The 57,671-nt window shown below is 72.1% G+C and carries 48 protein-coding genes and 4 pseudogenes (2 of these 52 cut by a window edge); 30 read left to right on the plus strand and 22 right to left on the minus strand.

Annotation, left to right across the window (positions count from 1 at the left end):
* Window positions 1–54, plus strand: partial view of a hypothetical protein gene (locus AB0J90_RS18810; RefSeq protein ID WP_363597424.1) — the end only. The gene continues 618 nt to the left of window position 1, outside the view; 54 of the gene's 672 nt are visible here — the last part of the coding sequence; its start codon lies beyond the left edge, outside the window; its stop codon occupies window positions 52–54.
* A 9-nt stretch (window positions 55–63) separates the two neighbouring features.
* Here AB0J90_RS18810 and AB0J90_RS18815 read toward each other — a convergent pair whose 3' ends face one another.
* Window positions 64–561, minus strand: coding sequence for a hypothetical protein (locus AB0J90_RS18815; protein WP_363597426.1), 498 nt, complete (start codon window positions 559–561; stop codon window positions 64–66).
* A gap of 277 nt (window positions 562–838) precedes the next feature.
* On the opposite strand from AB0J90_RS18815, the gene AB0J90_RS18820 reads away from it, so the two are divergent.
* From AB0J90_RS18820 to AB0J90_RS18840, 5 genes are all read left to right on the plus strand, one after another.
* Window positions 839–1,771, plus strand: coding sequence for a hypothetical protein (locus tag AB0J90_RS18820; RefSeq protein ID WP_363597428.1), 933 nt, complete (start codon window positions 839–841; stop codon window positions 1,769–1,771).
* A 273-nt stretch (window positions 1,772–2,044) separates the two neighbouring features.
* Window positions 2,045–3,232 carry an elongation factor Tu gene (gene tuf / locus AB0J90_RS18825; RefSeq protein ID WP_363597430.1) on the plus strand — a complete coding sequence of 396 codons (1,188 nt, stop codon included), beginning with the start codon at window positions 2,045–2,047 and terminating at the stop codon, window positions 3,230–3,232.
* Window positions 3,233–3,728: 496 nt separating this feature from the next.
* Window positions 3,729–4,223, plus strand: coding sequence for a hypothetical protein (locus AB0J90_RS18830; protein ID WP_363597432.1), 495 nt, complete (start codon window positions 3,729–3,731; stop codon window positions 4,221–4,223).
* A gap of 165 nt (window positions 4,224–4,388) precedes the next feature.
* On the plus strand, window positions 4,389–5,795 hold the full coding sequence (locus tag AB0J90_RS18835; RefSeq protein ID WP_363597434.1) for a class II 3-deoxy-7-phosphoheptulonate synthase: 1,407 nt from the start codon (window positions 4,389–4,391) through the stop codon (window positions 5,793–5,795).
* Window positions 5,788–6,822 carry a GntG family PLP-dependent aldolase gene (locus tag AB0J90_RS18840; RefSeq protein WP_363597436.1) on the plus strand — a complete coding sequence of 345 codons (1,035 nt, stop codon included), beginning with the start codon at window positions 5,788–5,790 and terminating at the stop codon, window positions 6,820–6,822. Before AB0J90_RS18835 ends, AB0J90_RS18840 begins: the two co-directional genes overlap by 8 nt.
* A gap of 388 nt (window positions 6,823–7,210) precedes the next feature.
* Here the strand turns inward: AB0J90_RS18840 and AB0J90_RS18845 are convergent, their stop codons facing one another.
* Together AB0J90_RS18845 and pknB are read right to left on the minus strand one after the other, a co-directional pair.
* Window positions 7,211–8,074, minus strand: coding sequence for a deoxyribonuclease IV (locus AB0J90_RS18845; RefSeq protein WP_363597438.1), 864 nt, complete (start codon window positions 8,072–8,074; stop codon window positions 7,211–7,213).
* 55 nt (window positions 8,075–8,129) lie between these two features.
* The gene (pknB, locus tag AB0J90_RS18850) at window positions 8,130–10,106 is read right to left on the minus strand and encodes a Stk1 family PASTA domain-containing Ser/Thr kinase (protein WP_363597440.1); all 1,977 of its coding nucleotides are present in this window, start codon (window positions 10,104–10,106) and stop codon (window positions 8,130–8,132) included.
* 203 nt (window positions 10,107–10,309) lie between these two features.
* Here pknB and AB0J90_RS18855 point away from each other — a divergent pair, with 203 nt between their 5' ends.
* Genes AB0J90_RS18855 through AB0J90_RS18865 form a run of 3 tightly spaced genes read left to right on the plus strand, consistent with a single transcriptional unit; the run spans window position 10,310 to window position 11,441 of the window.
* Window positions 10,310–10,669 (plus strand): Rv2175c family DNA-binding protein, encoded by a 360-nt coding sequence (locus tag AB0J90_RS18855; protein WP_363597442.1) that lies wholly within the window; start codon window positions 10,310–10,312, stop codon window positions 10,667–10,669.
* Between the two features lie 15 nt (window positions 10,670–10,684).
* A complete protein-coding gene (locus AB0J90_RS18860; RefSeq protein WP_326556729.1) occupies window positions 10,685–11,014 on the plus strand; it encodes a lycopene cyclase domain-containing protein in 330 nt (109 codons plus the stop codon).
* 34 nt (window positions 11,015–11,048) lie between these two features.
* Window positions 11,049–11,441, plus strand: a complete 393-nt coding sequence (locus AB0J90_RS18865; RefSeq protein ID WP_363597444.1) for a lycopene cyclase domain-containing protein — start codon at window positions 11,049–11,051, stop codon at window positions 11,439–11,441.
* Between the two features lie 142 nt (window positions 11,442–11,583).
* Here the strand turns inward: AB0J90_RS18865 and mptB are convergent.
* Window positions 11,584–13,227 (minus strand): annotated as a pseudogene (mptB, locus tag AB0J90_RS18870) (polyprenol phosphomannose-dependent alpha 1,6 mannosyltransferase MptB); the annotation flags it as partial.
* Window positions 13,228–13,340: 113 nt separating this feature from the next.
* Complete coding sequence (locus tag AB0J90_RS18875) at window positions 13,341–14,423, minus strand: polyprenyl synthetase family protein (RefSeq protein WP_363597446.1); 1,083 nt, start codon at window positions 14,421–14,423, stop codon at window positions 13,341–13,343.
* Window positions 14,424–14,704: 281 nt separating this feature from the next.
* Between AB0J90_RS18875 and metF the strand changes: the two genes are divergently transcribed.
* The 3 genes from metF (at window position 14,705) to AB0J90_RS18890 (ending at window position 17,281) form a co-directional block, all read left to right on the plus strand.
* A complete protein-coding gene (metF, locus tag AB0J90_RS18880) occupies window positions 14,705–15,622 on the plus strand; it encodes a methylenetetrahydrofolate reductase [NAD(P)H] (protein WP_363597448.1) in 918 nt (305 codons plus the stop codon).
* A 44-nt stretch (window positions 15,623–15,666) separates the two neighbouring features.
* Window positions 15,667–16,347: a CDP-alcohol phosphatidyltransferase family protein gene (locus tag AB0J90_RS18885; protein ID WP_363597450.1), complete on the plus strand. Its 681-nt coding sequence runs from the start codon at window positions 15,667–15,669 to the stop codon at window positions 16,345–16,347.
* Between the two features lie 352 nt (window positions 16,348–16,699).
* Complete coding sequence (locus AB0J90_RS18890) at window positions 16,700–17,281, plus strand: dihydrofolate reductase family protein (protein ID WP_363597452.1); 582 nt, start codon at window positions 16,700–16,702, stop codon at window positions 17,279–17,281.
* Window positions 17,282–17,300: 19 nt separating this feature from the next.
* Here AB0J90_RS18890 and AB0J90_RS18895 read toward each other — a convergent pair whose 3' ends face one another.
* The 7 genes and pseudogenes from AB0J90_RS18895 to AB0J90_RS18925 form a co-directional block, all read right to left on the minus strand.
* Entirely contained in the window at window positions 17,301–17,882 is a 582-nt protein-coding gene (locus AB0J90_RS18895; protein ID WP_363597453.1) for a GNAT family N-acetyltransferase, read from the minus strand.
* A gap of 112 nt (window positions 17,883–17,994) precedes the next feature.
* On the minus strand, window positions 17,995–19,491 hold the full coding sequence (crtI, locus tag AB0J90_RS18900; protein WP_363597455.1) for a phytoene desaturase family protein: 1,497 nt from the start codon (window positions 19,489–19,491) through the stop codon (window positions 17,995–17,997).
* Window positions 19,492–19,558: 67 nt separating this feature from the next.
* A complete protein-coding gene (locus tag AB0J90_RS18905; protein WP_363597457.1) occupies window positions 19,559–20,698 on the minus strand; it encodes a glycosyltransferase in 1,140 nt (379 codons plus the stop codon).
* Entirely contained in the window at window positions 20,695–21,468 is a 774-nt protein-coding gene (locus tag AB0J90_RS18910; RefSeq protein ID WP_363597459.1) for a carotenoid biosynthesis protein, read from the minus strand. The genes AB0J90_RS18905 and AB0J90_RS18910 overlap by 4 nt, the downstream gene beginning before the upstream one ends.
* Before the next feature lie 16 nt (window positions 21,469–21,484).
* Complete coding sequence (locus AB0J90_RS18915; protein ID WP_363597461.1) at window positions 21,485–22,066, minus strand: GNAT family N-acetyltransferase; 582 nt, start codon at window positions 22,064–22,066, stop codon at window positions 21,485–21,487.
* 120 nt (window positions 22,067–22,186) lie between these two features.
* Window positions 22,187–22,987, minus strand: a pseudogene (locus AB0J90_RS18920) (hypothetical protein); the annotation flags it as partial.
* The gene (locus tag AB0J90_RS18925) at window positions 22,984–23,472 is read right to left on the minus strand and encodes a YbaK/EbsC family protein (protein ID WP_363597463.1); all 489 of its coding nucleotides are present in this window, start codon (window positions 23,470–23,472) and stop codon (window positions 22,984–22,986) included. The gene AB0J90_RS18925 and the pseudogene AB0J90_RS18920, both read right to left, overlap by 4 nt.
* A 255-nt stretch (window positions 23,473–23,727) precedes the next feature.
* Here AB0J90_RS18925 and AB0J90_RS18930 point away from each other — a divergent pair, with 255 nt between their 5' ends.
* Entirely contained in the window at window positions 23,728–24,567 is an 840-nt protein-coding gene (locus AB0J90_RS18930; RefSeq protein WP_363597465.1) for a M55 family metallopeptidase, read from the plus strand.
* Window positions 24,568–24,620: 53 nt separating this feature from the next.
* Here AB0J90_RS18930 and AB0J90_RS18935 read toward each other — a convergent pair whose 3' ends face one another.
* On the minus strand, window positions 24,621–25,610 hold the full coding sequence (locus tag AB0J90_RS18935) for an EamA family transporter (RefSeq protein WP_363597467.1): 990 nt from the start codon (window positions 25,608–25,610) through the stop codon (window positions 24,621–24,623).
* A gap of 174 nt (window positions 25,611–25,784) precedes the next feature.
* Here AB0J90_RS18935 and AB0J90_RS18940 point away from each other — a divergent pair, with 174 nt between their 5' ends.
* Entirely contained in the window at window positions 25,785–26,369 is a 585-nt protein-coding gene (locus AB0J90_RS18940; protein WP_363597469.1) for a hypothetical protein, read from the plus strand.
* Between the two features lie 21 nt (window positions 26,370–26,390).
* On the opposite strand, the gene AB0J90_RS18945 is transcribed toward AB0J90_RS18940, so the two are convergent.
* The gene (locus AB0J90_RS18945) at window positions 26,391–26,672 is read right to left on the minus strand and encodes a hypothetical protein (RefSeq protein ID WP_363597471.1); all 282 of its coding nucleotides are present in this window, start codon (window positions 26,670–26,672) and stop codon (window positions 26,391–26,393) included.
* A 100-nt stretch (window positions 26,673–26,772) separates the two neighbouring features.
* Window positions 26,773–27,459 carry an aspartate/glutamate racemase family protein gene (locus tag AB0J90_RS18950; protein ID WP_363597761.1) on the minus strand — a complete coding sequence of 229 codons (687 nt, stop codon included), beginning with the start codon at window positions 27,457–27,459 and terminating at the stop codon, window positions 26,773–26,775.
* A gap of 897 nt (window positions 27,460–28,356) precedes the next feature.
* On the opposite strand from AB0J90_RS18950, the gene AB0J90_RS18955 reads away from it, so the two are divergent.
* The 10 genes and pseudogenes from AB0J90_RS18955 to AB0J90_RS19000 all read left to right on the plus strand — a co-directional run bounded on the left by AB0J90_RS18955 (window position 28,357) and on the right by AB0J90_RS19000 (window position 40,768).
* Window positions 28,357–28,806, plus strand: a complete 450-nt coding sequence (locus AB0J90_RS18955) for an SAV_6107 family HEPN domain-containing protein (protein WP_363597472.1) — start codon at window positions 28,357–28,359, stop codon at window positions 28,804–28,806.
* Between the two features lie 77 nt (window positions 28,807–28,883).
* On the plus strand, window positions 28,884–29,636 hold the full coding sequence (locus AB0J90_RS18960) for a hypothetical protein (RefSeq protein WP_363597763.1): 753 nt from the start codon (window positions 28,884–28,886) through the stop codon (window positions 29,634–29,636).
* Between the two features lie 108 nt (window positions 29,637–29,744).
* Window positions 29,745–31,343, plus strand: a complete 1,599-nt coding sequence (locus tag AB0J90_RS18965; RefSeq protein ID WP_363597474.1) for a DNA polymerase Y family protein — start codon at window positions 29,745–29,747, stop codon at window positions 31,341–31,343.
* 30 nt (window positions 31,344–31,373) lie between these two features.
* A pseudogene (locus AB0J90_RS18970) lies at window positions 31,374–31,919 on the plus strand (PHP domain-containing protein); the annotation flags it as partial.
* 186 nt (window positions 31,920–32,105) lie between these two features.
* Window positions 32,106–34,910: pseudogene (locus tag AB0J90_RS18975) on the plus strand (error-prone DNA polymerase); the annotation flags it as partial.
* Window positions 34,911–34,959: 49 nt separating this feature from the next.
* Window positions 34,960–35,724, plus strand: coding sequence for a methyltransferase domain-containing protein (locus AB0J90_RS18980; RefSeq protein WP_363597765.1), 765 nt, complete (start codon window positions 34,960–34,962; stop codon window positions 35,722–35,724).
* Window positions 35,721–36,962: a nucleotide pyrophosphatase/phosphodiesterase family protein gene (locus AB0J90_RS18985; RefSeq protein ID WP_363597476.1), complete on the plus strand. Its 1,242-nt coding sequence runs from the start codon at window positions 35,721–35,723 to the stop codon at window positions 36,960–36,962. Before AB0J90_RS18980 ends, AB0J90_RS18985 begins: the two co-directional genes overlap by 4 nt.
* Window positions 36,963–37,119: 157 nt before the next feature.
* Entirely contained in the window at window positions 37,120–37,614 is a 495-nt protein-coding gene (locus AB0J90_RS18990; protein ID WP_363597478.1) for a 2Fe-2S iron-sulfur cluster-binding protein, read from the plus strand.
* Entirely contained in the window at window positions 37,611–38,612 is a 1,002-nt protein-coding gene (locus AB0J90_RS18995) for a xanthine dehydrogenase family protein subunit M (protein WP_363597480.1), read from the plus strand. Before AB0J90_RS18990 ends, AB0J90_RS18995 begins: the two co-directional genes overlap by 4 nt.
* A 56-nt stretch (window positions 38,613–38,668) precedes the next feature.
* Window positions 38,669–40,768 carry a xanthine dehydrogenase family protein molybdopterin-binding subunit gene (locus tag AB0J90_RS19000; protein WP_363597483.1) on the plus strand — a complete coding sequence of 700 codons (2,100 nt, stop codon included), beginning with the start codon at window positions 38,669–38,671 and terminating at the stop codon, window positions 40,766–40,768.
* A 235-nt stretch (window positions 40,769–41,003) separates the two neighbouring features.
* On the opposite strand, the gene AB0J90_RS19005 is transcribed toward AB0J90_RS19000, so the two are convergent.
* Window positions 41,004–41,999, minus strand: a complete 996-nt coding sequence (locus tag AB0J90_RS19005; protein ID WP_363597485.1) for an aldo/keto reductase — start codon at window positions 41,997–41,999, stop codon at window positions 41,004–41,006.
* A gap of 120 nt (window positions 42,000–42,119) precedes the next feature.
* On the opposite strand from AB0J90_RS19005, the gene AB0J90_RS19010 reads away from it, so the two are divergent.
* Entirely contained in the window at window positions 42,120–43,379 is a 1,260-nt protein-coding gene (locus tag AB0J90_RS19010) for a DNA polymerase IV (RefSeq protein WP_363597487.1), read from the plus strand.
* A gap of 115 nt (window positions 43,380–43,494) precedes the next feature.
* Window positions 43,495–43,878: a DUF3040 domain-containing protein gene (locus tag AB0J90_RS19015; protein WP_326556762.1), complete on the plus strand. Its 384-nt coding sequence runs from the start codon at window positions 43,495–43,497 to the stop codon at window positions 43,876–43,878.
* A 271-nt stretch (window positions 43,879–44,149) separates the two neighbouring features.
* Here AB0J90_RS19015 and AB0J90_RS19020 read toward each other — a convergent pair whose 3' ends face one another.
* The 3 genes from AB0J90_RS19020 to AB0J90_RS19030 are packed head-to-tail and all read right to left on the minus strand — an operon-like array spanning window position 44,150 to window position 48,977.
* A complete protein-coding gene (locus AB0J90_RS19020) occupies window positions 44,150–46,615 on the minus strand; it encodes a DUF3488 and transglutaminase-like domain-containing protein (RefSeq protein WP_363597489.1) in 2,466 nt (821 codons plus the stop codon).
* Complete coding sequence (locus AB0J90_RS19025) at window positions 46,612–47,910, minus strand: DUF58 domain-containing protein (protein WP_363597767.1); 1,299 nt, start codon at window positions 47,908–47,910, stop codon at window positions 46,612–46,614. Before AB0J90_RS19025 ends, AB0J90_RS19020 begins: the two co-directional genes overlap by 4 nt.
* A gap of 2 nt (window positions 47,911–47,912) precedes the next feature.
* Entirely contained in the window at window positions 47,913–48,977 is a 1,065-nt protein-coding gene (locus AB0J90_RS19030) for a MoxR family ATPase (RefSeq protein ID WP_363597491.1), read from the minus strand.
* 409 nt (window positions 48,978–49,386) lie between these two features.
* Between AB0J90_RS19030 and leuS the strand changes: the two genes are divergently transcribed.
* Window positions 49,387–52,227 (plus strand): leucine--tRNA ligase, encoded by a 2,841-nt coding sequence (gene leuS / locus AB0J90_RS19035; RefSeq protein WP_363597769.1) that lies wholly within the window; start codon window positions 49,387–49,389, stop codon window positions 52,225–52,227.
* 137 nt (window positions 52,228–52,364) lie between these two features.
* Here leuS and AB0J90_RS19040 read toward each other — a convergent pair whose 3' ends face one another.
* The 3 genes from AB0J90_RS19040 to AB0J90_RS19050 all read right to left on the minus strand — a co-directional run bounded on the left by AB0J90_RS19040 (window position 52,365) and on the right by AB0J90_RS19050 (window position 55,079).
* Window positions 52,365–53,063 (minus strand): VTT domain-containing protein, encoded by a 699-nt coding sequence (locus tag AB0J90_RS19040; RefSeq protein ID WP_363597493.1) that lies wholly within the window; start codon window positions 53,061–53,063, stop codon window positions 52,365–52,367.
* Window positions 53,060–53,764 carry a glutamine amidotransferase gene (locus AB0J90_RS19045; protein ID WP_363597771.1) on the minus strand — a complete coding sequence of 235 codons (705 nt, stop codon included), beginning with the start codon at window positions 53,762–53,764 and terminating at the stop codon, window positions 53,060–53,062. Before AB0J90_RS19045 ends, AB0J90_RS19040 begins: the two co-directional genes overlap by 4 nt.
* Before the next feature lie 67 nt (window positions 53,765–53,831).
* Entirely contained in the window at window positions 53,832–55,079 is a 1,248-nt protein-coding gene (locus AB0J90_RS19050; protein ID WP_363597773.1) for a MurT ligase domain-containing protein, read from the minus strand.
* Window positions 55,080–55,581: 502 nt separating this feature from the next.
* On the opposite strand from AB0J90_RS19050, the gene mraZ reads away from it, so the two are divergent.
* From mraZ to AB0J90_RS19065, 3 genes are all read left to right on the plus strand, one after another.
* Window positions 55,582–56,013 carry a division/cell wall cluster transcriptional repressor MraZ gene (gene mraZ, locus AB0J90_RS19055; protein ID WP_121155776.1) on the plus strand — a complete coding sequence of 144 codons (432 nt, stop codon included), beginning with the start codon at window positions 55,582–55,584 and terminating at the stop codon, window positions 56,011–56,013.
* 207 nt (window positions 56,014–56,220) lie between these two features.
* Window positions 56,221–57,354 (plus strand): 16S rRNA (cytosine(1402)-N(4))-methyltransferase RsmH, encoded by a 1,134-nt coding sequence (rsmH, locus tag AB0J90_RS19060; RefSeq protein WP_363597775.1) that lies wholly within the window; start codon window positions 56,221–56,223, stop codon window positions 57,352–57,354.
* Window positions 57,351–57,671: the 5' portion of a hypothetical protein gene (locus tag AB0J90_RS19065; protein WP_363597495.1), read on the plus strand. 408 nt of this gene lie beyond the right edge of the window; only the first 321 of its 729 coding nucleotides appear in the window; the start codon lies at window positions 57,351–57,353; its stop codon lies beyond the right edge, outside the window. The genes rsmH and AB0J90_RS19065 overlap by 4 nt, the downstream gene beginning before the upstream one ends.

Raw genomic sequence — 57,671 nt, forward strand, 5'->3', positions numbered from 1 at the left:
CGACCCGACGCCGGGGCGGGTAGACACCTGGCCCGCGCGAGCGTCGCGGACTGATTCGCCGTGTCACGCCACCGAGTGCGTGATGGTGCCGGTGTAGGTCCCGGCCAGGGCCTCGATCGGGATGTGGATGATCAGGGTCGGGCTCCACACCACCGAATTGTCGCGGTCGCCGCTGGACTTCCCGAATGCCTCGCGAGCCTCGTCGAGCGGCACCGCGTCGGCCGACGTGAGCTGGCCAGGTACGAAATTGCCCGTACCGGTGGTCTCGGTCGCCGGCCCCGACCAGTATTCGACGGTTTCCGCCGGGATCGTCTCCGACGGGTCCGCGTCGCCCGTGGTGAAATCGCTGGCGGTCACCGTCGCCACCCAGACCGCCGAGAGTTGGGACCGCTCGTCGGTGACGGTCACCGCTCCGAGTAACGCGACGAGGTCCGTGCCCGGTACCGCGAGGCCGAGGTTCACCGAGGTCGGTACGGCGATGGACAGCTCACCTGCCAGGACGGTGACGGTGGCGTCGACGTCCCGGGCGGCTTGCGCCCTCACCGGGAATACGAGGGCCACGAGGCAGACGATGGTTGCCGAGAGTGGAGTCCGCCTCACATTTCCACCCGCCTTCCTCGTTCGCAGGAATGTCGCGAATAGACGCTATCTTATCGCCCCGCTGGACTGTGGACAGTGCTTTCGGTCGGGTCGGAAGCAACGGCTCGGGTGGAAAGAGTTTGATTGATCGGGCGTTTTCCCTACGAAGATGCGGTTAGATGAATGGCGGTGACCACGCGACCAAGGATTCGAACGAGAAAATATGTGGATCAATCTCATTCGAGCGACGCTCCCGGTCGTGCTCGTGATGACGTCGACCGCGCCCGCGGTTGCCCGGCAGCCCGAGCAGCCGGACTTCTCGCTCAAGGTGACTCCGAGTCGGGTGCTCGTGCCGGCCGACCAGACGGCACGACCCAGGCAGTTCACCGTGACCAACCAGGGCCGCCTTCCGGTTGATGTCGTGACCAGGATGGAGAGCTTCACCGCGGGGCAGGACGGAAACCTGCTCTTCCAGCGGGACGCGCCCCATTCGGCAGTCGGATGGGTCAGTGTCCAGCCGGAACGCTTCAGTCTGGACAGTGGGACCACGGGACAGGTGAGCCTGCACATCGCCGTACCGACCACCGCCGAGCCCGGTGAGCACCAGGTCGCGGTGATCTTCTCGGTGTCCGCCCCGGACGGTCACGCCGGCCTCGGTGTGAGCCGCAGCGTGGGTGTGCCGGTGTACGTCACGGTTCCGGGCGAGGCCGTCGACTCGGTCGAGGTATCCGGGCTGCGCGCCCCGGGATTCACCACGGGCGGTCCCCTCGATCTCACCGCCACGGTACGTAACGTCGGCACCGTGCACCGCGACTTCGTCGCCGACGAGCGGGTCCGGGCGCAGGTCGCGGGGGACACCGTGGCGTTTTCCGATTTCACCCTGCTGCGCGGGGCCGACCGACAGATCACCGCCCGATGGGCAGACCCGCCCCTGTTCTGTGTCTGCCGGGCCACGGTCGCCCTGCCGAATCCGGACGGCGAGTCCCGGGCGACCACGGCCACCATCGTCATCCTGCCGTTGCGGCTGATCGGACTGGTGCTGCTGGCGGGCCTGACCCTGCTGCTGGGCGGGCTACTGCTCCGGCGTCGGCTGGTCCGGCGTCGGCTCGGCCGCCTGGGGCGGTCCGGTCCCGGGCTCCCGGCGCCGGTGGGGAATATCGATGGTGACGGGCGGCGTTCCGGCCTAACGTGATCGCCATGTTCGCCACCGCAGCCGTCGTGCGGCCCGCAGGTCTACACCTGCCGGCTGCCGCCGACGCCTGCCCGCGGCTGGCTGATACGCGAAGCTGACCCTCCTCCCGCACCAGCGGAACCCACGGAGGAGGGTGGCCCGGTCTCCCCGGCGTCGCCCCCGAGCGACGCCGCGACGCGCGGTTCTGGCGCGGTTTTCCTTTTCGCGGATTGGCATCCGCCCGCGCACTTTCGTCCGCCATTCCAGCTCCACCCCTTTGCGGAGAAAGCCATCATGGCCAAGACCCAGTTCGTCCGTACCAAGCCGCATCTCAACATCGGCACGATGGGGCACGTCGACCACGGCAAGACGACGTTGACCGCCGCCATCACGAAGGTGCTCGCCGACCGGGACCCGGCGGTCAACCGGTTCGTCTCGTTCGACGGCATCGACCGGGCACCGGAGGAGGTCGCCCGGGGCATCACCATCACCATCGCCCACGTCGAGTACGAGACCGCCACCCGGCACTACGCCCACGTCGACATGCCCGGCCACGCCGACTACGTGAAGAACATGATCACGGGCGCGGCGCAGGTGGACGCGGCGATCCTGGTGGTCTCGGCGCTGGACGGTGCGATGCCGCAGACCCGCGAGCACGTACTGCTGGCCCGGCGGGTCGGGGTGCCGTACCTGGTGGTGGCCATGAACAAGGCCGACGCGGTGACCGACCCCGAACTGCTCGACCTGGTCGAGCTGGAGGTGCGGGAACTGCTGACCGAGTACGGCTTCCCCGGCGACGAGGTGCCCGTGGTACGGGTCTCGGCGCTGCGTGCCCTGGCCGGTGACCCGCGTTGGGTCGCGACGATCGGGGAGCTGCTCGACGAGGTCGACCGTTACGTCCCCGTGCCGCCACGGGAGTTGGGAGAGCCGTTCCTGATGCCGATCGAGAACGTACTCACCATCTCCGGCCGGGGCACCGTGGTCACCGGCGCGGTCGAGCGCGGCACGTTGCGCGCCGGGGACCAGGTGGAGGTGGTCGGGCTCGGGCCGACCCTGGCCACCGTGGCGACCGGGCTGGAGACCTTCGGCCGTACGTTGGTCACCGCCGAGGCCGGGGACAACGCGGCCGTACTGCTGCGCGGGGTCAAGCGGGACCAGGTGCAGCGCGGTCAGGTGCTGGCCGCGCCGGGCAGCGTCACGCCGCACCGTGCCTTCACGGCGCAGCTGCACGCGCTGACCACCGCCGAGGGTGGCCGGCACACGCCGTTCCACGCCAACTACCGGCCGCAGTTCTACTTCCGTACCACCGACGTGGTCGGTGCGGTGGACCTGGGCGACCTGGCGCAGGTCGCGCCGGGCGACACGGTGGAGCTGACGGTACGGCTCGGCCAGCCGATCGCGATGGACGTCGGGCTCGGGTTCGCGGTCCGGGAGGGCGGCCGTACGGTCGCCGCCGGCACGGTGACCGCCCTGCTCGACTGAGGCGGGCGGTAGTCACGGCGGACGGGTCCGGTGCTGTCGAACGTACGACGGCACCGGACCCCGACGCCGCGCTCATCGGCGGACGGTGACCTCGTGGTCGGCCGGGGTGCCGGGCAGCCGACGGTCGCGCACCAGGCTGCCGAGGGTGCGGCTGACAGGCCTCCGCCCCGAGCACAAGCGTGGTGGCCCCGATCGGCTCCGCGCTGGACGCGGAACTCGCCCACCAGGCGGGATTCATCCCACAGGCCGTCACCGGCTACCACATCTACACACCCGTCACCGCTCCATGATTTTCCGCGCCTGGTCGTCGGATGACCGATGTGTCAGACTCGCCGCTTGGCACGGTCGCTTGGCACGGTCGCTTGGCACGGTCGCTTGGCACGGTCTCTCGGCCCGGTCGGTCGCTCGGCCCGGTCGGTCGCTCGGCCCGGTCGGTCACTCGGCCCGGTCGACGAGGAACGCCGTCGGTGAAGAAGTCGAACATGGGGGGAACGCGATGGAGGTCCCACGGCGGCGCGCGGCGGTTCTCGCCGTGGTACTGGCGATGCTGCCGCTCGGCCTGACCGCCTGCGGTCTCGGCGGCGGTGACGACGGTGGGCCGAACAAGATCCCCGACGACGGGCCGGAGAAGTCCCGCGCGGTGGTGCAGGGCTATCTCGACGCGATGATGAGCAAGGACGTCGCCGCCGGGCGGGTCCAGCTCTGCGTGCCGATGCAGGCCGCCTTCGACCAGGCCGCGACCGGCCCGAACGGCGACTTCGCCGACCACTTCAAGGTCACCGAGGCGACCATCACCGACGTACGCCCCAACGCCGGCCAGTTGGAGGTCAGCACCTCCATCTCGGTGCTCGCCGGCAACGGGAAGGCCACTGCGGCCCAGTTGCTGTTCACGGTGACGAAGGCAGAGGCCGGCTGGTGCATCGCGAACGAGACGGTCGGCGGGGCGGACACCCCTGGCCCGTCGCCCAGCGGCGGTGGCGTGACCCCCTGAGCCGGCACCTTCCGACCCCTGGGCCGGCACGGTCGGCTACCCGGCTGACCGGCCCGGCATAGTACCCGGACACCGGGCGCGGAGGCGGGCAATACACCTCCCACGGGTCGGACAGAGCCACCCTCAATGGCAGGCCACCCCGACGGTCGCCGTACGCTTTTCCTCATGCGCCATGAGTGGCATCAGCTGAGCTACCCCACGGTGGGTAACCTAGGCCCGCAGACCAGCCGTCCGACCGACGATTCCGCCGAGGACGTGGCCCTCGGGCTGGACCGGTGGCGGGACCTGCCGCGGGCCCAGACCCCGCCGTGGCCCGACCAGAAGGCCGTTGACGAGGTCACCGAGGTCCTCTCCACCGTGCCGTCCGTGGTCGCGCCGTATGAGGTTGATCACCTGCGGGTGCAGCTGGCCCAGGTCGCCGAGGGCAAGGCATTCCTGCTCCAGGGCGGCGACTGCGCCGAGACGTTCACCGACAACACCGAGAGCCACCTGCTCGCCAACGCGCGCACCCTGCTGCAGATGGCGGTCGTGCTGACGTACGGGGCGTCGCTGCCGGTGGTCAAGGTGGCCCGGGTCGCCGGGCAGTACACCAAGCCCCGGTCGCTGCCGACCGACGCGCGGGGGCTGCCGGCGTACCGCGGTGACATGATCAACTCGCTGGAGCCGGTGCCGGAGGCACGGATCGCCGACCCGCAGCGCATGATCCGGGCGTACGCCAACTCCTCCTCGGCGATGAACATGCTCCGGGCGTACCTCGCCGGTGGCCTCGCCGACCTGCACGCGGTGCACGACTGGAACAAGGGCTTCGTACGCAACTCGCCCGCCGGTGAGCGCTACGACGCCATCGCCCGCGAGATCGACCGGGCCCTGGCGTTCATGCGTGCCTGTGGCATGGACGACAACGAGGCGCTGCGCACGGTCACCCTCTACTGCTCCCACGAGGCACTCGCCCTGGAGTACGACCGGGCGCTGACCCGGGTCTCCGACGGCAAGGCGTACGGCCTGTCCGGCCACTTCCTCTGGATCGGCGAGCGGACCCGGCAGATCGACGGCGCGCACATCGACTACATCTCCCGGATCGCCAACCCGATCGGCGTCAAGATCGGCCCCGGCACCACCCCGGACCAGGCGATCGAGCTTTGCGAGAAGCTCAACCCGGAGAACGTCCCGGGCCGGCTCACCCTGGTCAGCCGGATGGGCAACCACAAGGTCCGCGAGGCCCTGCCGCCGATCGTGGAGAAGGTCACCGCCGCCGGTGCCAAGGTGGTCTGGCAGTGCGACCCGATGCACGGCAACACCCACGAGTCGTCGAACGGCTACAAGACCCGCCACTTCGACCGGATCGTCGACGAGGTGCTCGGCTACTTCGAGGTGCACCGGGGCCTGGAGACCCACCCCGGCGGCATGCACGTCGAGCTGACCGGCGAGGACGTCACCGAATGCCTCGGCGGCGCCCAGGCGATCGAGGACGTGAACCTGCCCGACCGGTACGAAACCGCCTGCGACCCGCGACTGAACACCCAGCAGTCGTTGGAGCTGGCCTTCCTGGTGGCGGAGATGCTCCGTGGCTGACCCCCGACCAGTCGACCTGCGCTCCGACACGGTCACCCGCCCGACCGCCGCGATGCGGTCGGCTATGGCCGAGGCCGAGGTCGGCGACGACGTGTACGGCGAGGACCCCAACGTCAACGCGCTCGAAGCCGAGGTGGCCGCCCTGTTCGGGCACGAGGCCGCGCTCTTCGCCCCGAGCGGCACGATGGCCAACCAGATCGCCCTGCAGGTGCTGGTGCCGCCGGCCGGTGAACTGCTCTGCGACGCCGACGCACACATCGTCACGTACGAGATCGGCGCGGCTGCCGCGTACGGTGGCATCTCCTCGCGGACCTGGCCCGCGGTCGGCGCCGACGTCGACCCCGACCAGGTCGCCGCGATGATCCGCCCGGACGGCTACTGGGCCGTGGCGACCCGGGCGATCGCGGTCGAGCAGACCCACAACCGGGGCGGCGGCGGAGTCATCCCGCTGGCCACCCTGCGCCAGCTCCGCGGCATCGCCGACGACGCCGGCATCGGGCTGCACTGCGACGGGGCCAGGATCTGGCACGCGCACGTCGCCGACGGGGTGCCGCTGGCCAGCTACGGCGAGCTGTTCGACACCATGTCGGTCTGCCTCTCCAAGGGGCTCGGCGCACCGGCCGGCTCGGTCGTCGTGGGCAGCGCGGAGAAGATCGAACGGGCCCGGCTGATCCGCAAGCGGATGGGCGGCGGCATGCGGCAGGCGGGCATCCTCGCCGCAGCCGGCAGGCACGCGCTCGCCGGGCACATCGACCGGCTGGCCGAGGACCACGTACGGGCAGCCCGGCTCGCCGAAGCGCTCGCCCCGTACGGTGTGCTGGCCGGCCCGGTCCGGACCAACATCGTGCCGCTGGACCTGACCAAGTTCGCGCTCGACGCACCGGGGTTCGGGGCGGCGGCGCGGGCCGAGGGGGTGCTGGTCTCGGTGCTCGGGCCTCGGATCGCTCGGCTGGTCACCCACCTTGACCTCGACGATGCCGGGGTGGATCGGGCTGTCGACGTGCTCACTGGGATTTTCCGGCGCTGATCTCTTGGTGCGCGGTCCGGGGTTGGGGCGCGGTCCGGGGTTGGGGCGCGGTCCGGGGTTGGGGCGCGGTCCGGGGTTGGGGCGCGGTCCGGGGTTGGGGCGCGGTCCGGGATTGGGTCGCGGTCCGGGATTGGGGGCGGCGTGCCCCACTCTGGGCGGTCAGGCTTGATCCCGACGTGGGTCACGCCGCCCCCAATCCCTGGGCTCGCGCCGGCTGGGGTGCGTGCGCGGGGGCCGGCTTCGGGGCTCGCCCTGGGCAGGGTGCGTGGGCGGGGGCGGCTTCGGGGCTCGCCCTAAGCGGGGTGCGTTGGTGGGGCCTGCGGCGTCGTGGGTCGGGTTGATCTTTTGGGTGGCCCGGTGCTGTTTTGTGCCTGCTGATGGGTGTGGGTCAGGGGCGGAGGCGTTTGAGGGTGGCTATGTCGTGGGCGTGGCCCACGTGGCCCTCGGTGGGGGTTTCGGCGACCACGGGGATGCCGGCGGTTGCGGGGTGCGTCATCAGTTCGGCGAAGGCGGCCTCGCCGATGCTGCCCTTGCCGATGGTCTCGTGGCGGTCCCGGATCGAGCCGCAGGCGTCCCGCGAGTCGTTGGCGTGGACCAGCCAGAGCCGGTCGCCGATCGCGGCGACGAGTTCGTCCAGGGTTTCGGTCATGCCGCCCGGTCGGGCCAGGTCGTGCCCGGCCGCCCAGGCGTGGCAGGTGTCGAAGCAGATGCCGAGCCACGGGTGCCGGTCGACGGTGTCTAGGTAGGGGCCCACCTGGTCCATCCGGGAGGCCAGCGACCGGCCGCCGCCCGCGGTCGGCTCCATCAGCAGCTTCGGGCCGCCGCTGGCGGCGGCCGCGTCCAGCAGGGGTAGCAGCGACTCGCGTACCTGGGTCATGGCGGTGTCGTAGTAGTCGGCGTCGACCGCGCTGCCGGAGTGGAAGACCACCCCGGTGGCGCCGATGGCGGCACCCCGCTGTAGGGCGTGGGCCAGCGTGGCGATCGACTTCTCCACCGTGGCCGGGGTCGGTGAGCCGAGGTTCAGCAGCAGGGACGCGTGGATGTAGACCGGTACGCCGCGCTGCTCGCAGCCCTCCCGGAAGGCGGCGTCCTGGGCCGGATCGCCCGGCGGTAGCGCCCAACCCCGCGAGTTGGCGACGTAGACCTGCGCCACTTCGGACCCTGCCGCGTCGAGATAGGGCAGGGCGGCCTTGGCCAGCCCACCCGCGGTCGGGGTGTGCGAGCCGATCGGTCGACTGGTCGTGGTTGTCATCGGGCGTCACCTACTGCTTTCGGTTCCGGCTACCTGGGTGCTTGGTCCGGCTTCGTCAGAAGCAGGTGATCTGGACCTGGCTGCCGGGTGGTACCTGCGTGTTCTCGGGCGGGTTCTGGAGTCCGACCGTCCCGTTCGGATTGAGTTGTACCACCGGGGTGAGCTGGGACGACTGTAGGCGCGCCTGCGCCTCGGGACACGGCAGGCCGACGACCCGGGGTACGAGCACGGCCGCCGGGCCCTTGCTCACCTTGAGCTTGATCTCGGCACCCTTCTCGACCCCGGTGCCGTTCGGCGGGGTCTGGCCGATCACCTGGTCCTTGGGCTTGTCCGAGTCCTCGTACTGCTCCACCGGGACCAGTTCGAGGCGCTGCAGCTCGTTCCGCGCGTCGTTGATGTTCTTGCCGACCAGGTTCGGTACGGACAGCGGCGCCCGGCCCTTGCTGACCGTCACGGTGACCTTGTCGCCGGGCTTCACCTCGGTGTTGACGGGAGGATCGATCGCGGTCACCACGCCGGCCGGCAGGTTCTCGTCGTAGCGGTCCGGTCCCTTGGCCACCTGGAGCTTCGCCCGCTCCAGGTCGGCCTGGGCCAGGTCGAAGGTCTTGCCCACCACGTCCGGTACCTGGTAGCGCTCGGGCCCGAGGGACAGGGTGAGGGTGATCGTGCTGCCCTTGACCATCCGGGCGGCGGACGCGGGGTCCTGTGCCAGGACCTGGTCCTTGGCGGCGGCTTCGTCGTAGCGGGGTGCGGCGTAGGCGAGGGTGAAACCGTCCCGTGTGGCCAGCGCCTCCGCCTCGGCCTTGCTGATGCTGACCAGTTGTGGTGCCTCGGTGTAGCGACCGGCGCCGAACCACCAGCCGCCGATCGCGGCGACCAGGCCGAGCACGACGACGGTGGCGGCGACCGCCACCCGGCCGCGCTTGTCTGCCATCACCTGTTCACGCAGCGTCTGGAGCCGGGCCAGCGGACCGGTCGGCTCGGGGGCGGCGCGACGGCGGTGCGGTCGGGCGGACCGCGGCGGCTCCGGCTGGTCGGGCAGCCGGGCCCAGGACGGCCGGTCGGCCGGGCGGACCGAGGCGACCACCATGGTCGGCTGGGACACCTGGCGCAGCAGCGCGGTGTTCGCGTTGGCGTTGCCGAGGTCGTCGCGGACCACCTGCACCTCGGCCTGCAGGGCACCGGCGTCGGTCGGCCGGGCACCGGGATCGCGGCGGGTGGCCCGGATGACCAGGTCGTCGAGGACCGCCGGCAGGCCGGGGACCAGGGTCGAGGGCGCCGGTACGTCGCGGTCGACGTGCTGCCAGGCCACGTCGACCGGCCGGTCGCCGTCGTACGGGACCCGGCCGGTGAGCATCTCGAACAGCACGATGCCGGCGGAGTAGACATCCGTACGCGGGTCGGCCCGGCCCTCGGTGACCAGTTCCGGGGCGACGTACGCCACGGTTGCCATCAACTGGCTGCCGGCGTCGTCGTCGGCGCTCGCCTCGACCGCGCGGGCGAGCCCGAAGTCGGCGACCTTCACCACGCTGTCGACCAGGTTGCCGGAGCCACCGCTGGGTGCCTCGGCGACCAGCACGTTCTCCGGTTTGACGTCGCGGTGCACCAGGCCGGCCCGGTGGGCGGCGGCGATCGCCGCGAGCATCTGTTCGAGGATCGCCAGGGCTTCGCCCGGGTTGAGCCGGCGGCGTTCAGCCAGGATCTCGCGCAGGGTACGACCCCGGACGTACTCCATCACCAGGTACGGCAGGCCGGCGTGGGTGCCCTGGTCGTAGACGGCCACCACGTTGGGGTGGGTCAACCGGGCGATGGTCTTCGCCTCTTCGGTGAACCGGGCCAGGAAACCCGCCAGCCGGCCCTGTGCCTGCTGGGCCTGGCTGGGGTGAATGATCTTGAGGGCCACGGTGCGCTCGAGGCGTTCGTCCGTGGCGGTGTACACGGTCGCCATGCCTCCACGGGCCACGCGACCGCGGATGCGGTAGCGCCCGTCGATCAGCGAGCCCAGCAACGTGTCGGCGACCTGAATGTCCATCGGCAGGCAGTCTATGTCTCCAGAGGGTGACGGCAGAACAGGATGCCACAGGCGGTGCCGAACGGAAATCTTGACCGAGGGGCGGGATTGCCCCCGGTGTCCGGTCGGTCACGTAGCGCGTGGAAAGTACCCTGGTCGGTTCGGAAACTACCTCGGTGGGGGTGGCGCTGGAACACCGGGACCGGTCGTGGCACTGTGATCGGGTGACCGATTCCCCACTTGCCGGCCCGGCGGACGCCGCGGGCTGGCTGAACCTGCCGGACGTCGCCGTCCGGCTGGACGTGACGATCAGCAAGGTGCACCAGATGATCCGCGACCGCGAACTGCTCGCGGTACGCCGGGACGGGGTCCGGCAGGTGCCCGCCGAACTGGTGGCGAACGACACCGTACGCAAGCACCTGCCGGGCGTGCTGAACCTGCTGCGCGACGCGGGCTACGACGACGAGGCGGCCGTACGCTGGCTCTACGAGCCCGACGACACCCTGCCCGGTACGCCGGCCGCCGCGCTCGGCGGTGACCTGGCCCGTGAGGTCAAGCGCCGGGCCCAGGCGCTGGGCTTCTAGCCGATAACGCCGACCATGGGGCATTTCGCCTATCTCGCGGTGCTTGCCGGGTGTCTCGTCGGAGCGCTCTGGCTGGAACCGATCCTTCGGGTGAACGTGCTCCGACGCTGGCGTCGCCTGCTGCTCACCATCGTCCCGGTGGCGGCGATCTTCGTACTCTGGGACCTCGCCGCGATCGCCGCCGGACACTGGACCTTCGACCCGGCGCAGATCACCGGGGTGCTGTTCCCCGGCGGGCTGCCCCTGGACGAGGTGCTCTTCTTCCTGGTCGTGCCGGTCTGTGCCGTACTCGGGTTCGAGGCGGTCCGGGCGGTGCGGGGCTGGCCGGCCGGAGACGAGGAATGACGGCCGGAGCGCGACGCGTGGATTGGGTCGACCGGTGAGCTACACCGTCGCGGCGCTGCTCGGGGTGGCCGGTGCCGTGCTGGTCGACCTGTACGTGCTGCGTACCCGGCTGGTCCGGCGCCGGGTGTTCTGGGCGACGTACCCGATCATCATCTTCTTCCAGTTGATCTCGAACGGCATCCTCACCGGGCGGCGGATCGTCCGGTACGACCCGGACGCGATCATCGGCCTGCGGCTGGTCTACGCCCCGGTGGAGGACCTGCTGTTCGGCTTCGCCCTGGTCCTGCTCACCCTCTCGGTCTGGGTGTGGCTGGGGCGCCGGGGCGTGCAGCGGACCCCGACCGCCGGGACCGGTGGCCGGCAGTGGTGGCCGCCCCGCCGCCGGCCCGCCGCCACGGCCAGTTCGGACCCGACCCGACCGGACTGACCGAGCCGATATCACCGCTGGCCGCCCCGACCGGCCGGGAACCCGAGCGGCTTCGGGGAATCCGGGCAGACCGGCCGACCCGGGCAGTGACACCCGTGCTCGTCGACCGACCCGGCCGGCTGCGCCGGGCGTTGCGGACGGCGTACCCGGTCAGCACCGCGACGAGGACCACGTCGAACAGGGCGCCGGGCAGTTTTGTCCGCACCGCGAGGCCCAGCCCGTCCGGCAGCACCAGGAAACCCGTCGCCAGCACCACCACGGCCAGCGGGCCCCGCCACCATCGCTGCCCGACGGCCGCGGCGAGCAGGGTGACGGCGGCCAGGGCGTACCAGGGGTAGAAGACGGGGGAGAGCAGGGTCACCGCGCCGAACGCCAGACCACACGCGGTCGTCACGGACCGTCGGGCGTCGACGGGTTCCCGCCCGTCGGTGCGCTCGGTCGGGCGGATCGCCCCGGTGGCCCGCCAGGCGCGGAGCACCAGGGCGACGGATACCGCCAGCAGGACGGTGAGGCCGGCCGCCCGGGCCAGCGCCACCGCCGAGTCGAACGCCTCCGGGTGGCCGAACGCGCGCAGCAGGTAACCGGCGGCCATGCCGAGCCCGGACGGCAGCGAGGTCCACTGCACCAGCCGGCCGGTGTCCGGCAGGGCGGACAGCCAGCCCAGGTCCAGCCCGGTGGCCACGGTGGCGGCGGCGAACGTCACCGACACCGTGAGCAGGGTGACACCGAGCGCCACGACCCGCCGCAGCCGGACGGTGCCGGGCGCGGTCGTCTGTGGGAGCGGGACGGTCCCGGGTGCGGTCGGGTGTGGGAGCCGGATGGTGCCGGGCGCGATTGCGACGGGCAGGCGGACGGTGGCGAGCAGGGCGACGAACGGCAGCGCGACCAGTGCGGTGATCTTGATCGATGCGGCCAGTCCGACCATCAGCCCCGCGAGAAGCAGCCCCGGCCAGGGACGCAGCGGCGGGCGCCCCGACCGGACCGGACCCGGTCCCGGTACGCCGCCCGTCGTAGCCCCGACGGCCAGGGCCAGCGCCGCCACCACCAGACCCACCATCAGCGCGTCGTTGTGCGCCCCGCCCACCAGGTGCACCGCGGTCAGCGGGGAGAGCAGGGCCAGCCAGGTCGCCGTCGCGGGCGAGGCGCCGACGGCCCGCGCCAACCGGGGCAGGTACCGGGCGAGCAGCAGCGCACCGAGCAGGGCGAGCGCCCGGAACCCGAGCACCGCCACGAGCAGTTGGTCTTCCGGTCCCGCAACCAGCAGGCGGGCGAGCGCCACCACCGCACCGGCCAGCGCGATCGCCAGCGGCCCGTACGGGGTGGTCGTGTGCCACCACAGCGACGGCACCGAGTCGGTCCACGTACAGCCGCCGTCGGCCACGCCCACGGCGTACGGGTCCACCCCGTCGAGCCAGAGCGCACCCTGGCAGGCGTACGCGTACACGTCCCGGCTGCCCATCGGCGGCGCGAACAGCAGCGGGGCGGCCCAGAGCGCCCCGGTCACCAGCAGCCAACGGTTCGGGACCGGGCGGCCGGTCTGGCGCAGGGTTCCGCCCAGCCGCCACCAGGTGACGGCGAGCAGGAGCAGACCGGCGAGCGAGCCGCCCAGCCCCAGCCAGTAGGGCCACGACGAGGAGAGGACGTCACCGGGACCGGCTCGGTCGTCCGGTGCGCCGGGCAGCGCTCCGGCGCCGTACGCACCGGCGGTCATCAGCGTGGTTGCGGCGAGACCGGCCACCCGTAGCCGTACCGGATGGTCCGAGCGCGGGCGGTCCGGGCCAGGCACGTCCCGACGGTCCCACCGCCCGTTGACGTCGATCTATCAAGCGGATGGCTTCCCGGTTGGCCCCGGATGTCCGATCGGTGCCCGCCCGGCGGCGACGCTCGCCCGGCCGGCGGTCAGAGGGAGCGGCGGGTGGCGACGATGGCCAGCTCGACCAGGACTTCGCGGGCCTCGGCCGTCACGTCGGCCCGGTCCAGCGCGGCCAGCGCGGTGTCGGTCAGCGTGGTGATCCGCTGCTCGGTCCGGGCAAGCGCCCCGCTGGCGGCGATCACCTCGCGGAGCTGGTCGATCCCGTCCGGGTCGAGCCCCGGATCACCGAGCCGCTTGGCCAGCAGCGCCCGGCCGGTCGCGTCGGTCGTCTCCAGGGCCGCCGCCACCAGGAAGGTGCGTTTGCCCTCGCGCAGGTCGTCACCGGCCGGCTTGCCGGTCTGGCGTGGGTCGCCGAACACTCCGAGTACGTCGTCGCGGAGCTGGAACGCCTCGCCCAGCGGCAGCCCGTAGCCGGAGTACGCCTCCCGCAGCGGCGCGGACGCGTCGGCGAGCGCGGCGCCGAGCAGCAGCGGCCGTTCGACGGTGTACTTCGCCGACTTGTACCGGGCGATCTTGCCGGCCCGCTCCACCGAGGTGTCCCCGGACGCCTGGGCGAGCACGTCCAGGTACTGGCCGATGGTCACCTCGGTACGCATCTCGTCGAAGACCGGCCGCGCCCGCTGCACCTGGTACGGGTCCAGGCCGGCGCCGTGCAGCAACTGGTCGGACCAGACCAGGCACAGGTCGCCGAGCAGGATGGCGGCGGAGTCACCGAACCCGTCGGCGTTGCCGACCCAACCGGCGACCCGGTGGTGCGCGGCGAACCGGCGATGCACCGCCGGCTCGCCCCGGCGGGTGTCGGAGCGGTCCATCAGGTCGTCGTGGATGAGCGCGCTGGCCTGGACGAACTCCAGGGCCGCCAGGGCAGCCACCACCTGGTCGGAGTCGGTGCCCCCGGCACCCCGGTAACCCCAGTAGGCGAACGCGGGGCGCAGCCGCTTGCCGCCGCGCAGCACGAACGCCTCCAGCGCCTCGGCCACCGGCAGCAGGGAGTCGTCGGCGGCGGCGAGCCAGGCGCGCTGGCCGGCGAGGAAGTCGGCCAACGCCCTGTCGGTCCGGTCCCGGAGGCCTGCGCGGTCCACGGGCGAGACGGGGGCAGCATCGGTCACGCCCTGACGCTAGCCGTTCCCGGGACAACCCGCCTCCGCACCCCGGTCGCCCACCCGTACCCGGGTTCCGGCCACCGGCCCCGGCCGCGGCCGTTTCCCGGCCGGCAGGCTGGGCCGCCGCCGGCCGCGTCGCTGCGGCATCGATCCGGGTACGCCGACCGCGTGTGCTTTCTCACCCCGCGCCCTCCTCGGCGGGCATCGGTCGGCCGGTGGGGTGGATCGACCGGCCGGTAAATGGGAAGGTGCGGATATTCGACCCAGGTGGCCGGTAAGGTCGTAGGGTGGCGCTCGGTCTCCCCTCTGTTCTCCCCAATCCGCAACCAGCGATCGGGGACCTTGTTCGTGGACCCCGGCCGTCGTTCTCGTTCGAGTTCGGGCCGGCGAAGACCCCCGAGGGTGAGCGCCTGCTCTGGCAGGCGATCCGGGAGTTGGAGTCGCTCCAGCCGTCCTTCGTCTCGATCACCTACGGTGCCGGCGGTTCGACCCGGGACAAGACGGTTGCGGTCACCGAGCGCATCGCCACCGACACCACGCTGTTGCCGATGGCGCACCTGACCGCGGTCAACCACTCCGTCGCCGAGTTGCGCCACATCGTCGGCCGGCTCGCCGGGGTGGGCGTACGGAACCTGCTGGTGGTGCGGGGCGACCCGCCGGGCGACCCGACCGGTGAGTGGGTACGGCACCCCGAGGGCGTGCTGTACGCCGAGGACCTGGTCCGCCTGGTGCGGGAGTCCGGTGATTTCAGCGTCGGGGTGGCGGCGTTCCCGTACAAGCACCCGCGCTCGCCCGACGTGGCGACCGACACCGAATACTTCATCCGCAAGTGCCGAGCCGGGGCGGACTTCGCCATCACGCAGATGTTCTTCGACGCCGACGACTACCTGCGGCTGCGGGACCGGGTCGCGGCGGCCGGCTGTGACACCCCGATCCTGCCGGGTGTCATGCCGGTAACCAAGATCACTACGATCGAGCGCTCCGAGCAGTTGTCCGGTGCGCCGTTCCCGCCCGCGCTCGCCGCACGCTTCGCCAAGGTCGCCGACGACCCGGACGCGGTCCGTGAACTCGGCATCCAGCAGACCAGCGAGATGTGCCAGCGGCTGCTCGCCGAGGGCGCCCCCGGCATCCACTTCATCACCTTCAACCGCTCCACCGCGACCCGCGAGATCTGGCAGAACCTCCAGGTCGGCGTCGAGGTGTGAGCAACACGGCCGCGCGAGCCCGCGCCTGCGTCGACAATTGACCCGTGGCGGGCACCCGGCTGGATTGGGACGAGTACGCGGCCACCTGGGCGCGGCTGCACGGTGACTTCGACCCGCGCAAGGCGGCGCCGACCGTACAGGGCTGGCTGCGGTTCGCGTACCAGATCGGGCACCTGCTGGGTCGCTTCCGGGTGTCGCCGACGGCGGTGACCGTGGTCGGCACCCTGTTCTGCGTCCTGGTGCCGGTGGTCGTGCTCCGGGAGCCGGGAGGGCCCTTCATCGCCGCCGGGCTGGTCCTGCTCGCCGCGGTGGCCGACAGCGTCGACGGGGCGCTCGCCGTGGTCACCGGCCGCACCACCCGACTCGGCTACGTCTACGACTCGGTTGCCGACCGGGTCGGTGAGGCAGCCTGGCTGATCGCGTTCTGGCTGCTCGGCGCCCCGGGGCCGCTGGTCGTGGCGGCCGGGGCGCTGTCCTGGCTGCACGAGTACGTGCGGGCCCGTTCGGTGTCGGCGGGGATGCGGGAGATCGGGGCGGTGACGGTGGGGGAGCGGCCTAGTCGGGTGTTGGTGGCGTTGGTCGGGTTGGTGCTGGCGGGGGCGGTGCGGATCTTCTCGTTCGACGTGGCGGCGGGGGCTGTCACGGTGGTTGCCGCGGTTTGGGTTCTGCTTGCCGGGTACGGGTTGGTTCAGCTTTTGGGTGCGGTGCGTCGGGCGTTGCTCTGATTGCTCGTGTTGTGTTGCGTTGCGTGGTGGGTACGGGACAGACCAGGTGGCGCGACGATCTTGCACTTGTGGTGGGTCACAAATCCGGATGAGTGCCCTTATCCGGGCGCCACAAGTGCAAGATCGTCGAGGGAAGCGCGGGGCGCGGGGCGCGGGGCGCGGGGCGTACGCCGGCTGGCGGCGGTCCTCGCCGAGGGGCGGTGCGGCGAGGCGTACGCGGGTAAGGTCGGTCGCCGTGTAGTGCAGGTGAAGCATCCGGCCGCCCACCGGATCAGGTCTGAGCCGATCGTGGCCGTGTGCGACACCGCCGGAGACTGGGGCCGTCCACTCGGACCAGGGATAGGACATCGAGATGCGCAAGCTGATCTACACCGCTTTTGTCTCGCTGGACGGCGTTGTCGACTCTCCCGGTGGTGGCACCCCGGCCGAGCCGCACCGCAGCGGGGGCTGGACCTACAAGGACATCGAGTTCCTGCCGGAGGCGTACGAGCTGAAGGGTCGGGAGACCGAGGAGGCTGCCGCGCTGATGTTCGGCCGGACCAGCTACGAGGTGTTCTCGCCGTTGTGGCCCGACATCGAGGACTTCGCCCCGCTCAAGGAACTGCCGAAGTACGTCGTCTCGACCACCCTCGGCGAGGACGCCCTGGTCGACAACTGGGGTGACACCACGATCCTGCGCTCGCTCGACGACGTCGCGAAGCTCAAGGAGACCGACGGCGGCCCGATCGTCGTCCACGGCAGCGCCACGCTCGCCCGCAACCTCTCCGACGCCGGCCTGATCGACCGCTACCACCTGCTGGTCTTCCCGGTGCTGCTGGGCAGCGGCAAGCGGATGTTCAGCGAGACCGACAAGGACAAGCAGCTGTTGAAGGTGGTCGAGTCGAAGACGTACGACAACGGCATCACCATGTTCGTCTACGACGTCGTCCGCTGAGTGGCCGTACGCCGCTGACTCAGTTTTCGGTCAGGGTCTGCACCAGGGCGGGGGACAGGTCCCGGTCGGCGTACAGCAGGCGGATGGCGTGGGGGTCGGGGTTGCCGGCGTCCGGGCCCCGCCAGACCTGCCGCAGGCCGGCCCGTTCGGTCGTACGCTGCGACCGCGTGTTGCCCTCCAACAGGTACGCGGTCAGCGGCAGATCCGGGCGTACGTCCCGAGCGGCGGCGACCGCCGCGCGGATGATCTCCTGGGCGTACCCCTGTCCCCAGAAGGTCGGGTGGAGGCGGAAGCCGAGGTTCCAGGCCACGCCGTAGCGGACGAAACAGCCGCCGATCCCCACGAGTCTGCCCTCGGTGGCCGGCTCGGTGCTGCGGGCCACCCACATGCTCAGACCGTCGCGCTGCCAGGCGGCCAGCCAATGTTCGACCATCGTCGTGGTCTGCTCCATCCTGGACTGACGGCTGATCGGGTCGGCCCGCCACACCTGCGGGTCCGCGTACAACTCGTGGATTTCCGCCAGGTCGGACGGCTGCGGCACAGCCAGCACGAGGCGGTCGGTGGTGGGGTTGCTGCCGGCTCCGGGTGCGTCGATGCGCATCTTGTCCGTCCTCACGCCGTCGTCTCGATGAACGGTGCCGAGGTTAACGGGTACGGGCCGGCGTGCCACCCGCATTTCGGCTCTCGTCCTGACCAGTCGAGCAGCACAGGGGTCAGGCCGGGCCGATCTGGTTGGCGACGATCTGGGCGGAGAGGGTGACCATCGGGAGGCCGCCGCCGGGGTGGGTGGAGCCGCCGACCAGGAAGAGTCCGGGCACCGGGCCCCGGTTCGGTGGGCGGAGCAGGCCACCGGCGGTGCCGTAGATGGCCCCGCCGGGGGTGCTGGTCGCGGTGGCCAGGTCGGCGGGCGTACGGACCTCGCGGAACAGCAGGCGGTCGCGTACGTCGGTGCCGCGCTCGGCGAGCACGTCCAGGATCCGGTCGGCGTAGGCGTCCGCGAGGCCGGGGCGCCGCCAGTTGACCGCAGACAGGGAACGGCCCTGCCGTGCGGCGTTGACCAGCACGAACCACGCCTCGTGCCCGTCCGGGCGGACCGCCGGGTCGTCGGCCACGGTGACGAAGACGGTCGGGTCCGGCGCCGGTCGGGCCGGTACGCCGCGACCCGCGTCGCCGAAGACCGCGTCGAACTCGGCGTCGTAGTCGGTCGGGAAGAACACGTTGTGGTGCGCCAGCCCGGACGAGCCCCGCACACCGAGCAGCAGCACGAAACCGGACAGGCTCCGGTCGGCCAGCCCGGCGAGCCGGTCGGGGCGGGGCAGCAGGTCCCGGTAGACGGTGAGCGCGTCCACATTGGCCACCACCACCTCGGCCGGTACCGGGGTGTTGGTGCCGGCCAGGCGTACGCCGTGCACCCGGCCCCCGGCGGCGTCGATCGTGGTGACGGTGCTGCCGGTCTGCACCACCACACCCAGGTCCAGGCAGCGGGACAGCAGGGCATCGGCGAGCGAACCGAGTCCGCCGCGCAGGTACCAGCCCCCGAAGGCCAGTTCGGCGTACGGGACCGCGGCCAGTGCCGCCGGTGCCCGGCGCGGATCCGCCCCGGTGTACGTGGCGTACCGGTCCAGCAGCATCCGCAGCCGTGGGTCACGCAGGTACGACCGGCCCATCCCGCGCAGGCTCTGGCCGGGGCGGATCGCGGCCAGGTCACCCAGCCGCCAGGCGAGCCGGGCCAGGTCCAGCGGTGAGTCGAGACTGTCGCGGAGGATGTCCCGCCACGCGGCGTGCCAGATCCGGCCGGCCCGCCGCCACAGCCGCTGCCAGTCGGCCTCGGCCTGCGGGCCGAACACCTCACCGATCCTGGTCGCGAAGGTGCCCGGATCGGTGCAGGAGTCGAGCACGGTCGCGGGTGCGCCGCCCAGTGGCGGGAAGTGGTGCCGGACGATCGGGTCCAGCGGCACCAGGTCCAGGTATTCGTCGAGTTTCGCGCCGGTGGCCAGGAACAGGTCGACGAAGACCTGCGGCAGGGTGAGCAGGCTCGGGCCGGTGTCGAAGTGGAACGTACCGGCCGGGGTGTCCCGTGAGTAACGGCCGAGTTTGCCGCCGACCGTGTCGGACCGTTCGAAGACGGTGACCTCGTGCCCGGCGGCAGCCAACCGGGCCGCCGTGGCCAGCCCGCCGACTCCGGCGCCGACAACGACAATTCGACTCACCCCGTACGCCTCCTCAGGCATGGTCGACGGCACACTCTGCTCCGGTGGGCGGGCAGTGGGCCGGGTGTCAGAGCACCGGTCGGCCACGCCAGAACAGGCGTTGCCGCCTGTGCAGATGGTACGACCGCAGGGTCAGCCAACCGAGCAGCGCGACCGAGAGTGGGTGTGCCAATACGTCCGGCCAGGTCCGGCCGCCGCTGGCCCGTGCGCTGACCAGCCGACCGGCGACGCCCAGCAGGTAGGCAGCGAACGCGGCCCAGGCCAGCGGTGCCGCCCCGGCCACCGCCGCACCGACCGCGAGCAGCGGGGGCACGGTGTAGAGCAGCAGGAGCAGCGTCAGCACGGCCGCGGCGGCCACTGGTGAGCCGAACGACGCCCAGAGCGACTTGGTGTAACCGTCGCGCAGTTCGGTCCAGGAGCCGTACATCCGGCAGTCGGCGAGGGCGGAGCCGTCCGCCAGGGCGATCCGGGCGCCCGCCCGCTTGACCGCGCGGGCCAGCTCGATGTCCTCCAGGATCCGGTCGCGTACCGCCGTGTGTCCGCCGGCCCGGCGGTAGCCGTCCCGGTCCAGCACCAGGAACTGGCCACCGGCGGCGGCCAGCGACGGGCGCGGCGAGCGTTCCATCAGCCGCAACGGCAGGAAGGTCAGCCAGGTCCATTGCAGCAACGGTTGGACCAGCCGCTCACCGATCGACCCGGCCACGATCCGGGGGTACGGGGTGAGCAGCGCCGCCCCCGCCGTACGCAGCGCGGTCACCGCACCGGCCACCGCGTACGGGGCGAGCACCACGTCGGCGTCGACGAACACCAGCACACCCGACCGGGGTACGGCGGCGTCGGCGAGCTGCTGGCAGGCGTACGGCTTGCCGAGCCAGCCGGGCGGTGGTGGTGAGCCGGTGAGCAGGCGTACCCGTGGGTCACCTGCGGTGAGCTGCCGTACCAGGTCGGCGGTGCCGTCGGTCGAGCCGTCGTCGAGCACCACGATCTCCAGGTCGGCAACGCCCTGCTGGGCCAGCAGCGAACGCAGGCACGGGGTCAGGCGGCCCGCCTCGTCGCGCAGCGGGAGCAGCACCGACACCGGTTCGTCCAGGGTGGCTCGCAGGGGCGGCCGGCGCAGCCAGCGGGTGGCGTTGACCAGGCTGTGCAGGGTCAGCCCGGCGACCACGGCGCAACCGATCCAGACCGGGGCTGCGGCGGCCCAGCTCATGCCCGTACCCGATGGGGTTGGTGGTGGCGGACCAGCGTGCCGGCCAGTGGCAGCGCGACCACCGACATGGCCAGCGCCCCCCAGCCGGCCGAGCCGGGCAGGTCGAGGAAAACCGCGTGCGCGAGCACGCTGGACGCGTAGGTCCAGAGGTAGAGCGCGTACATCGGGGTGTCGACGCCGTCGAGCCGGGGCGAGGTCGGGGCGAGCCGGGCCAGCAGCGCCATCAGCACCACCGCGACCAGCAGCCAGCCCAGGTAGTTGCCGACTGGCACACCGGGGACGCCCGGCAGGGCCGGCGTCGGATGTCGCCAGGTCCAGTAACCCTCGGTCACCATCTGTGGGTCGAGGAAGATGTCCCAGGCGGCGAGGCCGACGCCGGCCAGCGCGATCCGCCCGATGCCAGGCCGGGTCAGCCGGACCGCCGCCAACCAGGCCGGCCACGCCATCCAGGTCCAGGCCAGCGGGATGACCAGCGGTACGCCGCCGAGCTTCGGACCGAGCTGCCCGGAGTAGTCGTAGGCGCCGAACGGGAAACCGGTCGTCACGCCCAGCGCCTCGACCGCCCAACCGCCGACCGTGGTGACCACCACCAGCGTGGCGGCGGCCCGGGGGCCCCGGCTGAGCAGGGCGTGGCCGACCGACAGCAGGTAACCGAGGACAACCGTGACGATGGTCAGTCGGGCCCGGTACTGGCCCTCGGTGAGCGGGTAACCGATCTGCGCCAGCACCAGGACGACCAGCAGCAGCCAGGGCAGCCGGGTCCGGTTCAATCGATCCTCCGGCCGGTTATCCGGGCAAATCGGGTTCGTCGTGCCCGCCCGGCGGCGGGTGGGGCAGCGGCAACTCCCGGCCGAGTACGGCGAACGACCGCTCGTCGCCGGGGAAGTGGAAGTCGCGCAGCACATCGACGAAACCGAACCGCCGGTAGAGCCGCCAGGCCCGGGACTTCTGCTCGTCCGCCTCCGGGGTGGACAGCAGCGTGGTGCTCGCGTCCGCCATGGCGAGCAGGGCGGTCAGCTGCCGGGCGCCGAGCCCGTGCCCCTGCGCCGCCGGCCGTACGTGCAACTCGACCACCTCGAAGCAGTCGGTGAACCAGGTCTTGCGGGCGTCGTCGGGCAGTGCGGCGTACACCTGGTCGTGCCACCACTGCCCCGAGTACGAGTGGTAGCCGTAGCCGAAACCGGCCAGCCGCCCGTCGTTGGCCAACGTCGCCACCGCCCGGAAACCACGACGGCGTACGTGGGTGGCGATGTAGCCCCGGCGTGCCTCCAGCAACTCGGCCCGGTAGCCCATCGCCTCGCCGTAGACCGTCACCACGTCGTCCAGCCGCCGAACGAGATCGTCCGGCTGCCACGGCACCAACCTCATGCCTGCCCGCTCCTCACTGCGCCACCGCCGTCACGCACGTCGCCATTCCCGCTCGCCGCCATGCCCACGCTCGCTGCCACGGTCATGCTCGTCACCATCGTCACGCTCGGCGACCGTCGGGCCACCATCGTGACCGGTCCAGTCCAGTACGGTCCGGTCGCCACGCACCGCGCGTACCTCGAACCGCGCGAAGAGCTCTTCGGCGTACCAGCGTTCGGTCGGGGTGCGCATGATCGCGTTTTGATGCTCCGGCTGACGGTACGCGAAGGCGAGCAGGTCCGCGCTGCTGCGCCACACGCTCACCGTGCCCTGCCAGCCCAGCGGCGCCTCACCGATGCCGAACCCGGCGGTGAGTCCGGGGGTGTCCGGCAGCGCCGCGGCGACCGATGGGATGGCCCGCCAGAACGTCGCCGCCCGCGCCGGCCGCAGCCGCGCGCGGGTCAGCGCCAGCACCGGCCCACCGGTCGAGGTGTTCCGGGCGGTCGGGTTGCCGAAGGGTTCGACCCCGGCCCAGCGGCCCCGACTGGCCAGTGGGCGCAGGTCGAGGCGGGCGCCGGACAGCGCGATCCGGCCCCAGGCCCGGCCCACCGGGCTGTCGTCGAAGCCGGCCGCCCGTGCCGGATCCGCCCAGACCACCAGCGCCGCCCAGCGGGTCAGGTCGGCGTCCCCCGGCCCGAAGCCGCTGCCGCTGGTCCTCCTCCTGCTGCCGTTGGTGCCGGTGCCGGTGCCGGTGCCGCTGCCGCTGCCGGTGCCGGTGCCGGTGCCGGTGCCGGTGCCGGTGCCGAGGAGCTTGGCGAACCGTACGCCGGGGGTGGCCCGCAGCCGGCGTCGGCCGACCGCCATCCGGATCAGCGCACGTGGCACCGCCCGGCGGGGCAGCCGCCAGACATGCAGGGTGACCAGCTCGGGAACCGGGTTCACGCCACCTCGGCGGGGGTGCCGGCGGTGAGCCGGAGCAGCTCGGAGTAGGTGGTCGGGAAAACCGCCTGCGGCACCCCGCCGGCCGCCCAGACCTCGGTGTACTCGTCGAGCGCGGTGTCGACCAGGGTACGGACCGGCCCCGGGTGCCCGATCGGGGCGACGCCGCCGATCGGTTGCCCGGTGTGCTCGCGTACGAACTCCGGGGTGGCCCGCTTGAGCGCGGTCAACCCGAGCACGACAGCCAGCCGGGGTACGTCGACCCGGTGCGCGCCCGAGGTGAGCACCAGCAGCGGGGCGCCGTCCGCGTTGAAGATCAGCGAGTTGGCGATCTGCCCGACCTCGATGCCGAGTACGGTGGCCGCCGCGGCGGCAGTGTGCACCGCCTCGGGCAGGATCCGTACCCGGACCGGCTCGCCAGAGCCGTCCCGCGCGTCCGCCCGGTCCAGTACGTCCTGCACCGCTTGCACGTTGACATGAAGCTGCATGCCCTTATCTTGCCCACACCACCGCGGGCCATCCGACAAGCACCCGCCATCGCGGTCATCCCGTACCGGGCGTCAGGTGGCTGACCGGCTCTACGCGGCCGACCGGCTCTGTGCGCGCGAGCTTTGGCGGTCGCCACCGGTTCGGCGACAGTCAGGCCCCCTGCGGCTTCGCCTGGGCGCGGGCGGCCGCGAAATCGATCCACGTCGGCTCGGAGCCGGGGCGCGGGCGGGCGTGAACGGATCTACGTTGGCCCGATGACGAAACCACTGCGGGTACTGATCTCGGCCGATATGGAGGGCGTCGCGGGAGTCGTGCATCCGACCGAGACGAATCCGGAACGGTACGACTACGAACGGGGCCGTCGACTGATGACGGCCGAGGTGAACGCCGTGATCGCGGGCGTGCTGGACGCCGTACCGGAGGCGGCGGTGCGGGTGGCGGACGCGCACGGCACGTTCCGCAACATCCTGCCGGAGGAACTCGACCGCCGGGTCCGGCTGGTCCGGGGTCGGCCCCGCCCGCTCGGCATGCTCGGCGGGCTCGACGACACCACCGGTGCGGTGCTGTTTGTCGGCTACCACGCCCGCGCGGGTGCCGGCCCGGCGGTGTTGGCCCACACCATCAGCGACGCGGTGCTGGACCTGCGGATCAACGGACAGTCGATGGGGGAGATCGGCCTCAACACTGCCCTGGCCGGGCACCACGGTGCGCCGGTGGTCCTGCTCGGCGGCGACGACGCCGCCTGCGCGGAGCTGAACGCCCTGGTCCCGGCGGCGGTGACGGTCCCGGTGAAGGTCGCCCTCGGTCAGGCGGCCGGAGAGACCCTCCACCCCGAGGAGGCCCGCGAACGCCTGCGCGCCGCGGCCACCAGGGCGATCGAAAACCGCGCGCAGGTCCCGCCCCTCACCCTCACCGGACCACTGGCGGTCGAGGTCGACCTGTACGCCCCCGCCACCGTCGACCTGGCCACCCTCATCCCCGGCGTCTCCCGCGCCCCCGGCGCCCGCACCGTGACCTTCACCGCCGAGAACACATCCCAGGCCCACTCCCTCATCCAACTCCTAACCCACCTAGCCCAAATCAAACCCACCTAACCCCCTCCCCCCTCCCCCCGGACCACCCCCACCCCACCCCGTTGATCATGAAGTTAGCGCGCTGGATCGGGCGTTTCGAGGTAGCTAACTTCATGATCAACGGGGAGGTCTGGGGGGAGGGGGGAGGGGGTGGGGAGGCGGGCGGTTTCGGCTAGGGCTACGCCGGCTAGGACTACCAGGCCGCCGGTGATCTGGATGGGGGTCAGGGATTCGCTGGCGCCCAGGGTCAGCCAGGCGACGATGGAGGCGATCACGGGTTCGGCCATGCCGAGGATGCTGACGCTGGTTGCCGGCAGGTGCCGCAGGGCGCCGGAGACCAGCAGGAACGGCGCGATCGAGCCGAGCACCACCACGTACGCGCAGAGCAGCAGGACCGGTACGCCGCCGCTGCGCTCGCCAAGCGGCTCCCAACCGCCGCTGCCGGCGGTGACCGCCCTGGTCAGCAGGCCGGCGACGGCCGAGGCGCCGAACGCCCAGGTGGTCAGGGAGAGGGTGTCCCGCTGCTGCACGCCCCGCGCGCCGAGCACGTAGTAACAGGCGAGCACGACCGCCGCCGTGAGCCCGGCGAGTACGCCGACCCCGTCCAGGTCCAGCGAGCCCCAGATCTCGGCCACGCAGGCCAGCCCGACCAGGCTCGCGGCCAGCCCGAACCAGAGCCGGGGGCGGGCCCGCTGGTGCTGGCCGAACCGGGCCCAGAGCGCGACCAGCAGTGGTGCGGTGTACTCGAACAGCAGCCCGATCCCGACCGGCAGCCGGGAGATCGCCACGAAGTAGAGCATCGGGGTGAGGAAGAACCCGGCCAGGCCGAACCCGATCAGCAGCGGCAGTTCGCGGACGGTGACCCGCAGCCGGCGTACGCCCGGACGCAGCAGCACGCTCAGCAGCAGCAGCCCGGCGAAGGCGCCCGCTGCCCGGATCAGGGTGAGCTGCGGTGCCTCGATGCCGGCGCGCAGCACCAGCTTCGACACGGTGCCGTTGACCGCGAACAGCACGCTGGCCGAGAGCACCATGATCACGCCGAGAGCCGGGTTACGAGTCGTCACCGACTGAGATTACCGATGCAACGTCAGGACTCAACGGTCGCCCGGCCGTTACTCCCACGGCTCGGATATTCGATCGCGCACCTGCTGGGCCGGGGCATGATGATGGGCGGCATCCAGAAGGTGCGAACACGATCACCCTCCGGGAGTACGGCGGCTGACCATGGCGGGGATCGGATGACCAGCTTTCCGGCGCAAGCGCGTCAGGTCAGGGACACCGACCGGCCGGTGCACCACCGGCTCTGGGCGTTGCGCGGCTGCGCGCTGAGCTTCCCGCCGTACGGATTCCGCGCGACCTGGCATCATCTGGTCCGCTCCGCGCGCATCCCGCGGCGGCTCGACGACGACCCGGATGCCCTGGTCCGGGCGGTGGACGAACTCGAAGCCGCCCGACAACTCGCGCTCGGGTACGCCGCCCCCGTGGTTGCCGCCCGCCGCCGGTCGAAGACCGCCGGGCAGCGCGTCCCGGTCGGATCGAGCCGCTGGGTGTTCGGGCAGTGGTCCTCGCTGGCCTACTGCCCGGACTTCACCCACCACCCCGTCGAACCGCTGCCCGTCGTGGTGGGCCGGGTCATCGCCGCCCACCGCGCCGGCACCGTCGACTCCGGACAGTGCACAGTATGCGGTGCGGACCGCACCAGACCCCGGGCCTGCACCCGGTGCGGGGTGCACCCGGACGGTCCGGCCGCGCTCTCGGCCCGTTTCCGGCACCCGGACGAAGCCGACCGCTGGCGGCGCACCTGGCAACGAGCCGCACCGTGACCGGCCCCGACGAGTTGTTGCCTACCTCGGCCGACGGGTGTGGTCCTTCGGTGGTTCGGGTGCGGGTGGTTCGGGGATGACGAACAGCATGCGGCGCTCGGCCATCCGCTTGCGGAACCGGCGGATCGGCCCCAGGAGCAGGCCGCCCAGGTCCCAGATCGCCATCCCGACGACCAGGGCCACCAGTGGCCCGGCCACCCAGGCCTGCCAACCGCCCCGGTCGAGCAGGTCCGGGAGTTGTGTCGCGGCGCCGAAACCGGCCAGCAGTCGCCAACCGATCTTCGGTTCGCGCTTGCCCGCCACGCGCACATCCTGGCACCCGCATGCCACCACGCTCGTCCCCCGAAAGGGGCGAACCCCGGGTGCGTCGACCGTGCGCTGATCGACGGCAGGACCGGCGGCGTCAGCGTCCGAGGGCGTGGGTGACGGCGGCCTCGACGTGCAGCCGGGTGGTCGGGAAGACGGGTACGGGGCTGTCGGCCGGACCGATCAGCAGTTCGATCTCGGTGCAGCCCAGGATCACGCCCTGCGCCCCGGCCGCGGTGAGCCGGTCGACGATGTCGAGACAGGAGGCGCGGGACGAGTCGCTGACGATGCCCCGGCACAGTTCGTCGTAGATGACCGAGTGGACCAGGGCGCGGTCGTCTGCCTCGGGTACGAGCACGGTCAGCCCTCGGGCGGTGAGCCGGTCGCGGTAGAAGTCCTGTTCCATGGTGAACGCGGTACCGAGCAGCCCGACCGTACGCAGCCCGGCGGCGAGCACCGCGTCGGCGGTCGTGTCGGCGATGTGCAGCAACGGGATCCGTACGGTGTCGGTGATCCGGTCGGCGACCTTGTGCATCGTGTTGGTGCACAGGACGAGCAGGTCCGCACCGGCCGCTTCGAGCCGACCGGCGGCCGCCGCGAGCAGCTTGCCGGCCTCGTCCCACCGGCCGGTGGCCTGCAGGTGTTCGACCTCGGCGAAGTCGACCGAGTAGAGCAGGCAGCGGGCGGAGTGCAGCGCGCCGAGCCGGTCGCGTACGAGTTCGTTGGCTATCCGGTAGTACTGGGCGCTGCTCTCCCAGCTCATGCCGCCGAGCATCCCGATCATCAACACCCGGTCATGATGACAGCCCCGGTCCTCGCCTCCGGTACGGGATGCGCCGCGTGGGCCGGCCGTGGCATCGACGGCGGGCCCACGCGTACGGCGTCGTCCCTGGTGGGGGCGGCGCCGGGGCGCCCCGTGCACACCGCCCGGGCCGGCGGTGCCGGTGGTTCACCGGGACGGGTCGGATGATCGGGTTACCTGCTTCGGCACCTGTTGATCAACGTTGTGCAGGCTAGCCAGCCTCTCCCCATGAACGGGGGAAGCGCAGATGAAGCCCGTACGACCGGGTCGTGAAACAAGCCCGGCCCGGTCCGGGGCCGGCGGGGCCCGGCGGACGTGGGCCGTCCGGGCGTCGGCGGGTCGACTCCGAGACGTGTCGGCCCCGGTCGATGTCCCTGCCGGTGCGGGCGGCCGGTGGCGGGCCGGGTTTCCCCGGCTCCGGGCCGGTTTCGGGCCTGGTCCGCATCGGTACGGGCGGTGGGTCCCGGGCGGTCGGGCGGGTGTCGCGGTGGTTGCGTTTTTGTCGGGGGCGAGGTGTACTGTCATCAGTAGTTAGAACGCGTGTTCGATTGAGTTGTTGGATCGAGTCGAACGCTCGTCCTGACCACCGGGAGCGGCGTTCGCGGCGTAGTTCCCGGCGTGCGGTTCCGCGGACCGCGCGGGCTCCGGGCACACCAGTCCGGGCCACCAAGGCAGGATCACCGTTCGCCGCCCACGACCCCCGGGCGGCGGGCGGTGACCCCGCCGGGTCAGCCGGCCGGGTGCGGTGTGGGGAAGCACCCACATCCGGCCGGCACCACCGGTGCGTCTTCCTCCGCAGCGGGCTATTCGACAGTGCGTGGCCATCCGGGCTCCCCGCCCGACCGATGGCGACACGGCGGCGACGCGGAGGAGAGTCCCATGCCGACCAGCCCGGTTCAGGTGCCGACGGTGCCGGCGCACATACTGCCGCACCGGACTCCGGCCCAGTTGCTCCTGATTGCCCGACGCGGGCTGGCGGAAGCCGCCCAGACCCGACCCGACGGCCTGCGGTACGCGGCAGCGCACCTGGCCGCCCTGCGCGCCGCCGCGGCGATGCTCGCCGCCCGTGCCCGTCCCGCACCCACCCGCCGCAACCGGGTCACCAGCGTCTGGGCCCTGCTCGTGCTCGTCGCACCCGAGTTGGGGGAGTGGGCCACCTACTTCGCCACCGGCGCGACCAAGCGGGCCGCCGCCGAGGCTGGCATCCCCCGGGTGGTGACCGCCCGGGAGGCCGACGACCTGCTCCGCTCGGCCGAGCAGTTCGTGGCCGTGGTCGAGGCCGCACTCGGCCTGTCCCACCAGCCCGCCATCGACGGACTCGCCGCCTGAGCGGCAACCGAACTCGCACGGACTGACCGGCGGTAACAGAGCAGCACGGATACTTCAAACGGGGATGGGTGAGTTCCATGGCGGGCCGGATGACGGTCGGGTCGGCCGCGTTGGCGGACCTGGTCCGGCCGGCGAGCGCCCCGGACGCCGCCGGTGCGTACCGGACGCTGCCGGTGCTGCCCGAACTGATCGGCCTGCTGCCCAACCGGGGGCTGCGCCGGGGCAGCACGGTGGCGGTCGGCACCGGCCAGCCGGCCCGCAGCGGTGGCACCTCACTGCTGCTGGCGCTGCTCGCCGAGGCATCCCGGGCCGGTTCGTGGTGCGCGGTGGTCGGCGTACCGACCCTCGGCATGGTCGCGGCGGCTGAACTCGGCATCGCGCTGGACCGGCTCGCGCTCGTACCGCACCCCGGCCCCGAGTGGGCAACCGTGGTCGCCGCCCTGATCGACGGGGTCGACGTGGTGGTCATCGCCGTACCGGGCACGGTCAGCGCCACGGTCACCGACCGGCTGGCCGCCCGGGCCCGGCAGCGCGGCAGCGTGCTCCTCCCGTACGGGCAGTGGGCCGGTGCCGACGTCACCCTCCAGGTGGTCGCGGGCGCGTGGGAGGGACTCGGTCAGGGCCGGGGTCGGCTGCGTCGGCGCGAGGTGACCGTCTCCGCCCGGGGGCGGGGTGCCGCCGCCCGCCCCAAGGAGGTCAAGGTCTGGATGCCCGGCGACGACGCCACCCGGGTGGTCAAGCCGGTCGGCGGCACCCGGACGGCCGGATCGTCCGCGGCCTGGCCGGAGCCGGTGTCCCGGCGTACCCCGCTCACCCTGGTCGGGCCGTGAGCCACCCGACCGCGCTCGTCACGGGACGGGGCAGCGCGGGCAGCCCCGTCGAACTAGAATCGAACACATGTTCTAAGGTGGCTCGACGGGCTGGTCGAGAGGGGCGTGATGGGGGGCGGGGCGGGGGAGACCGGGCAGCCGGCACCGGTGCGCACCCTGCTCGTCTGGTGCCCGGACTGGCCGGTCATCGCGGCCGAGATCGTCGACGGGGTGCCGGCGTCGACCCCGGTCGCCGTACTGCACGCCAACCGGGTCCTTGCCTGCTCCACCGCCGCCCGCGCCGAAGGGGTGCGCCGTGGGCTGCGTAAACGGGAGGCGCAGAGCCGCTGCCCGCAACTGATCGTGGTCGACCACGATCCCGGTCGGGACGCCCGCGCCTTCGAGTCGGTGGTCGCCGCGATCGAGGAGGTGGCCGCCGGGGTCGAGGTGATTCGGCCGGGTGTCTGCGCGCTCGCCGCCCGTGGCCCGGCCCGCTACTTCGGCGGCGAGGAACAGGCCGCCGAGCGGATCGTCGAGCACGTCGCCCAGACCTGCCTGGTGGAGAGCCAGATCGGCATCGCCGACGGGCTGTTCGCCGCCGGCCTGGCCGCCCGCACCGGGCAGATCGTCCCGCCCGGCGACGCCCCGAAGTTCCTGGCCGACCTCCCGGTGGAGGCGCTCGGCCGGCCACCCCTGACCGACCTGCTGCGCCGGCTCGGACTGCGTACCCTGGCCGATTTCGCGGCGCTGCCCGCCGGTGACGTACTGGCCCGGTTCGGGTTCGACGCCGCGCTCGCCCACCAGTTGGCGGCCGGTCGCGACCACCGCCGGCTCGCGGTCCGCCGCCCACCACCCGACCTGGCCGTGACCGAGACGTACGACGAACCGCTCGACCGGGTCGACGCCGCCGCGTTCGCCGCCCGTGCCCTCGCCGAACGGCTGCACGAAACCCTCTCCGGGCACGCGCTGGCCTGCACCCGGCTCGGCATCGAGGCGGTCACCGAGCACGGCCAGGAACTGCACCGGGTCTGGCGGCACGACGGCCTGCTCAGCTCCGCCGCCATCGCCGACCGGGTGCGCTGGCAGCTCGACGGCTGGCTCTCCGGGACCAACCGGCGTCCCGGTGCCGGCGGGCGGGTCGCCCCGTCCCGGCCGACCTCGGGGATCATCCGGCTGCGGCTGATCCCCGACGGGCTGCTGGCCCAGGCCGGACTCCAACCGGGACTGTGGGGCGAGACCGGCGCCGAGCGGGACCGGGCGCACCGGGCGCTGAGCCGGGTGCAGGGCATCCTCGGCCCCGAGTCGGTGCTCACCGCGGTGCTCGGTGGTGGGCGGTCCGACGCCGACCGGGCCCGGCTGGTGCCGTGGGGCGACGAGCGGACCCCGGGCCGACCGGCGGAGCCGCCCTGGCCGGGGCGGTTGCCGCCGCCGGCACCGGCGGTGGTGCTGGCCGCGCCGCTGCCCGCCGCGGTCTACGACGACGCGGGTGAGCCGGTCACGGTGACCGCCCGGTTGCAGGTCAGTGCCGCCCCGGCTCGGCTGGTGGTGGGCACCGCCGCGCCGGTCGAGATCGTCGGCTGGGCCGGGCCCTGGCCGCTGGACGAACGTTGGTGGGCACCTGCCGAGTCCCGGCGCCGGGCCCGTTTCCAGGTCCGGCTCGCCGACGGGGGTGCGCTGCTGCTCTCCCTCGCCGGTGGGCAGTGGGCGGTGGAGGCGGTCTATGACTGACCACACCACCGGGCGGGGCGGTGCTCGCCGGTGAGCTTCCACAACCCGAAGATGCCCTGGTCGGAGCTGGAACGTACGCTGTCGGGCCGGCGCAAGGCGGGCGACGGGCCGGCCGGTCACCTGCACGTGGTGGACCCGCTCGCCGACGAGGCACCGGCCAGCCGGCGGCGAGAGCGTTACGCCTCACCGGCGCTGCCGATCACGCCCCCCGACGCCACCGTCCCGTACGCCGAACTGCACGCGCACACCAACTTCAGCTTCCTCGACGGGGCCAGCCACCCGGAGGAGATGGCCGAGGAGGCGGCCCGGTTGGGGCTGACCGCGCTCGCGGTGACCGACCACGACGGGTTCTACGGCGTGGTCCGGTTCGCCGAGGCGGCTCGGGCCCTGCACCTGCCCACCATCTTCGGCGCCGAACTCTCCCTCGGCCTGCCCGGACCGGCCAACGGTGAACCGGATCCGCTCGGCCGGCACCTGCTGGTGCTCGCGCACGGCCCGGAGGGGTACGCCCGACTGGCCCGGACCATCGCCCGCGCCCAGTTGCGCGGCGGTGAGAAGGGCCGCCCGGTCTACGGCGCCCACCGGAACGGGCCGGGAGGTGACACCACCGGCGGTGCCGGCCCGGGCGTGACGGGTGCGGGCGGTGGCGGCCGTGCGGGGCGTACCGGCCGGTCCCGTGCGGGGCGGACCGGCGGCCGGTCCGGGGCGGGGCGGACCGGTGACACCCTTCCGCTGGTCGACACCGGTGCGCTGATCGGCGCCGACCTGGAGGAGATCGCCGCCGACCTGCGCGACCACGTGCTGGTGCTCACCGGCTGCCGCAAGGGGCCGGTGCCGGCGGCGCTGCTCACCGAGGGAGTCGACGCGGCGGCCCGGGAACTGGACAGGTTGACCGCGCTGTTCGGGGCGGAGACGGTGGCGGTGGAGCTGACCGACCACGGCGACCCGACCGACTCCGACCGCAACGACGCCCTCGCCGAGCTGGCCGCCCGCGCCGGACTGCCCACCGTGGCCACCAACAACGTGCACTACGCGACCCCGTCGCGGCGGCGGCTGGCCACCGCGCTGGCGGCCGTGCGGGCCCGGCGCAGCATGGACGAACTCGACGGCTGGCTGCCGGCGGCGGCCACCGCGCACCTGCGCTCCGGGGCCGAGATGGCGGACCGGTTCGCCGCCTACCCCGGTGCGGTGGCGCGGGCTGCCCGGTTCGGCGCCGAGCTCGCCTTCGACCTGCAACTCGTCGCGCCCGACCTGCCCGCCCACCCGGTGCCGTCCGGGCACACCGAGATGAGCTGGCTGCGCCAGTTGACCATGGACGGGGCGCTGGAGCGCTACGGCCCGCGCGAGGCCCACCCGCAGGCGTACGAGCAGCTCGAACACGAGTTGAAGATGATCGACGAGCTGGGTTTCCCGGGTTACTTCCTGGTGGTGCACGACATCGTCACGTTCTGCCGGCGCAACAACATCTACTGCCAGGGGCGCGGCTCGGCGGCGAACTCGGCGGTCTGTTACGCGCTGCGGGTCACCAACGTCGACGCGGTCCGGCACCACCTGCTCTTCGAGCGTTTCCTCGCCCCGGAACGCGACGGGCCGCCCGACATCGACGTGGACATCGAGTCCGACCGGCGCGAGGAGGTGATCCAGTACATCTACACGAAGTACGGCCGGGAGCACACCGCGCAGGTCGCGAACGTGATCTCGTACCGGCCCCGGTCGGCGGTGCGGGACATCGCCAAGGCGTTCGGTTTCTCGCCCGGTCAGCAGGACGCCTGGAGCAAGCAGATCGACCGCTGGGGTGAGGTGGCGAACGTGGACGTCGAGGAGATCCCCGAGCACGTCGTCGCGTACGCCAACGAGTTGCAGACTTTTCCTCGGCACCTGGGCATCCACTCCGGTGGCATGGTGATCTGCGACCGGCCGGTGATCGAGGTCTGCCCGGTGGAGTGGGGGCGGATGCCCGGCCGCAGTGTGCTCCAGTGGGACAAGGACGACTGCGCCAACGCCGGGTTGGTCAAGTTCGACCTGCTCGGGCTCGGCATGCTCTCCGCGCTGCACTACGCGTACGACATGATCGGGTCCACGCTCGACCTGAGCAGCATGTCGCTGGACGACCCCGAGGTCTACGACATGCTCTGCCGGGCCGACTCGGTCGGGGTGTTCCAGGTGGAGAGCCGGGCCCAGATCGCCACCCTGCCCCGGCTCAAGCCCCGTGAGTTCTACGACCTGGTGGTCGAGGTGGCGCTGATCCGGCCGGGACCGATCCAGGGCGGCTCGGTGCACCCGTACATCCGGCGCAAGAACGGGCAGGAGGAGGTCACGTACGCCCACCCGCTGATGCGTAACGCGCTGGAGAAGACGCTCGGGGTGCCGTTGTTCCAGGAGCAGCTGATGCAGCTCGCGATCGACCTGGCCGGTTTCGACGCGGCCGGTGCCGACCAGTTGCGCCGGGCGATGGGGTCGAAGCGGTCGACCGAGCGGATGGACCGGATCTCCGGGCGGCTCTACGCCGGCATGGCCGAGCGGGGCATCACCGGTGAGCTGGCCGACGACGTTTTCCTCAAGCTTTCCGCGTTCGCCAGCTTCGGCTTCCCGGAGAGCCACGCGATGAGTTTCGCCTACCTGGTCTACGCCTCCTCCTGGCTCAAGCGTTACTACCCGGCCCCGTTCCTGGCCGCGCTGCTCAACGCCCAGCCGATGGGTTTCTACTCGCCGCAGACCCTGGTCGACGACGCCCGCCGGCACGGTGTCGAGGTACGCCGGCCGGACATCAACGCAAGCGGCGCCCAGGCGGTGCTGGAGTCCACCCCGCAGACCCGGTGGGGCAGCGCGCCCGGTGAGCCGTCGCACCGGTGGGGGCTGGGCGGCCCGGCGGTGCGCCTGGGGCTGGCCGGGGTGCGCACCGTCGGCGTCGACCTGGCGGAGCGGATCGAGGCGGAACGGACCGCGCACGGCCCGTACGCGGACATGCCGGACCTGGTTCGTCGGGTCGGCCTGCCGGCCGCGCAGCTGGAGGCGCTGGCCACCGCGGACGCCTTCGCGTGTTTCGGGCTGAGCCGGCGGGCGGCTCTCTGGGCGGCCGGTGCGGCGGCGCAGGAGAAGCCGGGCCGGTTGCCGGGCACGGTGGCCGGGGCGGCCGCGCCCACCCTGCCGGGCATGTCGGCGGTGGACCGGCTGGTCGCCGACGTGTGGGCCACCGGGCTCTCCCCGGAGAGTCATCCGGCCCGGTTCGTCCGGGACCGGCTCGACGCGCTCGACGCGGTGCCGATCGCGAAGCTGGGCCAGGTGGAGTCGGGTCGGCGGGTCCGGGTCGGCGGCATCGTCACCCACCGGCAGCGACCGGCCACCGCGGGTGGGGTGACGTTCCTGAACCTGGAGGACGAGACCGGGATGCTCAACGTGATCTGTTCGCCGGGGCTGTGGCAGCGCTACCGGAAGGTGGCCCGGACCAGCAACGCGCTGGTCGTGCGGGGCCGGCTGGAGCGGGCCGAGGGGGTGACGAACCTGATCGCCGACCGGCTGGACACGATCACCGCCCCGGTCACGCCCGCCTCCCGCGACTTCCGCTGACCCCTTCGCGCGGGGGTGGCCTAGGCTCGTCCGGGTGGAGCGAACACAGATCGGGTCCGGCGCGGTGCGCGGCCGGCCGGCGCCAGCAACCGGGCCGTACCCGGCCCCGCGTACCGCAGTGGTCTGGGCGGTGCTGCGTCGGGAACTCGACCGGCTCGCTGGGCGGGCACTGACCGTGCTGGATGTCGGCGGCGGCACCGGCGGCTTCGCCGTACCGCTGGCCGAGGCCGGGCACCGGGTGACCGTGGTCGACGCCAGCCCGGACGCGCTCGCCGCGCTGACCCGGCGGGCCGCCGAGGCGGGGGTGGCCGATCGGATCCAGGCCGTGCAGGGGGACGGGGACGCGCTCGCCGGGCTGGTCGAGCCGGCCGGCGCGGACCTGGTGCTCTGCCATGCCGTGCTGGAGGTGGTCGACGATCCGGCCGGTGTGGTGGCGGCGGTGGCGACCGCGTTGCGCCCCGGTGGGGCGGCCAGTGTGCTGGTCGCGAGCCGGGCGGCGGCCGTACTGAGCCGGGCGATGAACGGGCACCTCGACGTCGCCGCCGCGCTGCTCGCCGACCCGGACGGGTGCGCCGGGCCGCGGGACACGCTGCGGCGGCGTTACGACGCGGAGACCGCCGCCGCGCTGCTCGGCGCCGCCGGGCTGCGGGTGGAGCAGACCCACGGCGTACGCGTCTTCGCTGATTTGATCCCCGCCGCCGCTGCCGACGGTGACCCGCAGGCGCTGCTGGACCTGGAGATCGCCGCGGCGGCCCGCCAGCCCTACCGGGACCTGGCCGCCCAGTTGCACCTCTTCGCCCGCCGCCCCGAATGACCGGTCCGTCCGCCCAGCCAGAGCGCGCGGCCTGGCCTGATGCGGTGCCGCTGCCGTTCGGTGCCGCCGGTCCGTTCGACCAGGTACGGCCGGAGTACGGCGGGGACAGCCTCGCCGACGTGCTGCCCAGTGCGCTGGCGGTGCTCGGGGTGCCGGGGGCGCCGGATCCGCTGGGCCTGGCCGCCCAGCTCGCGGGCGTACGCCGGATAGCGGTCCTGCTGGTCGACGGACTCGGCTGGTACCAGTTGCCGACCGCGGCGCCGTACGCGCCGGTGCTGGCCGACCTGGCTGCCCGGTCCGGTCGGCCGCTCACCAGCGGGTTCCCGTCGACCACCCCGACCAGTTTGGTCAGTCTCGGCACCGGGGCGGCGCCGGGCGCGCACGGGGTGCTCGGTTTCCGGGTCAACGTGCCGGGCAGCGACCGGGTGCTCACCCACATCAACTGGTCCGGTACGGCCGACGATCCCCGCGCGCCGGACCCGGATCCCCGTAGCTGGCAACCGTTGCCGACCCAGTTCGAGCTGGCCGAGGCGGCCGGGGTGGCGGTGACCGTGGTGAGTCGTCCCGAGCATGCCGGCAGCGGCCTGACGGTGGCGGCGAACTCCGGTGGCGTCTACCGGGGCGCCGCCGAGGTGGACACGCTGGCCACCGAGATGTTGGCCGCGCTGACCGCCGGGCCCGGTCCCACCCTGGTCTCCGGTTACCACCCGGACATCGACAAGCACGGGCACCTGACCGGGGTGGACTCGACCGCCTGGCGGGATGCGGCGGCTGACCTGGACCGGCTGCTCGACCGGTTGGTCCACGGGCTGCCGGCCGATGCCGCGTTGCTGGTCACCGCCGACCACGGGCAGCTCAACGTGCCGCCGGACCGGCGGTTCGACATCGACCTCGATCCGCGGCTGCGGGCCGGGGTACGGGTGGTGGCGGGCGAACCGCGGGCCCGCTACCTGCACACCCTGCCGGGGGCGGTGGACGACGTGCTGGCCGCCTGGACCGAGGTGCTGGGGCCGGCGGCGTGGGTGGCGCCGAGAGCGGAGGCGGTCGCCGCCGGCTGGTTCGGCCCGGTGCCGGAGGCACACCTGGCCCGGATCGGCGACGTGGTCGTCTGCTGCCACGACTCGTACGTGGTCCTCGCCAGCCGCACCGACGCCCCCATCGAGGCGAAGCTGGTGGCGTACCACGGTTCCTGGACCGCCACCGAAATGACCATCCCCCTCCTCCTCGCCCGCCCCTGACTCCTAAGACCGCGCCCCTCGGCGCGTCCTCGGCGCGCACCTCGGAGGGGGAGGGGAGGTGGGGAATGGCGTGTTCGGCGTGCTGGATTGGGATAGTTTCAGGTGATTCGTGTAGCTGGTTGTGGGTGAGGTCTGGGGGCGGGGAGTGGATACCGAGGTGACGTTGCGGGTGGACGGGACCACCTACACGCTGGGGGTGGACACCCGGACCACGCTGCTGGACGCGCTGCGGGAGCGACTCGGCATCACCAGCCCCAAGAAGGGCTGTGACCACGGGCAGTGCGGCGCCTGCACGATCCTGCTCGACGGCTGGCGGTCCAATAGCTGCCTCGCCCTCGCCGTGGCCCACGACGGAGCGGAGATCACCACCGCCGCCGGGCTGGCCGTGGACGGCACCCTGCACCCGATGCAGGAGGCGTTCGTCGAGTGTGACGCCTTCCAGTGCGGCTACTGCACCCCCGGCCAGATCGTCTCCGCGGTCGGCATGCTGGACGAGGTCGACTCCGGCTGGCCGAGCGCGGTGACCGCCGCCGGTGACGTCGAGGTGGTGCTCGACGAGGCGGAGATCCGGGAACGGATGAGCGGCAACATCTGCCGCTGCGCCGCGTACGCGAACATCGTGCCCGCCATCGCCCGGGTGGCCCGGCGATGAGGCCGCTGCGCTACGCCCGCGCACAGGACGTACCCCAGGCGGTACGGATGCTCGCCGAGGCGCCGTACGGGGCGTACCTCGCCGGCGGGACGAACCTGGTGGACCTGATGAAACTCGGTGTGGCCACACCGGAACTGCTGGTCGACGTACGACGGCTGACCTCCGAGCGGATCGAGGACCTGCCCGACGGCGGCATCCTGGTCGGCGCCGCGGTACGCAACAGCGAACTCGCCGCCGACCCGACGATCCGTACCCGCTATCCGGTGCTCTCCCAGGCGTTGCTCGCCGGTGCCTCCGGCCAGTTGCGCAACCTCGCCACCACCGGCGGGAACCTGCTCCAGCGCACCCGCTGCCCGTACTTCCAGAACATCACCACCCCGTGCAACAAGCGGGTTCCCGGCACCGGCTGCTCGGCCCTCGACGGCCACCAGCGGGACCTGGCGATCCTCGGCGCCTCGCCGGAGTGCGTCGCCACCCACCCATCGGACATGGCGGTCGCGCTCGCCGCACTCGACGCGGTGGTGCGGACCCGTGGACCGGACGGCGACCGGAGCATCCCGGTGACCGAACTGCACCGGCTGCCCGGCGAGGAGCCCGGCCGGGACACCGTGCTGCGACACGGCGAGCTGATCATCGATGTGGAACTGCCGCCGCTCGGCTTCGCCGCGAACTCCCGCTACCGCAAGGTCCGCGACCGGGCGTCGTACGCGTTCGCCCTGGTCTCGGTGGCCGCGGCGGTCGACGTGGTGGACGGTGTCGTACGCGACGTGCGGCTCGCCCTCGGCGGGGTGGCGCACAAGCCGTGGCGGGCCAGCCGGGCCGAGGACCTGCTTCGGGGAGCCCCGGCGATCGAGCACAGCTTCGCCGAGGCCGCCGACGCCGAACTGGCAGCCGCGCGTCCGCTGCCCGGCAACGCGTTCAAGGTGCCGCTGGCCCGCGCGGTCATCATCCGTACCCTGCTCGACCTCACCGCGGACCTGGCGGAGGACGGCCGGTGAGCGGGGCAGACCGGCGCCGTGGGGCGGCCGAAGGCGACCGACGGGAGGGCAGGTAGATGACGATCACGCCACGGGCGATCGGCCGGCCGATGAGCCGGATCGACGGCCCGGACAAGGTGCGGGGTATGGCCCGGTACGCCTTCGAGCACCCGGTCGAAGCGCCGCTCTACCTCTACCCGGTGCAGTCCACCATCGCCACCGGCCGGATCACCTCCATCGACACCGTCGCCGCCTGCGCCGAACCGGGAGTGGTGGCCGTACTCACCCACGACAACGCGCCCCGGCTGGACAAGGTGGAGAGCGGCGAGCACGTCATCCTCCAGTCGGACCGGGTCGCCTTCCGGGGCCAGTTCATCGGCGCGGTGGTGGCCGAAACCCCGGAGACCGCCCGGTACGCCGCCGGCCTGGTCCGGTTCACCTACGCCGCCGGTCAGCCCGACCTGAACCTGCGGGTGGACCGGAGCGACTTCACGGTGCCGGCGCAGGTGTTGCCCCAGTTCCCGATGAACACCAGCCAGGGAGACGTCGACACCGCGCTCGCCACGGCGGCGGTCACCCTGGACGCGACGTACACCACGCCGATGGTCCACCACAATCCGATGGAGCCGCACAGTACGGTCGCGCACTGGACCGACAACCGGCTCACCCTCTACGTCTCCAGCCAGGGGGTCTACCGGGTCAAGCAGGTGGTGATGGCCCTGTTCACGCTCGAAGCCGACCAGGTACGGGTGATCTCCCGGCACGTCGGCGGTGGATTCGGCTCCAAGGTGCTGCCGCGCGCGGACGTGGTGCTGGCGATCATGGCTGCCCGGATGCTGCCCGGTCGGCCGGTGAAGTTCGCGCTCACCCGCCAGCAGATGTTCGCCCAGGTGGGCTACCGCACCCCGACCATCCAGCGGGTCCGGCTCGGCGCCGACGGCGCGGGTCGGCTGGTGGCGATCGAGCACGGTTCGGTCGAGCAGACCTCCAGGGTGGTCGAGTTCGCCGAGCACGCCACTCGGATGACGCAGAGCGTCTACGCCGCCCCGCACCGGCGCAGCTCGCAGCGGCTGGCGGCGTTGGACGTACCGACGCCGAGCATCATGCGCGCGCCGGGGGAGACACCCGGCATGTGGGCGCTGGAGTCGGCGATGGACGAGATGGCGATCGCCTGCGGGTTGGACCCGATCGAGTTCCGGATCCTCAACGAGCCGAGCGTGCACCCCACCACCGGCCTGCCGTTCTCCAGCCGGAACCTGGTCGAGTGCCTGCGTGAGGGGGCCCGGCGGTTCGGCTGGGACCGGCGTGATCCGATGCCGCGCAGCCGCCGGGAGGCGGGCTGGCTGGTCGGTACGGGGGTGGCCGCGTCGACGTACGGGGTGCTGAGCTTCCCCGGTTCGGTGGCCCGGATCCGGCTCGGCTCCGACGCCCGGTACGCGGTCGAGATCGCGGCCGCCGACATCGGCACCGGTGCCTGGACCGCACTGACCCAGATCGCCGCGGACGCGCTGCAGGTCGAGGTCGACCGGATCGATCTCGCGATCGGCGACACCGCGCTGCCGATGGCCACGGGTGCCGGTGGTTCTACCGGGATCACCTGCTGGGGGTCGACGATCGTGGCGGCAGCCGAACAGTTCCGCCGGACCCTGGCCGAGCAGTACGGCGGGCAGGTCCCGCCGGACGGGCTGGAGGTCGAGGCGGCGATGCCGGTGAACCCGAACATCGGGAAGTTCGCGATGGACAGCTTCGGCGCCCAGTTCGCCGAGGTACACGTACACGCGGAGACCGGTGAGGTGCGGGTGCCCCGGCTGCTCGGTGTCTTCGCCGTCGGGAAGGTGATCAACGCGAAGACCGGGCGGTCACAGCTGATCGGCGGCATGACCATGGGACTGTCGATGGCGTTGCACGAGCACAGCGTGCTCGATCGTCGGTTCGGGCATGTGGTGAACCAGGACCTGGCCCAGTATCACGTGGCGAGCAACGCGGACGTGGGTTCGGTGGAGGCGTACTGGGTCGACGAGCACGATCCGTACGTGAATCCGATGGGGTCGAAGGGGATGGGTGAGATCGGGATCGTGGGGACGGCGGCGGCTGTGGGTAATGCTGTGTTCCACGCTACGGGGGTTCGGGTTCGGGATTTGCCTCTGACTTTGGACAAGCTTTTGGGGCGGCTCTAGGTCGTGGGGGGTGGGGTTGGGGGCGGCGTGCCCCGCGAAGGCCGTCAAGCTTGATCCCTTCGCGGGTCACGCCGCCCCCAACCCCTTCCGGCTTGCTCCGGTCGGGGTGGCGGCGGGTGTGTCTTGGCACGATCGGCTTTGGGTACGGCTTCAGTTGGGTGCTTGGGTGCGGAGTGGGTTGACGGCGTCCCCCGATGCTTGCGCCGTCAACGGTCGGGCATTGGCGGTAACTGCGTCAGGCGGTGGCCTCATCCAGGCGGGTTAGGTGGGTGGGGGTTAGTTTCAGGTCCAGGGCGGGGAGGGCGGCCTCGTACTGGGGGAGGGTTCTCGGGCCGATCAGGGGGACCAGGGTGGGATTGTCCTGGTGTAGGAGCCAGGCCAGGACTAGCTGGTTCGGGGTGACGTCGAGTTCGGCGGCGATCGTGTCCAGTACGGCGAGCCGGGCGGTCGAGTCGGCTCCCCGGTACGGGTCGAGTACGGGGTGCTCGCGGCGTTTGGTGGCGTCGTCGTAGCTGCCCTTGAGGATCGGCGAGTACGCGACCAGGGTCAGGTCGTCGTGCGCCCGCAGGTAGTCGAGCTGTTCGTCGTCGACGATCGCGGAGTGGTCCACGCCAGGGCGGCGGCGCAGGTAGGAGTGCTGCTGCTGGAGGGCGACCGGTGCCGGCCAGCCGTACCGGTCGCAGAGCTGGCGGATGCTCTCCAGCCGCCAGGTGTGCACGTTGGACCAGCCGAGGTAGCGGACCTTGCCGGCGGCGACGAGGCCGGCGAGTGCCTCCAGGGTCTCCTCCAGTGGGGTGGAGCGGTCGTCGACGTGCACGTAGTAGAGGTCGACGTGGTCGGTGCCGAGGCGGCGCAGGCTGTCGTCGAGTTCGCGGCGTACGGTGTCGGCTCCGGCGCCGGAATAGCTGTCGCGGGACTCGGCGCGGCCGCTGAGCACGGCGGCCGGGTCGGCCACCCAGGCGGTGCCCTTGGTGGCGAGGAACACCTGGTCGCGGCGCCCGGAGCGGGCGAACCAGCGGCCCAGCAGGGACTCGCTCTCGCCGCCCCGGAACGGTGGTCCGGGCCACCAGGCGTAACAGTTGGCGGTGTCGAGGAAGGTGCCGCCGGCGTCGAGGTAGTGGTCGAGCATCGCGTACGACGACTCCTCGTCGGTCATCGTGCCCATCAGCATGCAGCCGAGCGCGAGCTGGCTGACCTGCTCGCCGGTGCGGCCCAGAGCGACGGTTTGCATCGAGGGAACTCCGTTCGGTGAGGGGATCAGGGGGGCCACGATATGAGTTGAGGTGCGCTCGAAGTCAAGGGTTGACCTGACCGGGGGCGGGCTGTCGTACCGGGGGGCTAGCCTGCGGTTATGGGGCGGAGCCAAGCGGTGCGGGGCAACGGTGATCCGCGCTTCGGTCCGGATGGTGACGACGAGGGTTGCTCGATCCTGCACGTCGACATGGACGCGTTCTTCGCGGCGGTGGAGGTGCGCAAGCGGCCGGAACTGGCCGGTCGGCCCGTCGTGGTCGGCGGGATCGGCCCGCGCGGCGTGGTCAGCTCGGCCAGCTACGAGGCCCGGCGGTACGGGGTGCGCAGCGCGATGCCGTCGATGCGGGCGCGGGCGCTCTGCCCGCACGCGGTGTTCCTGCCGCCGGACTTCACGGAATACTCGGCCGCCTCCCGTGCGGTGATGGAGATCTTCCGTTCGGTCACCCCGCTGGTGGAGCCGCTGTCGCTGGACGAGGCGTTTCTCGACGTGTCCGGGGCCCGGAGGCTGCTGGGGCGGCCGGCGCAGATCGCTCGGATGATCCGGGCCCGGGTGGCCGAGCAGGAGCGGATCACCTGCTCGGTCGGGGTGGGGCCGACCAAGTTCATCGCCAAACTCGGTTCGACCCGGGCCAAGCCGGACGGGCTGCTGGTGGTGCCGGCCGGGCTGGTGCTCGAATTCCTGCATCCGCTGCCGGTCGAGGCGCTCTGGGGGGTGGGGGAGCGCTCGGCGGAGACGCTGCGCCGGCTCGGGCTGACCACCGTCGGGCATCTTGCCCAGGCCAGGGTGGAGATGTTGCGGGGGGCGTTGGGTGAGGCGGCGGCCCGGCACCTGCACGAGTTGGCCTGGGGGCGCGACCCGCGCGGGGTCAGCCCGGAGCAGGTGGAGAAGTCGATCGGCGCCGAGGTCACCTTCGACACCGACATCGGCGACCCGGAGTTGATCCGGCGGGCGCTGCTGGCGCTGGCCGAGAAGGTCGGCGTACGGCTGCGGCGGGCGGGCCAGGTGGGGCGAACGGTGTCGATCAAGGTACGGCTGTCCGACTTCCGTACGGTGAACCGGTCCCGGACGTTGAGCGGTGCGACGGACGTCGCGCATGAGCTGTTCGAGGTTTCCTGGGCCCTGTTCGTCGCGCTCAACGTGACTGACCGGATCCGGCTCGTGGGGATACGTATGGAGGGGTTGACCGACGAGCGGGCAACTCCCAGACAGCTCAGTCTCGGCGAGCCGGAGCATGGTTGGCGGGACGCGGAGGCGGCGGCAGACGCCGCGGCGGCCCGTTTTGGCCGTGCGATCGTGCGTCCCGCGAGTCTCTTGGGGCGTGATGACCTGCGCCGGACGGAAAATCAGGCGCGACCGTAGGTCGTCCCGCTTTCCGAGCGCCGACCCCCCTCGTAGACTTGCGCTAAGCAGCCGGTTGGCTGCCACGGTCTGTCGGTCCGACCGGACCGACTCAACGTGACCGGGGAGGAGTGCCGTGCCGCTCTCGGAGCACGAGCAGCGGCTGTTCGAGCAGATCGAACAGTCGCTTGCCGAGGACCCCAAATTCGCCTCGGCTGTGCGTGCCAGCGACCCGCGTTTCCACGCGCGACGTCGCCTGCTCGTCGCCGCTGGCGTGATCATCGCTGGCCTTGCACTGGTCGTTTACGGCACGGTGGACAAGACTCCGCTTATCGGAGTGGCTGGCTTCGTGGTCATGCTGGGCGCGGCCGCGTTTGCGATGCAGTCCCATCGCAAGGCGCAAACGCCCGACCTGCGCGTGGTTGGTGGTTCGACCAGCCGGCGTACGCGTGGTCGGCGGATGTCATTGCTCGACCGTCTTGAGGACCGGTGGCGGCAACGGCCGGAAGGCCATCGCTGACACCGGATGGTTCCGCCTTCGCGGGTTCGCCCGCGAGGCGGCCAACCGGACACCCTCGGCGGTATCCGGTTGATGCTTTTTGTTCGTCTTTCGGGTGTTTTGTCTGTTAAGTCAAATTTTGCGCGGGTTCACCGGCTGTGGGTGAACCACTCCCGGTAACACCGCATCGCCCGCCGCCGCCCGGCGGGTCGGTGCCCCGGTCGTCAGAAACCCGTGGTGCCCGCTACCGAACTGGTAGCGGGCACCACGGGTTTCTGCTTGCCGACCGTTCCTACCGGGCCGCCCGGTTGGCGAGCAGTCGCCGCGGGCTCCACCGCAGCAGACCCTCGCGGAGCTGCGAGTTCGCCGTGACGAACCGGCCCGACCCGTCCATGATCGCCAGGCGCCAGCGCAGCAGCACCGACGGCGGCAGCACCGCGGCCAGCAGCCGGGTACGCCGGTCGGCCCGAGCCCGCAGGGACTCGCGGATCGCCCGCAGGGCCGGGTTCAGCTCACTGCCGGCGAGCGGGGCGCGGGCGTACCGGGCCCGCTCCTCGGCCCGACCGAGCAGCCGGGCGGCGTCCGCCCCGGTGACACTGAGCCCCTCGGTCACCAACCGGTCGGCGGTCGCCCGAGGCGTCTCCGTCCGGTCCACCGTGACCCGGAAGTCGACCATCGTGTCGATCAACTCGTCCCAGGCCGCGTGGGCGTCGGCACGGGCCCGATCGGCCTCGGCCCCGGTTGCCACTACCTGGACCACACCCGGTGGCGGATCACCCTCGGCCGGGGCCAGCGCGGTTGCGGTCGCCGCGACCGTCGCCACCTGCCGGCGCCGTCGCAGCGACGAGCGCAGCAGCGCCGGTACGGCGAGCAGCAGAACCAGCACCAGCACCCCACCACCGGCCCAGTACGGCCACGTGGTCGAGGTGCCGGACAGTGAACCGTCGCCGCCCACGATCCCGTCGTCGAAGGCACCACGGTCCAGCCGGTCGTCCGGGTTCGGTGCGGCCGTGGAGCCCACGCCCGGTGCCGCGCTCGGCACCGCCGCCGGGGCGACCGGATCGGGCTGGTCGGTGTCCGGCGCGTACTCGGTCCGGGTGGAGCCGGTCACGTTCGCCGCCGGGGTGGCGTCGAACGGGACCCAGCCGACGCCGGAGAAGTAGACCTCGGTCCAGGCGTGCATGTTCAGGTTGGTCAGCGTGTACGTGTTGTCCTGCCGGCCGCTGCCGACGGTGAAACCGAACGCCACCCGGCTGGGGATGTCGGCCGCCCGGACCAACCAGGCCAGCGCCGCCGCGTACTGCTGGCAGAAGCCGACCTTGCTGGTGAGGAAGTTGACGATGTCCTCGCCGCTGGTGCCGCCCTGGGTGCTGAGGCTGTAGCTGAACCCGTTCTGCCGGGAGAAGTAGTCGTAGAGCGCGCGGACCTTCGCGTACTGCGTCTGCTTTCCCTCGGTCAGCCGGGCCACCAGTTCGTCCACCTGCGGCACCGGCGGTACGTCGGTGAACTGCCGCTGGATCGGGTCGCTGCGGGTCAGCGGCGGCACCGCCTCCAGCACCTTCTGGGTGTAGGCCGACCGGACATAGTCGAACGAGTATTTCTTGCCCTTGGACTGCCGCCGGTTGGAGAAGACGGTCTGGGTGCCCCGGTCGTAGAGCCAGTTCGAGTCGAGGTTCTGCACCGCCACCGGGTTGGCGTAGATCGGTAGCAGCGGCATGTTGAAGTTCGTCACCTCGACCTGAGCCCGGTAGGTCTGGAACGACACTCCGGGTGCGGCCGAGGCGCGCGGGTCGGGAATCTTGTTCACCGGTATCCCGGTCGGCGTACGGACCTCGAAGCCGCCCGAACGCAACTGGTCCGCTGCACCGAAGCGCAGGTAGAACGGGTCGGGCTCGTTCGTGGTGACCTTCACGTAGTCGGTGACCGTGGTCTGGTTGAGCTGCCCGCGCAGGGCCGCGAACAACTGGACCCCACCACCGGCGCCGCCCCGGCCGTTGCCCTCGCCGACCCCGGTGCCGCTGTTGTTGAAGCGGTTGAGCAGCCCGTTGGTCATCTGCGGTGCGGCCAGCGGCAGCAGCACCGCGATCACCACCCCGACCACCGCGAGCCGCCGGCCCGCCGCCGCCAGCGGCGACGGTTCCCAGATGTCGACGTCGCGCCCGTCACCGGTGAACCGGCGACCGAAGTGCCGGACCCGGTTGACGTTGTCGGCCACCAGCAGCCAGAGGAAGCCGATCGCGCCGACGATGAACGGCAGCGCCGGTACGTTCTCGACGTACACCGCGACCGGCACCGAGTAGATGGCCAGCATCGGCAGCCCGGCCAGCGCCGGCCGGCGTAGCCCGACGGTGAGCAGGTCCACCACGATCGCGACCGAGCCCACCCCCAGTACGGTCACGAACAGCAGCCCGTCGGTGTCCGGGACCTTCACCCCGTACGAGCGCATGTCCCCGGCGGAGGCGTTGAGCAGCGCGCCGAAGTGGGCGATCGTGTCGGGCGTGGGCAGGACGCCGAGCAGTTCGCTGCCGCTGCCGAACAGCCAGGTCAGGCCGAGCAGCAGCGCGCCGAGCATGCTCAGCACCTGGGCCCAGACCGGCGCCCGCAGCGACCGGGTCAGGGTGGCGACCCCGGCGATCAGCGCGACCGCGAGCGTCGACTGGAGCAGCCAGGTCCACCGCTCGAAGATCGCCGACAGCGGCGCGGCGGAGAGCAGGGTGGCCGCCGCCGCGACGAACCCGAGATGACGTCGTCCCCTCATCGCATCCCTCCGGCAACCGTCTCGGCCATCGCGGCCCGCCAGGCGAAGCCCTGCGATCCGCGCGCGGCCTGCGGCCACAGTGCGGGCAACCGGCTGCCGTGTTCGACCCCGATCACCCGCCAGCCGCTCTGCATCAGGCCCAGTACGGCGGCGCCGTGGGCGTTGTCGGCCTCGGTCCGCGCCGGTGCCGGCAGGGTGAGCCAGGTGCTGCTGTCCACCAGGAACGCGAGGCAGGTCGCGCCGTTGCCCCGCAGCCCGGCCAGCACCTCGGCCTCGGCGGAGCTCAGCGTGCCCAGGATGGCGATGATCAGCCCACCGTCGGACCGTTGCCGGACCCGTTCGACCAGGGTCGCCACGTCACCCCGCTGGGACAGCCGGACGTCGGCGAGGTGGTCCAGCAGCAGGCCCTCGCCGCCGCCCTCGTTCGCGTCGGCGTCCATCCCGGAACCGGTGACCAGCCGCAGCTTGTAGCCGGACTGGCGCAGGTGCACGGCGACGCTGGCGGCGGCCGAGACCGCCCACTCGAAGCTGGCGGTGGGCCCCTCGCCCCGGTGCGCCGTCGCCCTGGTGTCCAGCACCACGGTCGCCCGGCTCTCCCAGGGCTGCTCCTCGCGCCGCACCATCAGCTCGCCGGTACGGGCGGTGGACTTCCAGTGCACCCGGCGCAGGTCGTCGCCGCGCCGGTACTCCCGGGTCGCCGCGTCGTCCTCGCCGTGCACCGCCACCGACCGGGCCCGGCTGTCGCCGGTGCCGGCGTACTCGCCGGCCAGCCGGACCTGGGGCAGGGCGGTGACCTGGGGGATGACGGTGAGCCGGTCGACGCTGGGGAACGCCCGGGTCAGCTCGCAGAGCCCGAACGGGTCGGTCAGCCGGACCACCAGCGGGCCGACCTCGTACCGACCGCGTACGTCGGCGCGCACCGTGTACGCGACCGAGCTGGCCTGGTGCGCGCCGAGCCGTTCCAGCACCACCCGGGGCCGGCTGCCCAACGCGTACGGCAGCCGGTCCTCCAGCAGCAGGGTCCCGGTCGGCAGCCGGGACATGTTCTGCAGGCGCAGCACCACGCGGGAACTGGCACCGATCGGCACCCGCTGCGGTTCAAGCGACCGGCTGCAGGCCAGCTTGTACCGGCTGCGGCCGACGTACGCGGCGGCCAGCAGCGGCAGGACGCCGAGCAGCACGGCCACCCGGAGCAGGTCCTGTTCGCCCAGGATCGCCGCGGAGATGGCCGCCGCCACCGCCGCGGCCAGGAAGGACCGGCCGCGGGTGGTGAGCCCGCGCAGTGCCTCGCGCACGGTCACCGCCTCCGCGGCTCGTACTGGGATCGACCCTTGCCGTCCGGCGGGGTGCCCGGCCGGGTGTCGTACTGCGAGCGCTGCTGCCGTTCGTGCGGCAGCGGCAGCCGGTGCACCAGGTCGGAGACGACCGCGTCGGTGGTCCGCCGGGCGAGCTGCGCGTCCGCCGTCGGGATGATCCGGTGCGCGAGCACCGGTACGGCGAGGGCCTGCAGGTCGTCCGGAAGGACGTAGTCCCGGCCCTCCAGTGCGGCTACCGCACGGGCGGTGCGCAGCAGCTGCAGGGTGGCCCGGGGGGACGCGCCGAGGCGCAGGTCGGGGGCTTCACGGGTGGCGGTGACCAGGTCGACGGCGTACTGCTTGACCGCGTCCGCGACGTGGATGTCGCGTACGGTCGCGATCAGTCGACGTACGGTGACCGCGTCGGCGACCGACTGCAACGCGTACAGCGGGTCGCGACCGCCGTGCCCGTCGAGCATCGCGAGTTCCGACCCGGCGTCCGGGTAGCCCATCGCGATCCGGGCGGTGAACCGGTCGCGCTGCGCCTCGGGCAGCGGGTAGGTGCCCTCCATCTCGATCGGGTTCTGGGTCGCGATCACCATGAACGGTGTCTGTAGCTCGTAGGTGACCCCGTCGACCGTGACCTGCCGTTCCTCCATGCACTCCAGGAGCGCCGACTGGGTCTTCGGCGAGGCCCGGTTGATTTCGTCGCCGACGACCAGGTTGGCGAAGACGGCGCCCGGCTTGAACTCGAAGTCGTGCGTCTCCTGGTTGTAGACGCTGACCCCGGTGACGTCGCTGGGCAACAGGTCGGGGGTGAACTGGATCCGTCGGACGGAGCAGTCGATCGAACGGGCGAGGGCCTTGGCGAGTTTCGTCTTGCCAACTCCGGGAACATCCTCGATCAGGAGATGGCCCTCGGCGAGCAGGACGGCGAGCGCGAGTCGTACCGTCGCGGTCTTGCCCTCGATGACCTGTTCGATGTTGGCCACGATGGCTTCGCTGGCGGTACGGAACTCGTCGGGTTGTAGTGCGCCGCCCAACTCGTCCCACGTCTGTTGTGTCACGGGCCTCCTCCTCGTCGCAGCACGGCTTCTCTGTCCAGACCTGCTGGGCCGGCCGTAAGGTTCGCGGGAAAATACGGTCGCGGGGCGCGCCCGGATCACCCGCATGGAATCAGGCTAGCCGCAACTGGCGCTCAAGCCGACCACACGTACGGTCCCGGTGGCCGGTCGGCCCCGTACCGGCGACCCGTGGAACCAGGCGCGACAGCCTGACGGGTGGAGGCGTAGACTGCGAGGCATGGCCCGGGCCTACCTGCTTCTTAGTGAGCCGTGCTGACGCCACTGAGCGCGACAGCACGGCTACCCCTCCTGCGTGAGGGGCTTTTTTATGCCCGGAAAAGCATGCCCTGAAATGCGAAACGTGCCCGTGTACGCACAACGGTGAGCGCGGCGAGGAGAAGACGTGACTGACATGGCCGAGCCGGCGGCGGACACCCCGCCCTTCCGGTACACCGCCGGACTGGCGGGGGAGATCGAGCAGCGCTGGCAGGACCGCTGGGAGAAGTGGGGCACGTTCCACGCGCCGAACCCGGTGGGGCCGCTCGCCGACCCGGACCACCCACGGGCGGGTGCGGAGAAGCTGTACGTGCTGGACATGTTCCCGTACCCGTCTGGTGCCGGGCTGCACGTCGGGCACCCGCTGGGCTACATCGGCACCGACTCGTACGCCCGCTACCAGCGGATGGCCGGTCGTAATGTGCTGCACGCGATGGGCTTCGACGCGTTCGGGCTGCCGGCCGAGCAGTACGCGGTGCAGACCGGCACCCACCCCCGGACCACCACCGAGGCGAACATCGAGCGGTACCGGGCGCAGCTGCGCCGGCTGGGCATGGGGCACGACGACCGGCGTTCGGTGGCCACCATCGACGTCGACTTCTACCGCTGGACCCAGTGGATCTTCCTGCAGATCTTCAACTCCTGGTACGACGACGAGGCCCGCCGGGCCCGGCCGATCAGCGAACTGATCGCCGAGTTCGAGTCCGGGATCCGGGCGGTGCCGGGCGGCGGGACCTGGGCCGAGCTGTCCGGGCCGCAGCGCCGGGTGATCGTCGACGACCACCGGCTGGCGTACGTCTCCGAGGCCCCGGTCAACTGGTGTCCGGGTCTGGGCACCGTGCTGGCCAACGAGGAGGTCACCGCCGACGGGCGCTCCGACCGGGGCAACTTCCCCGTGTTCAAGCGGAACCTGAAGCAGTGGAAGATGCGGATCACCGCGTACGGCGACCGGCTGCTGGAGGATCTGGACCGGCTGGACTGGCCGGAGCCGATCAAGCTGATGCAGCGCAACTGGATCGGCCGCTCGGTCGGCGCGCACATCGACTTCCCGGTGGTCCCCGCCGACGTGGCGCCGGTCCGGGTCTTCACCACCCGCCCGGACACCATCTTCGGCGCGACCTACGTGGTGCTGGCGCCCGAGCATGAGCTGGTGGACCAGCTGGTCGCGTCGGCCTGGCCGGACGGGACGAAGGACGCCTGGACCGGTGGGCACGCCAACCCGAGGGTCGCGGTCGAGGCCTACCGGAAGGCGGCGGCGGCCAAGACCGACGTGGAGCGGCAGGCCGACACCAAGGAGAAGACCGGTGTCTTCGTCGGCGCGTACGCCACCAACCCGGTCACCGGTGCGCCGATCCCGATCTTCATCGCGGACTACGTACTGGCCGGTTACGGCACCGGGGCGATCATGGCGGTGCCCGGTCAGGACGAGCGGGACTGGGCCTTCGCCGAGGTCTTCGACCTGCCGATCGTCCGTACCGTGCAGCCGTCGGCCGGCTTCGACGGCAAGGCGTACACCGGGGACGGCCCGGCGATCAACAGCACCGCGCCGGACGGCGGCCTGAGCCTGGACGGCCTGGCCGTCACCGAGGCCAAGGCCAGGATTATCGAATGGCTGGAGACCAACGGGTACGGCCAGGGCGCGGTCACCTTCCGGCTGCGCGACTGGCTGTTCAGCCGCCAGCGCTACTGGGGCGAGCCGTTCCCGATCGTCTACGACGAGGCCGGCACCCCGATCGCGCTGCCGGAGTCGATGCTGCCGGTCGAGCTGCCCGAGGTGGAGGACTTCTCGCCGCGCACCTTCGACCCGAACGACGCCGCCTCGAACCCGGAGACGCCGCTGTCGCGCAAGGCGGACTGGGTGGAGGTGGAGCTGGACCTGGGTGACGGGCCGAAGCGCTACACCCGTGAGACGAACGTGATGCCACAGTGGGCCGGCTCCTGCTGGTACGAGCTGCGCTACCTGGACCCGACCAACGAGACCCGGTTCGTCGACCCGGACAACGAGGCCTACTGGATGGGGCCGCGTGGCGGCAACGACCCCGGTGGCACCGACCTGTACGTCGGCGGCGCCGAGCACGCCGTACTGCACCTGCTGTACGCCCGGTTCTGGCACAAGGTCCTGTACGACCTGGGGCACGTCTCCTCGGTCGAGCCGTTCCGCAAGCTGTTCAACCAGGGCATGATCCAGGCGTACGCGTACACCGACGAGCGGGAGCGCTACGTCGAGGCCGCCGAGGTGGTCGAGCGGGACGGCTCCTGGTTCCACGGTGACAACCAGGTCACCCGCGAGTACGGCAAGATGGGCAAGTCGCTGCGGAACGTGGTCACCCCGGACGACATGTGCGCGGCGTACGGCGCGGACACCTTCCGGGTGTACGAGATGTCGATGGGTCCGCTGGAGGTCTCCCGCCCGTGGGAGACCCGTGCGGTGGTCGGGTCGTACCGGTTCCTGCAGCGGGTGTGGCGGGCGCTGGTCGACGAGAACAGCGGCGCCTCCCGGGTGGTGGAGTCACCGGCCGACGAGCCGACCCGGCGGCTGCTGCACAAGACCATCGACGGCGTACGGGCCGACATGGACGGGATCCGGTTCAACACCGCGATCGCCAAGCTGATCGAGCTGACCAACGGGCTGACCCGGCTGGCCGGCACGCCCCGCGAGGTGGCCGAGCCGCTGGTGCTGATGCTGGCCCCGTTCGCCCCGCACATCGCCGAGGAGCTGTGGCAGCGGCTGGGCCACGACACCTCGCTGACGTACGCGTCGTTCCCGGTGGCCGACCCGGCCCTGCTGGTGGCCGACACGGTGACCTATCCGGTGCAGATCAACGGCAAGGTCCGCGGCCGGATCGAGGTCCCCGCCGACGCCACCGAGGAAACCGTCCGTACCGCCGCCCTGGCCGCCATCGCCGACCAACTGGCCGGCAAGGAACCCCGCAAGGTCATCGTCGTCCCCAACCGCATGATCAGCATCGTCACCTAACCCCCCCCGTCCCCCCCGTCCCCCCCGTCCCCCCGTCCGGGGCCCCGTCGATCTTGCAGTTGTGGCGGTGCCCGTATCACTCGAAACGGCGTGATACGGGCACCACAACTGCAAGATCGACGGGAGGGGTGGGGGTGTTACGGGGAGGGGGGCGTGGGGCGGTGGCGGCGGTGGGATAGTTCGGCTCGGCGCCAGCGGGTGATGAGGACCGCGGCGGCGACGAGGCCGAAGCTGGCGGGCGCCACCGCGAGCCAGTTGAACTCGTCCGGGTCCGCCACGGCGGCACCGATCGCGGCGTAGCCGAAAGCGGACGGGATCGTGGCCAGCACGCTGCCGATCAGGAACGGGACCACCCGGGCGCCGGTGGTGCCGTAGCCGTAGCTGACCAGCCCGAACCCGCCGACCGGCAACAGCCGTACGGTGATCACCCCGAGCACGCTCTGCCGGCTGAACCAGCCGTCGAGGCGGGCCAGGCGGCCGCGTACCCGTTCGGCGACGAAGTCGCGGCCGAGCATCCGGCCGACGGTGAAGCCGAGCGCGGCGGCGACCAGCGCGGCGGCCAGGGTGTAGCCGGCACCGCCGAGCGGGCCGAACAGCGCACCCCAGGCCACGGTGATCAGGGTCCGGGGGACCAGGGCCACCATCAGCAGCGCGCCACCGAGCACCGCGGCCACCGGTGCGGCCGGACCGAGCCGGTCCACCAGCCGGGGCGCCGCCGCCAGATCCGGTTGTATGAACAGCAGCGCCAGGCCGAAGAGCCCCAGGATGAGCAGCAGCGACCCGAACCGCACGACCGACCGCTGCCGCAGCAGCCGCCGGAGGTGCGGGACGGTCACGATCGGGCGGCGGCCACGCCGGCCACCCGCTCGGCCCGTAGTCGCTCCTGCCAGGTGTCGTCGAGCGGCGGCAGGTTGCTGACCCCGGTGGCCCAGCGCAACAGCAGGTCGGCCAGGGCCGGGTTGCGGGCCAGCGCCGGCCCGTGGGAGTACGTACCGAGCAGTTTCCCGCGCCATGCGCCCTCGCTGCTGCCGTCGTTGCCGATACCGGTGCTGACCCGGGCCAGCGCGGAGACGCCGGGGCCCAGGTGGGTTCGTCCGCCGTGGTTCTCGAAACCGCTCAGCGGCGGCAGCCCGAGACGGGGGTCGATCTCACCGGCGAGTTCACCGACGGCCCGCGACGGCCCCCGGTCCGAGTGCAGGTCCAGCAGGTCCAGCCCGGCGCACTTGGTGCCCTTGGCGAAGAACGAGCCGCCGAGCAACTGGTAGCCGGCGCAGACCGCGAAGACGACCGAGCCCTGGGCGACCGCCCGGTGCAGGCCGCCGTCGGCGATCAGTCGCTGCGCGCCGAGCGCCTGTGGCCCGTCCTCACCGCCGCCGAGCAGGTAGATGTCGGCGGTGGTGGGCAGTGGTTGGTCGGACCGGACCTCGATCGTCTCCACCGGCATGCCGCGCTGCTGCGCCCGGCGGGCCAGGATCAGCATGTTGCCCCGGTCGCCGTACGTGGAGAGCAGGTCCGGGTAGAGCCAGGCGATCCGCAGCGTGCTCTCCGAGCCGCTGGGCGATTCCGTCGCGTAACCGCTGGGCCGGTCGACCGGGAAGTACGAGTTAGTTGACACGGTCCAACTCCGCTCGGATGTCCTGGAAGGCGGTGTAGTTCGCGATCACCTCGAGTCGTCCCGGCGGTACCGCCGAAATCGCCTCGGTGAAGGTCTGTACGTGTCGGAACGGCACCTGGTTCACGTCCAACCGGACCGCCAGGTCGTACGCCCGGTCGCCGGTGATCAGCACCTGCCGGCCGCGCAGCGGCGCGAAGTCCACGTCGAACAGCCACGAGGTGTCCAGCCCGTCGGGGTCGCGGGCGTTGATGGACAGCAGGGTCGGCGCCTCGTCGGCCATGTCGAAGGCCTCCAGCCAGCTCGCCGGGTTCTTCGCCAGCAGCAGCCGGATGTTGCGCCCGTCGCGGACGACCTGGGCGTACCGGCCGGCGACCGAGGCGACCCCGCCGAGCCGGCTCACCGCGTCGGCCGGCCGTACGCCGAACTCGGCGGCCACGGCCAGCGCGGTGGCCGAGTTGCCGAGGTTGACCCGGCCGGGGAGCTGGAGCACCACCTTGTGCCAGGCGCCGGACGGGTCGAGCACACCGTCGTCCTCGACCACCCACTGCGGCTCGGGTCGGCGCAGCCAGCAGCCGGTGCACCACCACTGGTCCTGGGCCCGCTCGATCGGCGAGCCGCACTCGGGGCAGACCCACGAGTCGTCGTGCCAACGCTGACCGGCGCTGAACCAGGTGACCGTCGGGGTCTTCAGCGCCCCGCTGCGGTTCTCCGGCGGGGTCGCGGCCCAGACCACCATCGGGTCGTCGGCGTTGGCCACCACCCGCAGCTCCGGGTACCGCACCAGGGCGGACCGCCAGAGCTGGGCCATCATGCTGACCTCCTTGGCCCGGTCGAGCTGGTCCCGGGACAGGTTGAGCAGGGCGACCACGTGCGGCTCGGTGGCCTCGAGGACCTGCGCCAGGTAGTGCTCGTCGACCTCCAGCACCGCGTACGGGGTGTTGCCCGCCTTGGCCAGCGCGGAGGTGTGCCCGCTGGGCATGTTGGCGCCGAAGGAGTTGGTGGCCACCGGGCCGAGGACGCCCACGGCGGCGGCGGTCAGTCGGGTGGTGGTGGTCTTGCCGTTGGTCCCGGAGATGAGGGCGATGGCCCGGCCGGCCGACAGGTGCGCCAGCAGGTCCGGGTCGATCTTCAGGCCGATCCAGCCGCCGATCACCGAGCCGTCGCCGCGGCCGGCGGCCCGGGACAGCGCCGCCGCCGTACGCGACACGGAGCTGGCCACCTTCGCCCGCAGGGGCATTCTCGCGTCCGTCACGCGAGCGAGGTTACCGGACAGCGACGGTGCCCAGACCGTCGCACGAGGCGTTCGGTCGCGGGCGACCGCTCGGCCTGGCCGGCGAGGCCGCCGACCGACTCCTCCACTTTCCGCCCCACCATTTTTCTCCCTCCACCTTTCTCCCCACTTTCCTCCCCGGAGCGGGTTCGCGCGCGCGATGCGGCGGTGATGGTCGGCGCAACGGCACTCGAAAGCGCGTGGCGAGTACGGGGGCGGGCGTACTCGCGGTCGCTTTTGATCTTTGTCGGAAAGCGGACGCCGGGAGGGCGGGCGAGCGCCCTCCACTTCGCACCACCCCCTCTGACGTGCAGTTTTGCGAATGACACCGTCGTGGTTTCCCTGCGTTTCCGGTTGCGGGTGGAGGGAAGTGGAGTAGAGTGGGGCCCAATGGTGGGGCCGGGAGGGCCCGCCGGCCCGGGGGACAGCGGCGCCGCGAACGCCGCTGCAAGGGCGAGGGGGTTGAGCCGTGTTTCTCGGCACTCATACCCCGCGCCTGGACGAAAAGGGCCGGCTGATTCTTCCGGCCAAGTTCCGGGACGAGCTGGCGGGAGGTGTCGTGATCACGAAAGGGCAGGAGCGCTGCCTGTACGTCTTTCCGACGCCCGAGTTCCAGCGGATCGCGGATCAGCTGCGCGAGCAGCCCATGACGCACAAGGCCGCCCGGGCGTACAGCCGGGTGTTCTTCGCCAGCGCGCACGACGAGGTGCCGGACAAGCAGGGCCGGGTGACTATTCCGGGCCACCTGCGGGAATACGCGGCGCTCGACCGGGAGCTGGTGGTCATCGGCGCCAGCACCAGGGTGGAGATCTGGGACAAGCGCGCCTGGGAGACCTACCTCGCGGAAAGCGAAGACGACTTCGCCGACATCGAGGAGGGGGTGTTGCCCGGCGGGCTGTAGGGCGGGCCAACACGCCCGACGTACTGCGAGATCTCCAGCCGCTCCTGTTCCTGGCGCCTCTTCCCCGGTGCCAGGCGCGCGATCCGCTGACCGGCCCTTACCAGGGGCGGGTCGACGGGCCAGAGCGGATGGGGATCTGGCGGTATGACGAGCGGTTGACAGCATACAGGCGTGAACAGAGAAGGAAGCCGGTCAGTGGGGGTCGACATGGGGGAGCTGCGCGGCACGCACGTGCCGGTGTTGCTTGAGCGGTGTCTCGAGCTGCTCGCCCCCGCGCTGGACCGGGGCGACCGTACGGTCCATGTCGACGCGACGCTCGGCCTCGCCGGCCACGCCGAGGCGGTGCTGGCCGCGTACCCGCGGACGATCCTGATCGGGCTCGACCGTGACCCCGAGGCCCTGGCACACGCTCGGGCCCGGCTGGCCCGGTACGCCGACCGGATCCACCTGGTGCACGCGGTCTACGACGAGCTGCCCGACGTGCTCGACCGGCTCGGTTATCCCGAGGTCGACGGCGTGCTGTTCGACCTCGGGGTGTCGTCGCTGCAACTCGACGCGCCCGACCGCGGGTTCGCCTACGCCCAGGACGCGCCGCTGGACATGCGGATGGACCAGACCCGTGGGGTGACCGCGGAGGAGATCGTCAACAGCTACTCGCACGGTGAACTCGCCCGGGTGCTCCGGCTCTACGGCGAGGAGCGGTTCGCCGGGCGGATCGCCTCGGCGATCATCCGGGAGCGGGAGCGGTCCCGGATCACCTCCTCGGCGTTCCTCGCCGAACTGGTTCGGGACTCGATCCCGGCGGCGGCCCGTCGTACCGGTGGGCATCCGGCGAAAAGATCGTTTCAAGCGTTGCGGATCGAGGTAAACCGGGAGCTGGCCGCGCTGGAGACAGCGTTGCCGTCCGCGTTGGACGCGCTCACGGTGGGCGGTCGGCTGGTGGTGCTGTCGTACCACTCGCTGGAGGACCGGATCACCAAGCAGGCGTTCGCCGGTCGGGCCCGGAGCACGGGTCCGGTCGACCTGCCGGTCGAACTGCCCGGCACCGGCCCGACGCTGCGGTTGCTCAACCGCAGCGCGGAGTTGCCGAGCGAGGCGGAGGTGGCGGCCAATCCGCGGGCCGCCTCGGTGCGACTGCGGGCAGCGGAACGGATCGATCCGGACCGGGCGACCGGGCCGGCGGAGAGCAGGCGGGCCGACCGCGAACGGCCCCGTCGACGGGTGAAGGCATTGCACGCCCCCGGTGCCGTGGCGCCGGGACGGTCCAACGTGGACCGGGAGAAGGGGCCATCGGGGCCAGGGGACGAAGGCGGGACGGCAGTAGAGGGGGAGGGATCATGAACGTCAACAAGCGCGACCACCGGGACCACACCGGCGCGGAGCAGCGCACACCACGGTCGGGGGGCCGGACCGTGGCGGAGCGGGCGACGACCGAGCGGACCACCCGGACGGCCCGGTCGGTGCCGGGTCAGCAGACTCGTGCCCGGGGGGCGCGCGAGTTTCCGGCGCAGGGGAGTTTTCCGACCCAGGGCAGCGCCGCGCTCCGTGCCCCGGAGCTGTCGCCGGCACGGGACCACGCCGAGCGGGCACGCGAGCGGGCCCGGGTAGCGCATCCGGCGGGGGCGGACCGGGCCGACGGCGCGGCCGCGCGGGCCCGG

Source organism: Micromonospora sp. NPDC049523 (genome assembly GCF_040676775.1).
In the GTDB taxonomy this organism is placed as follows: domain Bacteria; phylum Actinomycetota; class Actinomycetes; order Mycobacteriales; family Micromonosporaceae; genus Micromonospora_G.

Excerpts from the sequence above, each read along its gene's own strand:
- tuf (WP_363597430.1), top strand. The coding sequence starts at position 2,045 with ATGGCCAAGACCCAGTTCGTCCGTACCAAGCCGCATCTCAACATCGGC.
- AB0J90_RS18830 (WP_363597432.1), top strand. The coding sequence starts at position 3,729 with ATGGAGGTCCCACGGCGGCGCGCGGCGGTTCTCGCCGTGGTACTGGCG.
- AB0J90_RS18835 (WP_363597434.1), top strand. The coding sequence starts at position 4,389 with ATGCGCCATGAGTGGCATCAGCTGAGCTACCCCACGGTGGGTAACCTA.
- AB0J90_RS18845 (WP_363597438.1), bottom strand. The coding sequence starts at position 8,074 with ATGACAACCACGACCAGTCGACCGATCGGCTCGCACACCCCGACCGCG.
- pknB (WP_363597440.1), bottom strand. The coding sequence starts at position 10,106 with ATGGACATTCAGGTCGCCGACACGTTGCTGGGCTCGCTGATCGACGGG.
- AB0J90_RS18860 (WP_326556729.1), top strand. The coding sequence starts at position 10,685 with ATGGGGCATTTCGCCTATCTCGCGGTGCTTGCCGGGTGTCTCGTCGGA.
- AB0J90_RS18890 (WP_363597452.1), top strand. The coding sequence starts at position 16,700 with ATGCGCAAGCTGATCTACACCGCTTTTGTCTCGCTGGACGGCGTTGTC.
- AB0J90_RS18895 (WP_363597453.1), bottom strand. The coding sequence starts at position 17,882 with ATGCGCATCGACGCACCCGGAGCCGGCAGCAACCCCACCACCGACCGC.
- AB0J90_RS18905 (WP_363597457.1), bottom strand. The coding sequence starts at position 20,698 with ATGAGCTGGGCCGCCGCAGCCCCGGTCTGGATCGGTTGCGCCGTGGTC.
- AB0J90_RS18915 (WP_363597461.1), bottom strand. The coding sequence starts at position 22,066 with ATGAGGTTGGTGCCGTGGCAGCCGGACGATCTCGTTCGGCGGCTGGAC.
- AB0J90_RS18925 (WP_363597463.1), bottom strand. The coding sequence starts at position 23,472 with ATGCAGCTTCATGTCAACGTGCAAGCGGTGCAGGACGTACTGGACCGG.
- AB0J90_RS18930 (WP_363597465.1), top strand. The coding sequence starts at position 23,728 with ATGACGAAACCACTGCGGGTACTGATCTCGGCCGATATGGAGGGCGTC.
- AB0J90_RS18940 (WP_363597469.1), top strand. The coding sequence starts at position 25,785 with ATGACCAGCTTTCCGGCGCAAGCGCGTCAGGTCAGGGACACCGACCGG.
- AB0J90_RS18950 (WP_363597761.1), bottom strand. The coding sequence starts at position 27,459 with ATGATCGGGATGCTCGGCGGCATGAGCTGGGAGAGCAGCGCCCAGTAC.
- AB0J90_RS18955 (WP_363597472.1), top strand. The coding sequence starts at position 28,357 with ATGCCGACCAGCCCGGTTCAGGTGCCGACGGTGCCGGCGCACATACTG.
- AB0J90_RS18960 (WP_363597763.1), top strand. The coding sequence starts at position 28,884 with ATGGCGGGCCGGATGACGGTCGGGTCGGCCGCGTTGGCGGACCTGGTC.
- AB0J90_RS18965 (WP_363597474.1), top strand. The coding sequence starts at position 29,745 with ATGGGGGGCGGGGCGGGGGAGACCGGGCAGCCGGCACCGGTGCGCACC.
- AB0J90_RS18985 (WP_363597476.1), top strand. The coding sequence starts at position 35,721 with ATGACCGGTCCGTCCGCCCAGCCAGAGCGCGCGGCCTGGCCTGATGCG.
- AB0J90_RS18995 (WP_363597480.1), top strand. The coding sequence starts at position 37,611 with ATGAGGCCGCTGCGCTACGCCCGCGCACAGGACGTACCCCAGGCGGTA.
- AB0J90_RS19000 (WP_363597483.1), top strand. The coding sequence starts at position 38,669 with ATGACGATCACGCCACGGGCGATCGGCCGGCCGATGAGCCGGATCGAC.
- AB0J90_RS19005 (WP_363597485.1), bottom strand. The coding sequence starts at position 41,999 with ATGCAAACCGTCGCTCTGGGCCGCACCGGCGAGCAGGTCAGCCAGCTC.
- AB0J90_RS19010 (WP_363597487.1), top strand. The coding sequence starts at position 42,120 with ATGGGGCGGAGCCAAGCGGTGCGGGGCAACGGTGATCCGCGCTTCGGT.
- AB0J90_RS19020 (WP_363597489.1), bottom strand. The coding sequence starts at position 46,615 with ATGAGGGGACGACGTCATCTCGGGTTCGTCGCGGCGGCGGCCACCCTG.
- leuS (WP_363597769.1), top strand. The coding sequence starts at position 49,387 with ATGGCCGAGCCGGCGGCGGACACCCCGCCCTTCCGGTACACCGCCGGA.
- AB0J90_RS19050 (WP_363597773.1), bottom strand. The coding sequence starts at position 55,079 with ATGCCCCTGCGGGCGAAGGTGGCCAGCTCCGTGTCGCGTACGGCGGCG.
- rsmH (WP_363597775.1), top strand. The coding sequence starts at position 56,221 with ATGGGGGAGCTGCGCGGCACGCACGTGCCGGTGTTGCTTGAGCGGTGT.